Source organism: Ammoniphilus oxalaticus, assembly GCF_003609605.1.
Taxonomy (GTDB): Bacteria; Bacillota; Bacilli; order Aneurinibacillales; family RAOX-1; genus Ammoniphilus; species Ammoniphilus oxalaticus.
Map to the genome: position 1 here is coordinate 115343 of NZ_MCHY01000002.1, position 44273 is coordinate 159615.

Consider the following 44273-nt stretch of genomic DNA (forward strand, 5'->3'; position numbering starts at 1 on the left):
TTTGTGATGGGCTAACACTTTTGAAACCTCGTGGACAATCCCTGGAGAATCGGTATGAAAAACAAGCAGTCCTGCCGTTTCTGGTGTAATGCGGCATGCATATCGATTGATCTCACTAAAGTGTGGACCTTGGTAATCTTGTGATAGCGTGTACTTATTTTTACCGGTGTGGATAATCGCAATCTCATTCAGGTACTCGCCAGTCCTTGTTTCAACTTGAATATCTTCCGCCGCGCTAAATGTCAGGAGTTCGTCTCGAATTTCCTCTGCAACGCGCTGATGTTCCTCGCGACTAAGCACAGTCAGTTTTATTTTGCCTGGATCTGACTCTAAACGGTTGATAAGTCGAATCAAACCGCGGAGTCCCCCAAAATCCGTCATCAAGCATCTCCTCCATTTTCTTTCAAGAAATTCGTCACTTCGCGCCAATTCGTCACACGATGCACTCCAGATGGCAAGGTCGCCTGGTTATATGGCGTATCTATTAGAAAAACAGGAACACTCAATTCTTCCCAAATATGCAAAGCGTTTTCCAAGCGATCTTCAACCATGTAGTTGACATGATATTCCTTAATTGCGGGGATCTTATTGTGCGTGCCTGTACAAACAATCGGGGAATTCGGGAATCCATGTTCCTTAATCCACTTTTCCGTCAACTCTTCAAATTCCTCTAACCTAGCTGTGATATAAACAATGTTGTAATGATCATCAATCCACTTTAGCTCTTCTTGTGCGCAACTACGCGGGTGCGATTGCTCATAGACAGGCGCGCTATGTTCGTCAAATAGTTTTGAAAAATCGTCGTAATCCATTTCAAAAATTTCGTGAAGATCATATTGTACAATCTCTTCAGGCTTTACCTGCTTCCCCAATAACTCATTAAAATAAGGAATAAAGGAATCAAATTCCGTTAACGTGCCATCAATATCAATTCCCATTGTTTGTTTTTTCATTTATGGATTCTCCTATTCTATTTACAATGTCATCTTAACTAGCAGATACGCTAACAGCCACGCGCCTTATTCCCGTTTCGCAATTACGCTATGATGGAGAAAAAGCAGCCCGTAATCAGACTGCTTTACCTCTTCTATTCATCCAGCGTGGAAGCGACTTGAACAGCTCGTTGCAGAAAATGTTCGATCTCTTCCCTGGATTTACCTAGCTTGCTTACAAAACGAATCAATTCCTGACCGTTTTTAAATGCGATAAAACTAGGAATCCCGAAAATATCCAACTGTTGACTCAATTCCGGAAATCGATCTCTGTCGAGGGATACAAATGAAATTTGATCCTTAAATTGTTTTTCTAATTCGGGCATAAAAGGATCGATCCGATGACAATCCGGGCACCAAGCAGTGTAAAATTTAGCGACTGTCAATTCTTGTTTGGCGATCTGTTCGTCCCATTCTGCTTTATTGTTTAGCTCAATCATCTTATTTGCTCTCTTTCTCTTTATCTCGTTCTGCTTCATTCACAAATTTACGCAATAGCTTGTTCTCTTCATCCACCTGATGAAATGAACTCGGATAAACCGCCACCCACTTCGGCGGCAGACGCTTCACGGCTTCAAGCTGTTTATCTTGTTTCTCTAATTCGCCCTCTGTCAGCAACTTCTCCAGTTCTTTTTCAACATCCATCGCTTGTTTCCTTTCCTCATCAAAATAAGTAGCTATTCTGCTATTATAGACAGGGATTGGAAGGGTTATGTAGGCCCATGAAGCGAGCGTTCATTCAACTAAAGTAACAAACGCTCCAATTCCTTCAAAGCAGTCGTATGTTCGAACGTTGCAACTCCTTGTTCCAAAAGTTCATCTTGATTTGCTTGATATGAAATAAAAGGGATACCCGCTTCTTGAGCAGCCATACCGTCGATCCAAGAATCCCCGATAAACACCCACTGATCTTTTGGAAGCTGGCCCCACTTTCTCATCATTATAAACAAACAGGAAGGCGATGGTTTCAACGCTTCCATCTGTTCACGACCAATCACACAATCAAACATATGAAAAATGGACAGTTGCTCTAATGCTTCCCGCGCGGCCGAATAGGCGTTATTTGTAGCGATCGTCACGATTTTATTTGCTTCCTTGAGGGCTTGCAAAATTTCGCGCGCATGAGGCTCCAAGGCCGCATCACGCATACCCTTTGCTTCTACTTCCCCGACCAAACGCCACACCTTTTGTTCAAATTGAGCAAAACGTGGATGCGCGCGGCCTGATTCGATGATTTGCGAAGCTGTCTGACTTTCCCAATTCGGATTGACCTCGATGATCTCGTTTGCCAATAAAAAATCGTAAACAACCTGCTTCATCTCATGAAAGTCAATATTCGATTTTAACAACGTGTTATCCATATCAAAAATAATGCCTTGAAAAGACTTTGCTTGCGTCATCCGATTTTCCTCTCATACACATTCCCACTGACAAGGGTTAAACCCAGCTTTCTCTCGTCTATGAAAAAGGAGCGATTTGGCTCCTTTAGTTTAATATTAACTCTCTGATTAATCCGACTACTTCGTTCTCTTCTGGGAATCGATCCAACTCTTTTTTAGAGTATACCAATCGGTCATTAACGGTAATTTCGAAGATTCCGCCTCCTTTAGGCAAGAGCGCCACATCTTCCACATCATTTCGAAAATTGTCATCACTCATTAATTCTTCCACCAAACTGATGGCTTTTGGCAAGTAATTTCACATATTACAAAATTCGATTTGAACGTTTAACTTCACCGTTTATTCCCCCTATGTATTAGCAATATTACATTATAGTATATCGAATTTAGCGAAGCGCGCCAACATAACAATGTGTTATTGAAACTAATAGTTTCCTTGTTTGACCAGCCTTTTCATCAAGCTGATAAACTGTTCCCCCGCTTTTGATAAATAACGCCCTTTCTTATACGCTAAAACTAATGTCCGACGCGCCTGAATATCGGAAATTGGGAGGTAAATCGGACGCAGGGTTGCATGTTCCGATCGTGTGACCATCTTTGGGATCAAGCCGATTCCCATCCCCGAGGCGACAAGCGATTGCAACGTTTCAATATTCGTCGTTTCGAAGATCGCTTGCGGTTCAAACCCAACCTGTTGACAAAGTTGGGCGGCAATTTGACGAAAACCTTGCCCCTTTTTCAATAGAATGAACGGTTCATCTTGACAGTCGGCTAACTTAGCTTCTTTTAAAGTACCAAACCGATGTTGCGGCGGGACCGCCAGTAGAATATCTTCTTCAAGAACGGGAATAAAGTCTAACCCCTGTTCATGTAATGGCAGTGACAATAAGCTGAAATCGGTTTGTCCCCTCGCTGTTAATGACTCAAGTTGAGCTGTCGGTTCCTCGACTAACACCAACTCGATGCCTGGAAAATCATGTTGAAATTGTTGCAATGCCTGAGGCAACAACCGCGCTCCTGTAATCGGCAAGCTTCCAATCACCAATTGTCCTTTCTTGCTTTCGGCAACATCCATCATCTCTTGTTTGAGTTGTTCCACTTGGTCAATGATTCGAGACGCTTGATCAATAAACCTTTTCCCTGCGTATGTCAGTTGTAACGAGCCGGGGCGGCGCTCAAATAATGATACAGAAAGTTCTTTCTCGAGTTTTATAATTTGTTGACTTAAAGAAGGCTGCGCTAAGTGAAGTTTCTCGGCCGCTCGCGAGAAGTTCTTCTCCTCGGCTAACATTAACGCATACCTCAATTGTCTTAATTCCATGCTTCTCACCTATCACTATAGGTTAAACCTATATCTTTTATAGTTATTATATCCTAGACTTAATGAAAAGAAAATGTTAAAAATAAATTAATCATGTGTAACAACGTTAGGGGGAAACAAGCAATGAAGCCAAAGACGATGTTTGAAAAAATTTGGGACAACCATGTTATTCATCAAGAAGCAGGTAAACCGAGCTTGCTTTATATCGACCTTCACCTTGTGCACGAAGTTACTTCGCCGCAAGCATTCGAAGGACTGCGTTTATCTGGAAGAAAAGTGCGTCGTCCAGATTTAACGTTCGCGACAATGGATCACAACATACCGACGGAAGACAAATTTAATATTACCGATCCAATCGCTAAACAACAGATCGATACGCTCGTTGAAAACTGTAACGACTTCGGCGTGCCGCTCGCCGATTTAAACAGTCCTGATCAAGGGATTGTGCATATTATTGGACCTGAGCTCGGCTTAACTCTGCCAGGAAAAACGATTGTTTGCGGAGATAGCCATACGTCCACACACGGCGCTTTCGGAGCGCTTGCTTTTGGAATCGGCACGAGCGAAGTCGAGCATGTGCTCGCAACGCAATGCTTACAACAAACGAAACCGAAAACACTCGAAGTTCGCGTGAATGGTCAATTACCAACTGGCGCGTCTGGAAAAGACTTAATCTTAGGCATTATCGCTAAATTCGGAGCGGATTTTGCTACAGGATATGTCATCGAGTATACGGGAGAGGCCATTCGCCAGTTGTCGATGGAAGATCGCATGACCGTATGTAATATGTCCATCGAAGCGGGCGCGCGAGCAGGGCTGATCGCTCCCGATGAAACGACATTTCAATATTTAGAAGGCAGACGCTATGCTCCGAAAGGAGAAGCTTGGGCTGAAGCGGTCAAGGTATGGGAACAATTGGTAACCGATTCAGGAGCCGCGTATGATCACATCGTTGAAATTGAAGCATCCACAATCGCCCCGCAAGTCACTTGGGGAACAAGTCCGGGAATGGGAGCGGACATTACGCAATCCGTGCCGACTCCGACTGATTTTGAGAGCATCAATGACCAAAAAGCATGCGCTGCCGCGCTTGATTATATGGACTTAAAGCCGGGAACGCCCATCAGCGAAATTGCAATTGATCGCGTCTTTATCGGCTCTTGCACGAATGGTAGAATCGAAGACTTAAGGGCCGTCGCAAAAGTGGCCAAAGGCTATAAGGTAGCTTCGCGTGTCAATGCGATGATCGTGCCGGGTTCGCAAGCGGTCAAACGACAAGCGGAAGAAGAAGGCTTGGACCAAATCTTTGTAGAAGCGGGATTTGATTGGCGTGAACCTGGTTGCAGCATGTGCTTAGCGATGAACCCTGACGTCTTAGCTCCTGGCGAACGCTGCGCTTCAACTTCCAACCGTAACTTCGAAGGTCGTCAAGGCCGTGGCGGAAGAACGCATTTAGTTAGCCCCGCGATGGCTGCGGCAGCTGCAATCAAAGGACATTTCCACGATGTCCGCGACTGGGATTTTAAATAAATTTCATAATAGGAAGGTGATTCAATCAATGGAACCATTTAAAAAGCTTACGAGCGTAGTCGCGCCGCTTGACCGTGTCAACGTGGATACGGACGCAATCATTCCGAAGCAATTTCTAAAACGAATCGAACGCTCTGGATTTGGACAATTTTTATTTTATGAGTGGCGTTTTGACGAACAAGATCAAAAAAATGATGATTTTGAATTAAACAAGCCACGCTACGCAGGCTCAAATATTTTATTATCGCGCGCGAACTTTGGCTGCGGGTCTTCTCGGGAACACGCGCCATGGGCACTGCTAGATTATGGCTTTAAAGTCGTAATCGCCCCTTCTTTTGCCGATATCTTTTTTAACAACTGTTTTAAAAACGGGATTCTGCCGATTCGCTTAAGCGAAGAACAGGTCGAACAATTATTCCAAAACACAGGAGCGCAAGAAGGCTACGCCTTGACGGTTGACCTGGAAGCGCAAACTGTTTCCGACGCAAGTGGACTCACGATGAGCTTTGAGATCGATCCTTATCGCAAGGAATGTTTATTGAAAGGGCTCGACGATATCGCGATTACGCTCGAGTACGATCAACAAATTGGCGAATATGAAGCGAATTATCCGTCCTACTATGAGGTCAAATAATATTTAGCATTCAACAACAGGGAGGGAACCCATTCGGTTCCCTCCCTGTTTCATGTACCTATATAAAAACGTTTCTGCTCCCTCTATCTTCTTTAAACCTGTTCTATCTCCTATGATCTTCTTCTCCTGCGCTGCATCCGGCCCGGTTTTCCTTTTGTTAAAATACAAGGTACGCCGTAACCGATGGCTCCCGGTCGCTTCATCTTTTCGACATAGGCCATCCCTCTTGAGCATGGTTGCTTACATGCGATACACGTATCAACCGTGACAGTCTGCATGAAATGTTCCATCGGATCAACAGTCGAAGCTACCGCTTTATTTGTTCTTCTATTTTTCGGCGCCATCCTCTTCACCTGCCCTTATTTCTCGTTCACCTCACCATATGTAACCGAGATCGTCCAGGTTCCAACGAAAAAAGCAGCTCACAAAAATCATGAGCTGCCTACCATCTCCAACGCCAGGAGAGCCATCGATTTTCCTCCTCTAAATAAGGAAAATGACCCTCTTGACTCACATATCGATTATAGCGCCGCAACCGCCTATCCATCCTTCCGAGCGCGGTTAAGATCTCCAATAAACTTTGTCCGCCGTGTTCCTCATCCGTCCGAATGTAACATTGTTTCCACCACTCGAGGTCAAGGCCAGTCCCTTTAGGTAAGGCGCTATGCGCCATCACCGCTAACACAGATTCATACAACAATTTAATTTCTTCTTCGCTTCTCATTTGGGCTTGTTCATCAGGCCAATGGATCCGTCCATAATGTTCGGTCACGACGATAAAATCTTGTAGAATCTCATTCTTACTCGCCTCGATGTGCAACCCTTTGTAATAGTTTTTCTTGCGCACTTCACTTTTGGACTGCTCCCGCATCCACTGTTCAAAACGGGCTGTCTGGCTAACAATCTCTTTCAATTCATTCATTTCCTTAAATCGAAACAGGCCTTCCGCTTGCCAATATGAATAGTAGACGATCAAAATTTTTAATGCCTGTTCGTAATTTCTGCGTAAATGGGTGACATACTTCGGAGGGAGTAAGACGATATTGATCAAGCCGGAAATGACAACCCCAACAAACGTGATCATAAATCGATTCCCCGAATAAAATAAAAAGTTATCAGTCGGAGCTTCCATAATAAAAATAACAGTCACGATCGCCAGTGGGATACTTTCTTTCCATTTAAATAGATTGGTTAACGTAATCACCGTGATAATCGCCAACGACACCGTATAAAAATGAACGTCGAATAATAGCGCGACAGAAATGGCGACGACTGCCCCAACAATATTGGCCTGAATTTGTTCGACGGCATAACGCAAAGAACGTTCATTCGTCGGCTGAATAGAAATCGCCGCAGCGACTGCGGCGAAAACAGCCGGTTCAAGCCCGAGCAATGTAGCGACAAAAAGGGAGACCATCACAGATACCGCTGTTTTGATTGTTCTTCTCCCGAGCATGACAAAAGCCTCCTATTTTTAGTAGCAAATTGGAAACGCTAACGCTTCTTCTTTTCCTGCGGTAATAGCGCCGTGAATAAATAGTTATCAGGGTCTAACATACGCGCAGCCACCCGCTGTACATCCGCCGCCGTTACCTGTTGAATGAGAGCCAACTCCTCTTCAGGATCGGCTGGAAGTCCCCTAACCGCCATCGCTCCCATATGGGCATTGTAAGCGCCCGCGCCCTCTAGCCCCATAATTTTAAATCCTTCCAAAGAGTTGCGGGCAACGGTTAGTTCCTCGTCACTAACCGGATCGCGTCGAATCCGCTCCCATTCCTCCACAATGATTTTTTCCACATCGTCAATCTTCCGATGGTCGAGTCCAACACTCACGACAAAACAACCAGACCCTAACCAAGCTTCATGAGAGCTGTCAACCGCATAAGCCAATCCTTCTTCTTCGCGAATGCGCTGAAACAACCTGGAAATCTCATTGCCGCCTAAAATCGCATTCATCACCTGAATCGGTAGACGATCGGGATCTTCAAGTCCCGGGGCGCGCGTCCCTAGCAACAACTGGGCTTGATCCACCTCACGATGATAACGTTCTATCCCCTTGATGATTTTAGATTCCGCCTGCGCTGGCTTGGGCGTTTGCGTGAACTTTCGCTTGCCTAGCTTCGCTTCTAAAATGGGCAAAATTTCGTCGGCCTCAATTCTGCCCGCAATGGAGATCGTTAGCGTTTCATCAAAATACCAACGTTCATAAAAACCCTGAACATCGTCGCGTCCAATTGTGGCGATACTTTGTCGGGTTCCGAGAATCGGGTGCGCCATCGCATGTCCTTCATACAAAATTTCCATGAATCGGTCCATCAGAAACTCGCCAGGAATATCATTGTACATGTCAATCTCTTCTTGAATGATTGAACGCTCCCGATCGATATCATGCGCCGGAAACAGTGGATGAAGGTACAGATCAAGCAGAATATCGAGCGCATTCTCCCATTGTCGATAGGGCACGTCCAGGGCATAGGTCGTCGTGTCGCGTTCCGTATAAGCGTTTAGGAAACCGCCAATCTTTAGCGTATCAATCGAAATTTGCTTATAGTCTCTTTTGTTCGTGCCTCGAAACATCATATGTTCAACGAAATGGGCCAACCCTTGTTGATCGCTTGGATCGCTTTGCGAACCAACCCCAACGAGAATATCGATACATACTTTAAAACTGGTTGGAATCGTCTTGATGTAAACAGGGATCCCATTCGATAAATAGTACGTTTGAAAGCTCATGTATTTCTCCTCTCTTTGAAGCTTTATTTCATCTTAGAAGAAACGAACGAATTGTTCAACTGAAAAGAAAACTACGCTCCATTTTACGCTCTGCATGTTCACAATTAAGTCAGTTTACTGAATTTTTTTAAGTGATACGATAATTTCACTACCTAATTGTGGATGTTTGCAGAAGAAAGGGGGGAGTGGCTCGGTTGTTGGCAAGCCGTCATTTCATCGTGATTATCTGGGCGGTCATCTTTGTCACTCTTTCTAAAGGGGTGCAGAGTGGGATTGAAAAAGTGAGTAAATTAGCGATGCCGTTACTAATTGGTTTGTTCTTAGTGATTACGTTCCGCGGTTTGAGCCTGGAAGGAGCTAGCCTAGGTCTCAATCACTTTTTTACACCCGATTGCCGTACGAAAGAATGCAATCGCTAAAAAACGATAACGTAGAGATCGACGGATACGAGCAAGGTTAGGATTTTTCTAACCTTGCTCTCTTAGATTGGAGAAGGTTCGGCTTTCGATGAGAGACTACACGATTTTCTCCTGTTAAATCGCCCGCCTGTCTGTCGTCGAAAATTACGCGATCATCGGATCGTTCACAGGTTTGTTAACCAATGAACGGATTACCTTAGCAATACCCCGGTTCCAATTGCCGTCGGAAGCATAGCGCACATTCATCCCTTTCAACGTCGGACCGTGATAATAACGCCCGGACTCTTGCAAATAATTTTGGCTGATGAATTTGGCGACTACGTCAATCCCCTCGGCTTTCGTCTTGAAATGCTTGGCGCTTTGATACGGACTGTTATCATAGGCCATAAACCCGAATAAATTATTTTTCTCGCGACTAATTTTCGAGTTCCCCCAGCCACTTTCCCACGCGGCATGCGCGATTAAATAATAAGCATTGACCTCATAATCATTTTCCGCTTCCACAAATGCCTTACCTAAACCTTCCAGGCCTGTCCCTGCCAATAACCGATCAGCCTCTCCCGCTGATAAACCAGAAGGCTTACGTAAATCAAGCGTTGTCACGTCTGAACTTTGCGCTTCCTGACGAAATTGACGGCGCTTATCCGCTAATTCCTGTTGCAAAAGTAATACCCTTGACGCAGACGTGTTGTCTAGCAATAATTTTTCATGCTTGGCCTCCGCGACCAAATGCGTCTGACCCGTTTCTTGTTTCAGTTGCTCATATTGTTCATCTATCGGTTGGTCCATGATCGTCGCAATCAATTCCTTTGAAAATGCTTGTCCGAGAAGAATCGGTGGTGTGACCTGTAGTTGTTGGGCTATGGCAGTAACTAAAAAAAGAATGGCGATCATTACAGTCGTCTTATTCATCTGGTACAAAAAATTGTTCTCCCCTCTGTGAAAAAATATTGATTTCTAGTTTATATTCACAGAGGAGAAAGAATATCACTTAAAAATGAGATCGGGCGATTTTCTCGCTTGGCTGCTCTTGCTCGGATAGAAACGAGAATAAGTATGAAAGCTCACGTCCGCCTAATAGATTCTGATCGCTTAAATGACGGCCGCCTGTTTTTAATCTATTCATTTCTCGTAACGATGACTTTTGCTCGCTTTTAGCCAAAAATTGAATTTTTAATTCATTTTCCCCTTTTAATTCAGTAAACGGAAGCGTTAATTTGGGAAGAACTCTCTGTTCCGCCGCAACCCGAATCTTCACGCTAAAATGGGAATCGTTTAATTTCCGAAGTGTTTCCCTTGACAAAAAGGGCTGCCCTTGTTCGCCAAGTTCTCGTTTAAAAACAATCCGCCGCAACCAATTTATAAAGACGATAAACCAATGAGATGCTTGACGATAAGGCCTAAATCCGTTCTCCATTTTCGTATGAAAAACGTGATGATTTTTCCGATTGAGCTGCTTTTCAACGGGGACCAGCGTGAAACTGACACGAGCACGTTCTCCTTCTTCCAATAGGAGATGATCTGGAAAAATGACGTCACTGGACGGCAGGGAAAACATTTGATCAAAATTTAACTTTAATTCACAGACAGAAAGATGGGCGGGGACGGCTAACGCTGTCAGATCCACGGTCGGATAAGACCAGTTTCCCCTGCTCCTTCTTTCTTTGGCGCGAGGATATTGTGGAAAATGGTTGATCAGATGTTGAGGAAGTGTCATATATACATTGTAAGGGTTTGTTCCTTCGTAAATTAAATCGATTCCAATCCTGTCCATACTCTGTCTCCACCAACGCTTCTTTTGGAGCATATAGCGGTGGACTCTTCTCCAAAACCGTTGCTGTTCTTCTCCCGTTAAATACGGCTTCGATGTCATTTGAAAAATGTGAAGAAGTTCGCTCATTTTTTTCTGCACCTCCCTAACTATGGGTATGCAAAAAATGGCGCAATCATGTAATAGAATGTAACTAAGTTTTATGTTATACTTTTTTGCAAGGGTTCGTTTCGTTATATGTCCGCCAGGCAACATTTTCATTCTGATCGAAATACAAAAATACGATTAGAGGTGATGTTCAGATGGAAACGCAAACACTGAGACTTTCAGACATCGTTTTATCTGTAAGGCCTGAACTCTACCAACTTCTTACTTCACAGGAGAGGGAGCTGGAGATTGTGTTGAGGCAGGGAATTAGTACTGTACAACCCGAAGATTTACTTGAGATAATTGAAGCGAGTATAGCTTATAACAAAGAAAACGACGCTCTTCACTAAGGCGTCGTTTTCTGTTTTTGTTTTTAATCATTCTTTCGAAAAGAGCCGAATACATCGAATGTCTGGGTAATGTTTACAAAAGCGTGTGAATCGGTTTGTCTGATCAACGCTTTCATCTCCGATAATTCATAACGCGAAATGACCACAAACAAAACTTTCATCTTTTCTTTCGTGTAGGCCCCTTCCCCATCCAAAATCGTAATCCCGCGATGAAACCCGATCAAAATGCTATCCCTTAATTTTTCGGCTTCTTTCGTTATAATCATCAGCGTTAATTTGATGTGCTTCGTATGAACCGTGTCGATCACTTTACCCGCCGCATAGATCGATAACATTGTGTATAGAGCCAGGTCCCAGCCAAATAAAAACCCGGAAATAAATACGACGATCGCATTCATAGAAGAAATCAAACTCCCTAACGGAAAATCCTTTTTTAACGTTAGAAGCAAACCGACGATATCAAAGCCGCCCGTTGACCCTCGAAATCTGAAAATTGAACCGACGGATCCACCGACTAACACACCGCCGAAGACGGAAGCAAGCAACGGTTCCTGTGTGATCGGCTCAAGCGGAATAATCTGCATCGAAATCGTAGTAACAACGACGGAAAAAACACTATACCCGATGAAACGCTTACCTAGTTTTAAAAAACCAAGGATGAACAACGGGACATTTAAGGCAAAAATGGTAAATCCCGTATTTAACGGCGTCGTTAACCCGATGATCATTCCGATACCAGACAAACCACCACTTAATATTTTGTTGGGAATTAGAAATTGATTGTATGAGAAGGCAAGCACAATCGATGCAATAAAAATAACAGCCAGTCGATAAATTGGACCGATATAACACAAAAAGGAAAGATGCATAGATGAGTTTCTCCTAAATACTAGCTCTAAACAGAACAGAACCTTTTTATATAGCTTGTCCACATTTTGCCATTTAAACAACTTCACCTTTTAAGGCGCGACTAGACTTGTCGGCCTCGCTCCAGCTCAGATACGCCCGCACTAAGCGAATACGATTATATCGTTCACCTACTTCGCTGCGTTCAACACCCTCTTCATCAGTCCCATAAAGTTGAGTATAGATTGGTTTGAGTCGTTCACCGCCAAGCCTCGCGACGAGTTCAGTGATCTGCTGGCGTTCTTGAATCGCAGCCACTTGTGATTTTACATATTCAAGCGGGTCATAACCCATCTCGGCTAATTGTTGGATTCTTTTCAAGACGATCTCCATTGAAAGATTTAACTGCTTGATCGCCTCCTCAATCGGCGTCGCCGCTTTTATCAATTGCAACAAATGTACTCTTTCATCTCGTTCTTGCTCTGTGCGAAGCTGTCTTTTTTGTTTCTGAAGTCGATGTTCGGAAATCATCCAAAAAGCGAGTGTATCCCAGCGAACCTCCTCTTCAACCCACCCTAATGGAAAAGGTCGCGGCTGCTCATATTTCTTTGTGATTTCCAAGATCTCAGCGCCATATTGAGCCTTCCGCTGTTCGCCCACTCCAGGCAACTGTTCCAGTTGTTGGTCTTGATGCGGGATGAACGCCGCTAGAAGTGTAAGTAATTTGTCTGTCGCAATAATATAGGGGGGCAATTTATTTGTGGCGGCAGCGCTTCTGCGCCATTCTTTTAATTCTTTGTAAAGGGATGGGTTGAAATGTTGAGCCGCATAGTAGCCCATTTTTCGGGAGAGCGTAAAACGAGGAGACAATGTTTCGAGTAAGTGGGGAATAAAAGGATTGTGGAGTTGATACCCCTGTTTGATTTTATCAAGTATGAGGGTCTCTGCGGCTTGCCAAGCAAGTTCTAAGCTCGGTCCCGCATACTGAATACTAAGTTCTTCTTCATCTGTTCCAAGAAGCGACCATTGCGTTTCAAAAGCGCCGTCTCGTTGTAGTAGCATCATTTTTCCTCGTTCCCCATGCGGCTTGTCCAGTGTGACGACGTATTCAATGTTTTCTATCATCGCGCCAAATTTCATCCTCTCTGTTCATTTGTTTCGCCGTCAAAACGGAGGCGAACACATCTTATTATACCAGAGTTAACCAATAATCCGATTGTGTTCGCGTGACTATTCTGTGAATGAATCCAAACAAGAAGAGCGGTTCCCCGCCTCCTCTCATTTATGATCATTCCAACCGCGCATGATGGCATGACAAATTTAACTCATCTACCATTTGGCCAGCCCGTTGTTGACACGTAAAATAAAGTATTTGGTGTTCAGATGTAAAACGATGCAAACAATCAAGCGCCGCTCGCTTCCTGTTATCATCAAAATTAACGAAAATATCGTCTAAAATGATTGGCGGCCTACTCGTCTTACTACTCTCCTTAATTAGCCCAAAACGCAGGCACAGAAACAATTGCTCACGCGCTCCTCGGCTGAGATATTGCGGTTCCATCCGCAAACCATCCTCTCGTTCAACGAGCAAACGTTCCTCACCAATGGGTGATAACACCCTTTGGTACCTTGCCGCGGTCATTTCCGAAAAAAGGGCAGAAGCCTCCCGCAATACTTGCGGTTGTTTACGAGCTTCATACGATTCTTGCGTTTGCGCAAGCAAGCGGTTGGCCAGTCGCAGCGTGATCCACCTTTTTGCCTCGGTTTGAGCAGCGGTTAAACATTCTTGACGCTGTTGTTTCAATTGCGATAGTTGTTCGCCGTGTTCTAGTTGGCGCAAACGATTCGTATATTGACCGCGTTCATCCGCCAGCTGTTTCAACCGCATTTGAGCCTCCGCTCCCTTTGTTGCATAGCGATTCGCTTGTTGTTCAATATAATCAAGCGGGTATTCATCGATCCTTTTCTTAATGCGCTCATCTACATCCGCAGTGTCCATTGTCAGCTCGAGCATCCGCATTCTCTCTTCAAGTTGCTCACGTTCTTTCATTTGACGATATAATCTTCTGAACGATTCACTGTCTGTCACTGAAATGGAACGCAATAAGTCAAGACGCTGCTCCCGCAATTTCTCCAAGAAACGTTCTTTCATCTGCAAACGAGCATGTTCCGCTTCGCTTTCCTTTTCCAAAATTTCCTTTGCTTCAGCTCGTTGCTTTTCACGCGTCATCACTTGTTTCAGCTCAACCAGCATTCGCAACGGATCGTCAGGTTGATCAGGCAGTTCTATCTGTTGCCACACGGCGCTCATCTTATCATGAAAACCCTGCCATTCCGCTTGCAAGCTTACTTGTATCTCTTGCTCGCGGTCTCGCTTCAATAACAACTGTTGACTCTGCTCGACCAATGCGAGTACCTCCAACACTCCGTCGGGACTCAAGCGCTCCGACAGACCATCTTCGTCTAACAACGCTTGCCACTCAGCTTGCTCCTGCTCTTGTTGCTTAAGTAGGGTTTGCTGACGATCATTCAATTGTTGCCTCTCCCGCTCAAGTTGTTCAAGCAATTCTTCAAGCCACACTAGTTTGTCCGTTTGTTTCAATCGATGTTCGCGCTGTTCTTTCACCTCGATTAAAGCCTGTTGCAGCGAAGACAGATCAAATCCCGCGCCTAATGAATCGACCAAACGGCTTAACCGCCGCTCTGTTTCTATACGTTTTTTTTGCAGCGCATGCGCTTCCTTTTGCAACGGATGATCGGTAGCTTGTTGAGGGGGGCCTTTGCGGATCGACGTCACATAGATCGCCGCGCTTGCGATCAGAGCAATCGCGAGCGATATAAGCGCAATCCACGAAAACGGCGCATTTACGATCGTGATAGCGACGGTTCCCAGTAGGCCAATTAGGACCAAAAAGATCAACAACCGATTGGGCCCGATTACCGTAGACGACCGTTGCGCATCACTTAATTGTAAATTAAGCCACGCTTCTTGTTGTTTGATCGTTTCTATTTCAAGCAATAAACGTTGACAAGCGGTTAATCTTGCTTCCAACTCAACCAGCTGCTGTTCACTCCTCAACGCGCTTACTTGTTCGCGGACCTGATCCGCCTGTTGTCGATAGGCCTCCAATTCAGCTTGTTTCGTTTGCAACAGTTCCGCAATCGCTTGCAACCCGGCCTGCAACGGTTCCATTCTGCGGCGATGGTCGCGAATGATTTCTTTTTTACTGAGTGATACATCAAATTGGCGCAAGCGTTGTTCGGTCCATTCCAAGCCCAGTTGTTGTATCGCGCGTTGCAGTTCACGGTCCAACCAGGCTACTTCTTTTTCAATGATCTCAAGTCGTTCTCGCTTTTGCTGCCATCGATCCTTTTGTTCACCGACCCACTCTATTTGCAATTGCTCAATGCGAGGATCGAGTATAATCGCATCCCGTTCGATGATCAACTTATCCAGCCGTTGGCGGGTCTCTTCTAGCTCAACGCTTGCCGTTAAGATCCGCTGTTCAATGTCTTCCAAGCGTCGAACCCCATTTTCGGGAAATGAATCTACTAAAGGGAGCTGACTAGCCTGTTCTTGACAGACCTTCCATTCTTTCTGAAGAGCATAGGCTTCTTTGCTTTTCAACCATTGCTTTTGCTCATTGCTTAGCAAAACCATTTGTTTTTCAAGCTGATTTATTTCATGATCGAGTTCCTCGCGTTTAGCAAGCCAATCGTTATAATATTCATTCTCGCGTTGCAAACTTTCAATTTGCTGCTCGATTTCTTCCAATTGAGTCAGCAATTGATTGAGACTTGGTTGCGCTCCGCGCCGTTTAAAGAGACGTTCTTGCTCTTCATGCCACGTTTTTTTCAGGGTCGGCAAAGAGAGATTTGTTCCCGCATGATAAAGGTAGCTTGTCACTTCCTCTTGCGTTAGCGTGGTCAAATAAGAGAGTTCAGTTAGCCCAAACGCAAAAATATTCGCGTAAAATGTGGGGGACATTCCGGCCAACAGCGCGGCAAGGATTTCGTCGCCATGTTCCGTTCCATCCGGCATCGTTACCCGAACCGAACCTAATGACGTTCGTTTCCCTGTTCGTTCGATCTGGTATTCAGCCCCGCCCTCATCGACTAACAATAGATTACCGCCAAAGCTACCGCCTTCCAACGGTTCATAGCGCATTGCTGGTGAACGCCGATTCTCAAAACCAAACAGCACCGCTTTAATAAATGCGAGCAACGTGCTTTTCCCCGCTTCATTCATGCCTTCAATCACATTGAAGCCAGGTTTTAGGTCCAAACAAAAATCGTGATATTTGCCAAAACCATAAATATGGATCGATCGAATATACAACCCCGCTCCACCTCCTTAAGCTACTTATTACCCCGAATTAACCGCTCCACTTCCCGTTCCCAATCGATCGGCTCATCCCTCAAATTGGCGAGCCATTTACTGCCGAGTCGGTGCTCATTCAATAACGGCGCTACAGCTTCTTGCAACCATGCCTCGCGTAACGCTGCATCACCGCTAAGTTCAGACCATTGATTCAACAATTCAACAACAAATGGATCTTCCTCTTCGACGAGCTGTTGCTCCCAATCGATCTGTTGCAGCCATAAAAAAGGCGTTTGTTCTACGCGATAACGATCAAGTATATCTTGCAAAAAGGCGTGGCGTCCGAGCTGGTCAGCAAGCGTCTGTCCGACGCGCAACCGCAGACGAATAATTAATGAACGATTCCCGTTACTCGCCTTCAAGCCACCAATCTCATCATCTAACAAATCAATCAACGATTGCTCCGTCGAGTTCGCCTCAGCATCTACTGTATGTTCAACCCAACGAATCACGTCTAACGGGCGAAAAGTGAGCGTCGTTTCCCCTGCGTGATTCACACGCCCAAGCAGACACCCCTTCTCCCCGCTTTCTCTCGAATGTCTGCCTTGGGTGTTCCCCGCATAAGCGATCGTTGGTTGTCGTTCGCGCAACACTTGTCTCCGATGGATATGACCGAGCGCCCAATAATCCATTCCCGTCTGCGCTAACTCCTCAAGCGAACAAGGAGCGTAGTTATCGTGAGACGGATCGCCGCCCACGTTTGTATGTAAAACACCGAGCGCATAGGGAACAGCAGTCTCTCGTCTAAACCGACGAACGAGCCGTTCCGTCACCCGCGAAGTTGCGTAACTCATCCCATAAACGCGCGCAATCTCCTTCCCATTGCGCCACACGGGAATCGCTTCCACTTGTTCACCCGAAAAGACATGAATAGCGGGCGGCAAATTCAACTGGGCTCGGTATCCATCGAGCGGATCATGATTCCCATGGGCGACAAACACGCGAATCCCCCGCTCCGCCAATTGACACATCGCCTGTTGAAAACGAAGTTGAGCCGCTAAGCTGCGTTCCTTACAATCGTACACATCTCCAGCGATGATCAAAAAATCAACATTTTCCTCCAGACAGAGTTGGACCAACTGATCCAACGCGGCAAATGTCGATTGTTGAATCTGCTCGCGGATCATCTGCGGCAAATGACTTAAGCCGACAAATGGCGTGTCAAGATGAAGATCGGCCGCATGAACAAAACTGAAACCCACGATGCGTAAGTCCCTCCCTCAAATAGAATGTATGTTCTTATTTTACCCGAATAAGTGTTTGACTGTAAAGCGGATCCATTAAAATGCGAGGATATTTTTTCCTGCAACGAGAAATACTAGAGGGAAATCATTTTTAAAGGAGGGGTTCCTTTTGTTTTTTAACCGTAGAAAAGAGGCTGAACCGATTGAAGAAGTGATGACAGATATATGGGATTGCGTCACAGAAGATTGTTCAGGCTGGGCAAGAAAAGACTTTTCTTTTTCCTCAGAGCCCGTATGCCCTTTCTGTGAGGGAGCGATGATCGCCGAATCCAAAATGTTGCCTGTTTTAAACGATCGTATCCAAAATCGATAATGAGCATAACAAGGAGTCTGCCGCAAATGAGTGACAGACTCCTCAACCAGCCATCGGTAACAGTTTGCTGTTGAACATTACGAGTCTTGGGGCCCTCCTGCGTTTCGTTCGGTCACAAGGCTTGTTCCTTTGTTAAGGATTACTTCAAAGGACCGATCCCCCGATTCAGCCAAATACTGATTATGTGTGACAAGGATGACTTGCCGATCTGTTTGTTGGGTTACGCCTTTTAAAAATTGAGCTAACATCATCCCATATTCTTCGGAAACATGTTTGCCCGGTTCGTCGAGCAGCAGTGGACCGTCGGTCTGTTGTTTGCCAGACTCCATTAAGGCGATCCGCAACGCAAGCGAAACGATATCGACAACCCCGCCGCCGCGCGCATCTTCAGGCTTCGTCTCGACTAACACACCATCATAGTTTGAAACGACATAAAACTGGGCATCCGGACGATTGTTTTTCTCATCAAGCGCAACTTTAAAGGCGATCTCATCGGTATTGAACACATATTGCAAAGCCCCTGTGACCCACGTCTCAATATTTTGTCGGGCTTGTTCACGGGCAAACATCGCCGCTTCTTGCAGCAAAAAGCGAGCTTTCGTGTAATTTTCGATCTCTGTTTGATTGCGCGCCAGGTCTGTTTTTCGCTCCGCTTGTTCTTGCAAGAGCCGATCTTGTTGTCCCCGTCTTCGTTCGTATTGTTGCCGAAACCGCTTCGTCTGTTCTTCCCATTGCGCAAACTTCACATTGTTCCCCTCCTACTTCAAAAGATCAGACGGAATCAGACGCTCAATTTCCTTCAGCAGTTTTTCCTGCTCCACTTGTAATTTTTGAATTTCTGCTTCGATCCGTTCAGGGTCCACGCCTAGTTTGCGAATTTCTTCGACCAGTTCTTTTTCTTGTTGCTCCAAAATTTCTTTGCGACTTAGCGCTCGCGTTCGTAATTCCTTCCCCTTTTCGATCGCTGTTTTCAACTGATTTAATCGCTCTTGGCTCATCAGTTCTCCCTCCCCCTTATCCGTTCAATTCCGCAATGATGCGGGTGACTGTATGCGTCTCAATCGAGCCTAAACAAATCGGACATCTACCGATCTTTTTTAAATGTTGATAATACGTTTCTGCCGTTGTCTCTAAATGTTGGTCAATTTGCTTAAGCTCTTGGTTTAACCGCTCTTGTTGGTCCTTTAGTTCCGTCCATTTTCGATGATAGTCTCTTAAAAGGGCAGTCAGTTCCATGCGGTGTTGCGCTGTTTGAGCCAACTGTTCAGAACGAGGCAACGAATGACTTCGCTCTAAATAAGCTCGAACCTTTACCATTTGACCTTTTGCTTGGCGCCATCGCTCAGCGTAAGCGCTCAACGTGTCAACCGATTGCCGTTTGGCGAGCGCCTGTTCCAATCCCACTTGCGCTCTTTCCAGCCCGTTCGTTTGCTCCGCCACGGTACGGATTCGACGATGCAACATTTTAAATTCGCGTTGTTTTTCAAACAAGTTCGTTACCTGCTCAGCGCGCAATGTCGTCTGTTCCAACTCAATCAACCGCTCCCCAGCCTGATCGAGCTGTTCCGTCTGGACGCAAATTGCCTCCATCCGCGCGCGTCCTTCGGCGATTTCTCGTAGACGAGTCGCGCCTTGAAGTAAAACCGCTAACATTTCTGTCTTCTGTTGCGCGGCGCTATGCAAGGACTCTCCAGTTGCTAACGGTTCCGTTTGCGCAATAACTTGCGTGGCGATCCGCAATTCACCGCGAATAGTGTTCAATCGTTTACCGAGCGTCACCAAGAGCGTTAATTTATGTTCATTAGCTTGCGCTTCGTTCCACCGCTGGTCCGCTTGATCCATCGTCGAAAGCCCATCTAAAAAATGAGCAGCCCGCGCTAATTTATCGGTCAGGTCAAGGCGTTGCGCCTCAAGTTGACGCAAATCAACAACGCGTTGTTCCAATTGCTTCAGACTGGACACGTTTTCCTCCGCTCGTTCTAAATGACGCTGCCAATCGGCAAGCTCGGTATAGGTCTCTAATTGCTCGTTCACTTTTTCTAAATCGGCTTGCAGGCGACGTTGTTCAATTTGTTTGCTGCTTAATTCACTGCTCGTCGTCCGATGCGCGTGATCCAACAGATGGACGCCATTTAGCCGCCCGATTGCTTTCGCTTTGAACGCTCCGTTACTATCGAGTAAAAAAGGCGGCGCCAATTGCATCCCGATATTAAGGGCGACGCGATGGTCCTCATCGATCTTCACTGGGCTTACGCCCGTCGCTTTGATCACCTCTTGCGGCACACGCATGCCAAATCCTTCGAAGCGTTGTTCCTCTTCGCCTGGAATCATAACCGTATACAAATTACGCGAAGAGCTTCGTTCACGGATCACACTCGTCCCGTCAGTCATCACTAACGTTACCTTGGCCCTCGTCGCCCCCACCCGAATAAAGTCCAAGCCCCTCGGCTCGTTATACAAAACCCAGCGTATCGCGCGTAAAATCGCTGTCTTCCCTTGATCACTCGGTCCAGTGATCACATTAAAACCAGCCGCCAATTCCATCTCTGTATAGCGATGCGATTGAAAATCTTCGATAATGACGCGTTGAATCCCCTTCAATCATTCTCCTCCTCCAACCGTTCTTGCGCTTGGGCGATCTGCTCCAAAACAATTTGACGCACGGCGGGTTCAATTCCTTCGCGACTCGCCAACTGCTCGATTAGTTCATGAACATTTGCGTATTGAAACTGGCCGGCTTGACGAATCTGATCGACAACCTGACGCATCTTTTGCTCACGATAAATGGCTTCTTCCCCCTGTGAGCGATCGAGTACATCCTTCCCATGCGGAGCGGAACGCAGCGGCATTTTGCGATAACTTAATTTTTGATCATTCACCTCTATTAAAACGAGTTGCGGTGTTCGACTTATTTCACGGGGATGATTGCTTAACCGAACGAGCGCGCCGGGGTTGACGAACATCTTCCCATCTTTTATCGTGTCAGGGAAGCCAAGGTGATTGTGTCCGCACAGTGTCAAATCCGCTTCCGTTTGAACGATTTGATCGATTAACGTGTGGGCCACCCCTTCGATAAACGGACGGTCCAGCAACATCCCGTGAACGAGATGAATCGCGACATCCGCCTGCTCTTTTGTGACACAGTAATCTAACGTCGGGTCTCGGCGGTCCAAATCGAGATGAAAGTGTTGTCCAGTGACTTGGACCCGCTGACCTTTTTTCTCAAAATAAATCCGCTCGCCTGGATGAATGATGCGGATCACGCCCAGTTTATTGGCCAACCCAAGCATCGTCCGATCTAATGTTTGCGGATTGTGAGCAAACACGTCGTGATTCCCGACAATCCCATACAAAGGTGCTTGCAACGCGTTAAAAATAGATAAGAATTCACCAACGACAGACGGTGACGGCGCAGGCACATCGAACACATCTCCTCCGTGCAGCACCGCCTCCACCTGCAACTCATTGGCAACAGCGACCGCTTCCTTTAGTTTCAATTTCAATGTCTCTGGGAAAGGATCTAGTCGATTCGCTGGGGCCGTACCCCGAATGTGGGTGTCTGTGAGAAATAAAAACCGCAATCTTTACACACGCTCCTTCCAAACGACTTCGAACATGCTTTGCTCATTTTAGTGTAACATATTTAAAAACCAAAAAAACGCACCCCATTAGATGCGTTTTTCCGCGATCAGATATTGTTCAATTGTGGCGATGCAACCACGCGTATTTCCGTAAATTTTATCGGGCGTAAAGCGAATAATCCACCACCCTTGTTCGCTGAGAGCCTTTTCTCTTTTCCTGTTGCGCGCCCGATCGAGGTCATGCTCTTCCCACGGACGACGCGCGCAATCAATCGCCAACTTACGGCGCGGGAATGCAAGATCCAGCTCAAAGCGATCCACTTGATAACTGACGGTCGGGTGATAGCCTTCATCCGACAATACTTGAAATAAATACCGTTGACTCGAGCGTCGGCAATCGTGATGTTGCGGCTCTTTTTTCTGACGGGCCCATGGGAACCAACAGATCGTCCACAGGACTACGACGATAATGAACACATAAGAGAGTATCATCTTTTCACACCTCTGTTAAAGTATGGCTACTCTCCATTATTTTATGCTAACGCCGCTGATTTGCCGCTAGTTTTTCAGCTCTAGCCTGAATAACATCCGAACGGTTCCGCAAGGCATGGCGATGGATCAACGCATCTTCCATCGAACTCGGCGCGAACCAACTCCAGCCATGTGCCGCGCATTCCGCCTCGGCCAATTCCTCTAACGTTGGATCACTGATCGGCAAGTTAAGATCGAAATACGCTTCACCTTGTTCAACCGCTTCGATGCGTTGCTTAATCATCTCTGTTAGGCGGTGATAGTCGAGCCCGACTCGTTCAACATCCGCTTTCGTCATTCTCGTAAATGTACTGTTTAACATTTTAATGGCGCCGCCGTAATTGCCGCGTCGATGATGATAAAGTCCAACCGCGATTTGAATCAAGACAACCCAGATCGGTTCGCGTTCGGGCAATGATTTCCAATATTCTTCTAATACTTCGTGACATTCGAAAAAATCCCGATCCCCATGAAAATGGGCAAGGTATTTAATATAGTCCGCTGGATAATGCACCAATTGTCTCCCCTATTCATGTTCTTTTTACAACAGTATAACAGGAAAAACAAAAAGGTGTCGTTCATAACTGCCGTAACAACACCTTTTTGTAACCGTTTATTTTTTAATCATCCGCTTCCGATTCTTCGCGTTCCTCGACTTCGGGAGCGGCGTGAACACGCGTAATTTGTTCGCCTTTTTCGAGTGGGATCAATGCTCGCCCAATCCCGCCTTGTTCCGAAACATCAATAGAATCGAACGCGATCTCGCCCCGCTTACCTTGATCTGTTTCATAGAACTGCGTCGCAATGCCTTCCTGTTCAAGGGCCGCATAAACGATGCGATGCGGATTGTTCTTCCTTCTTCGAATCACGGTTACCCCTTTACCGCTACGGCCTTGGACATCGAAATCAGCAACAGACATTCGTTTGCCGACACCCTCTGTCGTGATCACATCGATAATCCGTTGATCGTCTTCCGTGACCAGGTACGCGGCGATCACTTCGTCTTCGTTGGCAAGATTAATCCCTTTAACACCCATCGTATTACGTCCCGACGGATTGAACTCAGTTAGCGAGACCCGAATCGCAAGGGCATGATGGGTCACAAGCAACAAGTGATCACTTTCATCGCCAAGGAACACGTCCAACAGCTCATCGTCATCTCGAATGCGCGCCGCGATAATACCGCGTTTACGCTGATTTGTAATATATTCGGATAGCGCTGTTTTTTTCACCATCCCGCCTTTTGTCACAAAGTGAACGAACCGATCTTGTTGATTCTCATCGAGCGGGAACATCGCGATAATTTTTTGATCTTTTTGCAAGCCAACAACGTTGATTAAGGCCGAACCGAGGTCTTTCCAACGCGCGTCTGGTATCTCATGCACAGGCAACTGGAAGTACATCCCATCGTTCGTAAACAACAGCAACGACTGAATCGTATTGACGCGCAAGAACCGTTCGATCTGATCCCCATCTTTGATCCCCGCCGTATCCAAGCTTGCCCCTGAACTAGAGAAGGAACGGAGCGAGACTCGTTTAATATACAATTCATCCGAAAGTGTAACGATCACATCCTCAGCGGGAACCGTCACGGAAATATCGATTTCGATTTCCTCAATCTCGTCTTCAATTACGGTTCGACGCTCATTCCCGTACTGATCACGGATTTCCGTTAACTCGCGCTCAATCACTTGGTTCAACTTTTTTTGGCTAGAGAGGATCCCTTTCCACTCTTTTAACTGCTTTTGCAATTCTTTCTTTTCCTTTTCATATCTCTTAATATCTAAACGCGTCAATTGATGCAGGCGAATATCGAGAATCGCTTCCGCTTGCTCATACGTAAACGCATACTTCTCCATTAAATTTGCGCGGGCGTCTTCCCGTCCATCCGACTCCATGATCGTATCGATCACTTCTCTTAAAATCGAAATCGCTTTAATGATGCCCTCAACAATATGTTGACGCTTTTCAGCGCGATCATAATCGTGCTGGGTGCGGCGTGTGACGACTTCTTTTTGATGATCGAGATAGGCGGTTAGGATTTCCTTTAGCCCGAGTTGCTTCGGTTGCGTATCAGCAATCACCAACATATTAAAGCTATATGAAATCTGCAGGTCTGTGCGACGATACAAATAATTTAAGATGCCTTCGACATCTGCGTCGCGTCGCATTTCCAACACAATTCGTAACCCCTCGCGGTCTGTTTCATCGCGCGCCTCAAGTAACCCGTCCACATTTCTCTCCAAGATTTCCTCTTCAATTTGTTGGACGAGGACTTTCTTTCTAACCGTGTACGGAATTTCCTCGATGATTACCAACTGACGGCCTTGTCGCCCCTTTTCAATGCGTGTTTTCGCTCGAATCATAATCCGACCCGATCCGCTGCGATACGCTTTTAAAATCTCCTTTTTTCCTTGGATGATCCCGCCTGTCGGCAAGTCCGGTCCCGGAATATAGGTCATCAGTTCCTCAACAGAAAGCTGCGGATTGTTAAGCAAGACAATCGAACCATTAATCACTTCCCGAAGGTTATGGGTCGGAATTTCCGTGGCAAATCCAATCGAAATGCCAGTAACCCCATTGACAAGCAAATTGGGAAAACGAGAGGGGAGCACAGTAGGTTCTTTCGTAGTGTTATCGTAATTCGAAATGAAATCAACCGTATCTTTCTCAATGTCGCGTAACATCTGCATCGAAATGTCCGTTAATCTCGCTTCGGTATAACGCATCGCCGCCGCAGAATCGCCATCGACCGTTCCCCAGTGCCCATGACCGTCGATTAAGGGTTCCCTCATTTTATGGGGTTGGGCCAAGTTAACCATCGTCTCGTAAATCGAAGAATCGCCGTGCGGGTGATAGTTTCCCATCACATCTCCGACGGTTTTCGCCGATTTACGGTACGCGCGGTCTGGCAAATTGCGTTCCTTATACATTGAATAAAGAACTCGTCGTTGCACGGGTTTTAAGCCGTCTCGCACATCGGGTATGGCGCGAGATAATATAATATAGCGGGCATAGTCGCTAAATCGCGAGCGATAAACGTCCCGTAGACTCATCTGGATATATTCATTAGAAGCGCTCACACTATTCCTCCTCAACAACGAACTTCACATTTTGCTGGATCCATTCTCTGCGAGGCGGCACGCGATCACCCATTAACACCGTGACGATCCGTTCCGCTTCAGCCGCATCTTCAATATCGACTTGAATCAGTCGGCGCGTCGCCGGATTCATCGTTGTGTCCCACAGCTGCTCGGCGTTCATTTCGCCTAACCCCTTATATCGCTGAATCTCAGCCCCTCGACCAAGCTTTTCAAGCGCTTCGTCGCGATCTTCATCAGACCAACAATAGCTCCCCCGTTGCTGTTTCTTTTCTTGTTTATACACTTTATAAAGCGGCGGTTGGGCGATAAACACTTTCCCTCGTTTCACAAGTTCCGGAAAATAACGATAAAACAAGGTCAACAGTAAAATTTGAATGTGGGCTCCATCGTAATCGGCGTCCGTCATAATGATAATCTTGTCAAACGAACATTTGTCCGCTTCAAAGTCATCACCGATCCCCGTTTCGATCACTTCCACAATCGTATTGATCTCCTCGTTGCCTTTCGGTCCAATCACTTCGTAAATTTTACGTTTTTCCACATTAAGTGGTTTTCCGCGTAAGCTTAGCACCGCTTGAAAGTTTCGATCGCGTCCATTGATCGCTGAACCCCCGGCGCTGTCCCCTTCCACGATGAACAATTCATTGCGGCTTGGATCCCGTTTAGCGGGCGGCGTAAATTTATCGCTGATACTGCGTCTGCCTCGGCGCTTGCGTTTACCTGGGTTCCTCAGCGCTTCCGTCGCCTTGCGAATTTCCTCTTTGATTTTACGTGATTCAATCGCTCGATCAATGATCATTTTCGCTGTCTCTGGGTTCTCTTCCAAGAAAAAACCCATTCGATCGCTAATAAACCCGTCAACAGCGGAACGCGCTTCTTCACTTCCTAGCTTATCTTTCGTCTGACTCTCAAATTGAGGATCGTCAATCCGCAAACTTAATACAGCCATAAATCCTTCGCGGTAATCGGTCCCTGATAAGTTTTTATCGTTTTTTCGCAAAAAGTTGTTCTTACGAGCGTAGTCGTTTAACACTTTCGTCATCGCGCTGCGTAGCCCTAACACATGGGTGCCCTCATCGATTGTTGGAATCGTGTTCACATAAGACAGTAAATTTTCTGTCGCGGAATCGTTGTATTGAAAGGCCAATTCAATTTCCATCCCGTCGCGTTCACCGTCAAAGTAAACGATTTCATGATGTGTTGACTTGCCTTCATTTAAAGAAGCGATAAACGCTCGAATACCTTCTTCAAATTTAAACGTGTCGATCCGATGCGGGGTTACCCGCTCGTCCCTGAGGTTAATCGTAACCCCTTTGAGCAAGTAAGCATTATCCTTCAGACGCGCTTGCAACGTTTCATACTCGTATTCCGTTTCGGTGAACACGAGCGGATCTGGTTTGAACCGAACGATCGTGCCCGTTTTGCGCGTGGAGCCTGATTCAACGAGATCGGTCACAGGATGTCCGACTTTCATCTCACCGTTGGCTTCCTCGATATATTCAAAGCGTTGTTTATATACTTTCCCTTCGCGGTGGATCTCTACTTCCAGCCATTCTGATAAGGCGTTAACGACACTCGCCCCGACGCCATGCAATCCACCTGACTTCCGATACCCTTCACCGCCGCCAAACTTTCCGCCCGCGTGCAACACCGTGAACACGACGGTCGGCGTAGGAATTCCTTCATCTCGATTGATCCCTGTTGGAATCCCGCGTCCGTTGTCCTCCACTGAAACGCTATTATCTCTATGTATGGTGACATCGATTTGGTCCGCATACCCCGCCAATACTTCGTCCTTAGAGTTGTCGATAATCTCCCAAACTAAATGATGCAGCCCTCTCGTCCCAGTCGAACCGATATACATCCCCGGACGAACCCGAACAGCCGTTAAGCCTTTTAGGACCCGAATATCATCATCACTATATAGCTTCTCCTTCATTTGACTCAACTGGACTTCCCCCTTTGCACTTGAATGTACTGGTTTTTTCCTCTTTTTGCAAGAAAGACTTTTTTATTACGCTTAAGACAAGAAAAAAACCCTATCGATGAGGGTTTTTTATTCACTCTGCTTATGCTGTTCTTCTAACGCAAGAAATTTCATGGTTTGTTTAACTAAATCGGCGATATGATTTCCGCAATCTGGACAGAACGCAATATCCACAGCTACGATTTTATGACAAGCGTTACATTCAACTAAGTCTTTCAGAATTAAGGCCTTGCGTTTAGCCTCATGGATCTGCCGATGGAGTCGCTCCAGCGCATGTACTTGAACATCGACATGATTTTTCGTTTCTTGTTTCAGCATACTCGGATCGCGGTACACCTTTTGTCCAATTGACAGATAGAGACCATCCGCCTCATCCTCTAACTTTTTTATCTGGTGATTCAATTTATTAATTTCGATTACGTCTTGCGATTTACGAGTGGCCGCATCAAATGTCCCTCTGACTCGGTTTAAAAAACTCATATTCTCCTCCTCAGACACTATTTCCTAACACTATATGTGTCGATTGGAGGGAGCAGAACTGAGGAAAGCGAAGGATGCCAACGAAGGTGAAAAAAGCTGACCCTTCAGGTAGAGTCAAACACGTGGCCATTAACCTAACTTTAAGAAGCGCAGCGCCAAACGGCGCTCGTCGCTTCCATCGCCAATCTTTGTTTCGAGTCAACTCCCGCGGTCAGCTTCGTTGTTATTTTCTTCTTTCACGCTTTCCTAAATCGCCCATTCTATCTTCGCTATTTTTCATCCATCTTCTCATTAACGATTCAAAATCGTCCTTTTGATTTTGCGCTTGTCGTTGTCCACCACCTGGACCCCGATCGTCGCGTCTTCTATTCGGTGTACGATTGCCTGATCTCGCTCTAGGTTCTTCATCAATACGCATCGTTAACGAAATCTTACCGTCTGCCTTAATCTCTGTTACTCTTACCTTTACTTTATCGCTTACTTTAATGACTTGATGAATATCTTCCACGTATGAGGAAGAAATCTGTGAAATATGAACGAGACCTTGCTTACTGTCACCAATACTGACAAAGGCACCAAATGGTTGCACTCCTACAACTGTACCTTCGATAATGTTTCCTACTTCAATCGTACTCAAAAAATGTTCCCCCTAGATTTTATGTGCAATTTTAAATATACATTAAAAATATCAGGAAATAAAGCTAGACGCAAAGAATTAAATCTTTCGGCATTATTCGACTGTTATGCAGCGACCGATGGTTTGACCCATTTTCACCGCCTGTCCTTCTTCTAGGGACGATGTAAATTCCACCTTCCCTTGCTCAAAAACGAGCACAACAGTAGACCCGAATTGAAAGTATCCAATTTCTTCCCCGCGTTCAAGCGGCTTTGCAGCCGTTAGCCTTTGATGTAAAACCGTACCCGCTTTCACATTCGTTCCCGCTTCTCTACTATACCCTACTTTTACACTTCCTACAATGGTCGCCCCTACTTTCACGATGGCAACCCTACCAACAGTCGGAGATTGGACGAACGTAATCAACCGTTCATTCTTCGCAAACAAACCTTTGACCGCGCGCGCCCCAAAAGCGTTGACAGGAAATAAAGTGCCCGGTAAATAACTATAATCGGTGATCTCGCCGCTGACAGGCGTATGTACACGGTGATAGTCGCGCGGACTTAAGTAAATCGTCATAAATTGCCCGCCTTCATATCTTTGCGTCTCGCTTTGCGGGATGCCAAGCAAATTCCACACGGCAAATGGAATCCCTTTTGCCTGAATCAGTTGCCCCCGCTCAATCGTTCCAAACGCGGCTATTTTTCCATCAGCGGGACTGACAATAAATTTTTCATCCGTATCGATCGGTCGCGCCTCTCGTTTTAATTTGCGCGTAAAAAAATCATTAAGCGTCTGATAATCTCCAAGCGCCATTTCCGCTTCCTCAAGCGAAATTTGATAGAATTTAGAGAAAAAGGGGATCGCCTTTCTACTGATGGGACGGCTAGCCGCGTTTCCAACCCAGCGAGAAATAAGATGGGTCGGCATCATTCGCATCAATTGCAACAAAATAAAATCAATCATCGGTATCCTCCGCTTGCTAACATGTTGTTTTATTCTAATTGAAAAAAAGACAAAAGTAAAAAAACGGCATCGCAATTCAATCCATGTTATAGTTTATTTTCAAGATTTATTGCCGCAACGATCAAGAGCAAGTATACTTAAGTCCGTATGCGCGTACGAAAGCGCGATGTTGTGTTTTGTAGGGGGGAAACGATGAAAAAGTTGCGCCTTGTATTTTGGACCTTACTGGTCACCCAACTGATCTTAACGGGTTGTTCGCAAGAGAAAGTAATGGATACAGAATTCATTCGTTTAAAAAATAATGTAAAAGACATAGAGCTCGCGTTAAAACAACGGGAAGATGAAGCAGTCCACATGAGCCAGAAGCTAACAAACTTAGAAGAGACCGTGAAGAGACAAAAAGAAGAGATTTCGCAATTGATGGCGGCATCGCCGCAAGCCCAATCACAGGACAAGCATCCTGTCATCATCCAAGATATCCAAGTCACATCGGAACAAATGGACGCCAATGGCCGTGTCTGGGGTCCATTCGACTTGAATATTACGCTATACAACGGCACCGACCACCCGATCGCGGACAGTGTTTCCGCGCTCATTGTGAGCGAAGACCCGCTCAAAAACAGCCATACGCCAAAAGTCGAACAAATTGTGAAGCGATTTGAGATCGGGCCAAAAGAGTCAAAGATAGTCCGCTTAGAGCAGTTACCAATCAACCATCCAACGAAACGACTCAATGTCGTTGTCAAACTTTTGGAAAACACGCGCGCGCCAAACAATGCGGGCGTCCCGGGTAAAGCGACATGGGTGGTCATCCCTACCGTTATTTTTCCTCCAGACAACCCTTAAAAAAACCAGGACTAGCTGTCCTGGTTTTTTTATGCCTATCACGCTTTCGCCGTCCCCTTTGATTGCTCCTCGCCTAAAAGGAGGTTTGTTGAAATAAAGGAACATGTTGATTGGCGTATGCGCGACCGAATCGTTGTCTTCTCCGTTCACGAATAAAGTTATAATGAAAATGGGTCGCTTGTTGTTCAACTTTCGATAAAACCCATCCTTGTTTGCTCATGCCATCCAAAACTTCCGGGGCGATGACCCCCTTGGTAACCATCACGTGTTGACCGCGTACTCTTTTTCCGACTACTAGAACTCCATTTTCCATGAATATTCAACACCTTTTATATAAAATTTCCACAGTTTTCTACGTTTCAACAAAACATCCCATCAATTGGTTTCCTTGTCTATAATTGTAAATAAAAGGCATTGATATTCCAACAAAAATCGTTCGTTTTTTTTCGACGCAATGCGCCAGCATCCTCGCCTTTCGCCTTTTTACAAACAGGCAGAAAACGAAAACGGCTAACAAATCGACAAACGCTTCATTATTTTCATTTTAAGACTCGCTTGAGTCTTGCGCAAAACGACGGGCAATGCTGTCGATTTCTGATTCCACTTCCGCTCGAATCGCATCAACCTGGTTGAAATCCATCGCCGCGACATAGAGCTCCTTTAATTGATCTTGCGCTTCCTTGGCTTCGCCTAGCTTAGTCGCCCCTTGTTTCATTTTGGCGCGATAGCGAGCGCTGATATCTTGAATTCGCTCCGCATACTTCTCATCGGTGCCAGGCTCGATTGCCCGCGCGTAAATGTCGATAATTTCATCATTTTCTCGATCAGGAGAATACTCATGCGGCGTCGTGCTGTCAAAAATAGCGATTCCCAATTCGCGAAAGATCAACATATCGAGACTGTTCGGATCCAATCCGCAATGATATACCTCCATATCAAAGCCGCGCTCTTGCGCAACCGCTGCAATTCTTTTTAACATGGTCGATTTTCCAGAGCCTGCTCGCCCTTTAATGAAATAGCGTTTCGCGACACCTGCCGTAAGATTCGGCACAAAATCAGCGGCCCCATGCGGTGTTGCCGCGCCGAGGTAACGCTGAAGAATCTGTGTTTGTTTGTTTAAGCGCAGTTCGCCAAAACACGCCGCAATCCATTCAGCTGTAATTTCGTCCGCTTTTGCGAAGTCCATGTTTGTAATGTATATCTTTTCCCATTCGTCATGAATCTCTAACGCCTCTCGAAAACACTGACGAGCCTCTTCCAGATGTTGCTCGATCGAACCTCTAAGCTGTACAATCCGCTTCTTTTGTTTCGCTAATGACTCCGTATCCCAAGCGCTTCCGAAGTTGATGTAGTGTTCAATCGCCCCTGGCGCTTTTGCTGTGATCACATGCGGACCACTGCCGTCAACAACGCCCACTTTGAGAGCGGGAATAATCACGCCTTCTACGGCGTCACGATCCAGCGCAGAGTGAATCCACTCCACGTCATACCCTTCATCATTGTATTTTCGGCCCAACGTCTTCATCATCGACGACTTTCCGTTTCCCGGCGCGCCTAATAAAATGAATATGCGGTCCATATACTGTAGAGTCGAATCCAAATAACTGCGGAATCCCCTCGCTGTATTTCCCCCAGCATAGTAATGAATCTCTTTTCCTGCCATATCTAGAACACTCCTTTTAGCGGCATGATTTCTCGGTTCCTCTCCAGTCAATACATTATCCTATGCCTCAAATCAAAAACGGGTGAATGCCTAGCTTCACCCGTTAAACATCTATTGAATGTGTTGTACATGCCGGGAGATCTCTAATGTCTCGCCGCCACTTTCCACTTTTAGCGCATTCGCCGTCGCTACCGCTTTAAAATTCGGTTGGATCAGAATCGTCGTTCGAATCAACTCCGCATCCTCATCGCTCGGTGTAAAATAGCAAAATAGAGTGTCTAAGCCGTTCGATTTTTTCACCGAAACTTCTTCCAAGTAACCCATGAACGATTCTTGTTCGTTATGTCGAATATAGAGTAAATCATCTTCATATTTTTGTTTCATCATGCGGATCAAATCACCGACCCGTTTATATTCTGTTTGCGCCGTGGCCAAATGGGCAAAAGATGAAAATTCGTCTTCCCAAATTAAATCATCAATGTACATTTCCAATTCGGCTTCCTCCATAGGCGTTAACAGCCGCTTGCGATGAATTTTCAAGTCCTCGTTGGAAAAAGAAACATCGGCGATTTCTTCCCTATTTTTAACGACGGTAATATCAAGCGAATCCGCGCCGCTATGCCCCACTTCATAATCCCACTTTGTCAAATCATAGACGATCGAAGAGATACCGCCTTTTGCTGCTTGCTCTCGGTTGAACACAAAAACGCCTCCCCAGATAGTAGTCGTACACCTATTTTTTTCGAACACGGGGCGAATTATGTAGTCTAACAGCAAAAAAAAAAGCTTCTCCGTGTAGGAGAAGCGAGGTTAACTCTCAACCAACTAATTTATCATTAGTTCATTGATACGTTAACCATATCACAACCCGCGGGACTTGTATAACAAAAAAAAATTCCATTCATCTGATTGGTTATTCATCTTCTTCCTTTTCTGTTTCCTCTAGATCGAGCGTTTGCCCGCCCACATAGATGCATACATACGGGTCTACGGCGTCCTCGCTCACGACAGACTGTCTTAGACCGTCTATGAAATGGGTCGTCACATCCAAAAAATTTTGCTTCTCGCCTTCATCATCCAGTTGTCCTAGCACATATAAGTCGCCCTGTTCGCGGTACATGTAAGATAAGTAGCCAACCGCTTTGCCTTTCGTATTCACGACATTTAAAATTTCGCCTTGATCGTTACGAAATTGGGGCTGCAAATAAATCATTCCATCCCCTCCTTAATGTGTGGAAGTTTTTCGGATTGTTTTAAAAAGGGGGTTCGCCCCGCTTTAACTGAAGCAAACCCCCTTTGATCGTTATCTTTCGTCGTCACCCATATTTTTCTCTCGATTGCTCAGTTCTTGTTTCGTCAGTTCTCTGATCATCGAAAACAACGCCTCATCTTCTTCCTTTGAAGCTTCCACATCAAAATTACTGTAATTCCCTTCGCCTGAACGGAATTTATTTAACTTTTGTTCCGCTTCTTTTTCCTCGTAGTTCGCCCGATCAAAGAGCTTTGCGTACATATTTGAAGACTGGACATCTTTTACCCGCTCCATCATCGGCTTACGGTTTTCCGCAATCCATTTCACACCTGCTATAATAAAAGGGGACGTGACTAACAAAGTTGTCCACATTCCTTGTCGAACACCTGCTTGTCGAGCTTCAGTTGTAAAATCTTTGAAAAACATCTACGCTTCACTCCTTTCCTCGACCTTTTCTTAGAATGCTCATCGATTTTAGTTTTTAAACAAAAAAAAGAGCGTTCGAGACGCTCTTTTTATTCCAACCGAAACTTTAATTCGGAACCTTATTATTGATGAAAATCAATTTCAATCTTTTTCCCATGCTCCGCCTGCGCTTTTTTTAGACGAACTTCTAACACCCCGTTTTTATACGAAGCCGTCGCGTTTTCTTCCATGACATTCCCAGGCAGACTGACTTCGCGTTGGAATTGTCCGTAAAAACGTTCACTTAAATGGTAATGATGTTCCTGAAGGGCCTCGTTCTCGCGTTGAATGACGCCATGCAGGAATAACTGACCGCCTGACACATGAATGTCCACATCGTCCTGCTTTTGCAGACCGGGAATGTCGCATGTCACAATGAATTCTTCCGTGGTTTCATATAAGTCGATCATTGGACCCATCTGTTGACCCCATTCTGGAAAAGGGTGTATGTAATTGGGTTCATGTTGGCGTAACGAATGATTCGGCTCAAATTGTTGCGGATGCACTCAAAAACCTCCTGACATATCCATCTTGTGTTTCTTTGTATTAGCCTGTCCATCTTCGCTCGGTCTCAAACATGAAAAATATAACCAATTGGCAACAAAAAAAGCTTCCTTGAATAGAGGCAAAGAAGCTCTTTTGAGGCAGACTATTTATTTTTTACGAAACCAAGCTTTTCAAAGCATTTGTGAATAATCGACATGCGGATATAGAGTCCGTTTTGGGCTTGACGAAAATAGGCGGCGCGGCGGTCGAGATCAACCTCTGGGGCAATTTCTCCCGCTCTTGGCAGCGGATGAAGAATGATCGCCTTTTCTTTCATCACGTCCAGAATCGATTGGTCAATCACGTATTTTCCTTGCGCTTTCTCATATTCCTCAAGTGAAGGAAAGCGTTCCTTTTGGATACGCGTCTGATACAACACGTCGGCGTTAGCCGCCACTTGCTCAAGATCGTTCGTCTCCACATAGGCGATTCCTTTTTCCTCTAGATACTTCTTCACGTAAGGAGGAATCAACACGTTTTCTGGAGCGACATAGTAAATCGTCACATTGTTAAAATTGGCCAACAAGTATGAGAGGGAGTGGACCGTGCGTCCATACGTTAAGTCTCCAATCATGCCAATCTTTAGCCCATCAACTTGTCCTAACTCTTTTTCAATCGTGTAAATATCGAGCAGCGCTTGCGTCGGATGCTCTCCCGCCCCATCCCCCGCGTTAATAATCGGAACTGAAGCGACTGCCGCCGCTTTTTCCGCCGCGCCAATATCCGTATGACGCATCACAATCACATCGCTATACCCCGAGACGATCCGAATCGTATCTTCCAATGATTCTCCTTTGATCGCTGATGAAAACTGAGACGCGTTTTCCGTGCCAATGACTTTTCCGCCCAGTCGACTCATCGCCGATTCAAATGACAACCGCGTACGTGTGCTCGGTTCAAAGAAAAGGGTAGTCATCACCTTATTTTTATAGCGATCCGACCCCCCGCTCGCTTCCACCTGCTCCATTTCTTTCGTTAAACTAAAAATATCTTCTAATGATGCTCGATCAAATTGTTTCGCTCCTAAAATATGATATAAATTCATCCGCATCTCTTTCCTTTCATACCGATTATTAACAACCGTAGTTTACCACAAATCGCTGTTGTCATCGACGGCTTATTGGAAAAGCGAAGCAACTGCGGTACAATAATGGACACGATGCATGTAAAAAAGGAGGCGTGACGGAATGACGCTCACGTACAACGGCAATCCCTATGATGATTTGGGTGGAGCCGAACCATTAAAAAAACTAGTCGATGTCTTTTATACGCTTGTTGCCGCTCACCCTGAGCTTGCCCCTATTTTTCCTGATGACTTGACGGAAACGAAAGAAAAACAGTTTAAATTTCTATCTCAATTTCTCGGTGGACCCGACCTATATGCGCGCGAATATGGTCACCCCATGTTACGAGCTCGACACATGCCGTTCCCGATTACGCCCAAAAGCGCCGAGGCCTGGTTAGGTTGCATGGACCAAGCCTTAGCTCAAGTGGGCGTGACGGGGCCAATCAGAGAATTCTTGATGAATCGACTGATGCAAACCGCCTACCATATGGTCAACCGCCCACCGCAAGATTAAGGTTTCTTGCCCTTGATGGGACGAACCAAGTGAAGGAAAGAGCCTGTCGCGGTAACGATTAATTCATTGCGATCATTCACAATCTCGCACGATGCTTGCATAATATTTTGAGCGCGTTGGACGAGTTTGCAGTGCGCAATTAACGTCTTGCCGCGGCCGGGCGAATGGTAATTGACATTCATCGATAAGGTAACAATCTTATCTCGTTTCTCAATCATATCATCTAACATCCAAGCCATCGCCATGTCAGCCAGCATGGCGGTGACCCCGCCGTAAACAATCCGATACGGGTTGAGCGTATCCTTCGTAATTGGCATCATACAGCTAAAATCATACAGACTGTCGATCGGTTCCAACATCATAAAATTCCCCATAAATGGATAGTTGTTATCCGCCATCCGCTGCGACGCTTGAATGGCCTTTTCGACAATTTTCAGCTTGCTATCCGGTAACGATAACATGTGTTCGACCAGTCTTTTTTTCTCAGGAGCCAGGCCAGATAATACATCTTTCGACTCATCTTTATTTTCCACTCGTCCCCAACTCCTTTTTCTGTTATAATAAACACGTTGTTTTTTCCCCCCGTAAGACATAAGGAACGAAGGAGAAACAGTGTTATGAGATGCTTTCGTAGATTCATCTCCGCGGCGTTGTTCGCTTTACTTGCGCTCAACCTAACGCCTGCGGACGCAAAAGAAATCGGTCTATTCATTCAAGAGCAGCCCGTTTCTTTTAACGGCGCCCCTCCATTTATAAAAAATGGAACAACGATGGTACCGCTTCGAACAGTGACCGAATCGTTCGGGCTGAAGCTAGACTGGGATCAGTCAACCCGCTCGATTCAACTCACAGGCGCAAATGTTCATATTAAACTTACCATAGATGAGCCGCGCGGGGAAGTAAATCGTAAACAGATCACCCTGCCGCAGCCGCCAACGATTGTTAGTGATCGTACATACGTGCCCCTTCGCTTCGTTGGAGAACAGCTCAACAAATCCGTGGAGTGGGAACCTGAACAATCGAATATTTTTATTTCAAATAGTCAGTTTGAAAGCGACCAATATTGGTTAGCGAAACTTGTTGAGGCCGAAGCGAGCGGCGAACCTTACCAAGGAAAAGTGGCCGTTGCCGCCGTCGTTATCAATCGCTCTAAATCGCCTTTTTTCCCCAAGTCGATTAAGTCTGTTATCTTTGAACGTCAACAATTCACGCCTGTTCATACAAGACGGATTTACGCGATGCAAGCGAAAACAGACACGGTTAAAGCCGTTTCAGAGGCGTTAAATGGCGTTGACCCGACGAATGGCGCTCTGTATTTTCACAATCCGCAAAAGTCCAACAACCGCTTTTTGGCTGGACGCAGCACGACGAGCGTGATCGGCAACCACCGGTTTGCTCGATAACGAAGCGCAAAAGGCATATGAGCCTGTTCACACAGGGCAAGCTCATATGCCTTTTTTATTTTTCACAAACACCCGCTTCCTATCCAACACCGGACAACCTATAACCAACTTAGAACATTCTTTTTTTCTTAGCGACTTCCGCCGCTTCCTTGCTGCTCGTCAGCCCCATCTTTTTCAAAATGCGATTGATATGATTTTTGATCGTCCGTTCGGTCACGAACAATTTCTCGGCGGCTTGCGCTTGAGTATGTCCTTCATGGATGAACTTAAGCACATCTTTTTCCGCGGGCGTCAGTAAACTCTCATTCTCTTGTTGTTTCATTCGTTGAAATTCTTTGCGTAATACAGCGGCTGCCGTTGGATGGATGGCAGAAGATTTAGAAAATGCGGAGCGGATCGCTTCTGGAATTTCTCGAAAATGCAGTTTGTTCAGATAATTGATTGCCCCAGCCGAAAAGGCGTCAACGATCACCTCTTCCTCTGTTAAAGAGGTTAACATAATCACTTTCAGCTGGGCTTGTTGCTCGATCCATTCCGCCGCCAAGTCGATGCCATCACATTCATTTTCTGTGAGATTAATATCCATTAGCGCCACATCCACTTCTTGCCCTGAAAAAGCCTCCCAAGCTGCTTCCCGAGTCTGAGCCGTAGCGACAAGCTGGAAATCAGGTTCCATTTGCACGATTTCTGAAATGCCTTGCAACCAGGTCGGATCATCTTCCACGACCATCACCCGAATCTTATGCTTATTCATTCATCTTTGCTCCTTCTTTAAGTTCGTGAAACCGTCTTCTAGGGATATAAAGGAAGAACGAAGTCCCTTCCCCAAGCTTACTTTCCATTTCAATCCGCCCTTGGTGCTCACGCATCACTTGAAAACAATAGGCCAGACCGAGCCCAAAATTAAGTTGCTGGCTTTTCTTGGTAGAAAAAAACGGATCGAAAATGGACGCGATATTTTCCTTCGCAATCCCCTTGCCCGTATCTTCAACAGCGACCACGACATATCTTTTGGACAAATAGCTTCGCGCTTGGACCCTCCCATCTCCATCCATCGCCTCCATCGCATTTTGAAGCAAATTGACGAGTACTTCGGTAAGATGGACCTTGTCTGCTGTCAACTGACCATCCACGCCCAGCGATAACTCAATGTGAACGCCCGGATTCGCCTTTGCTAACGGATCGATATGGTTGATCGCGGCCTGAACGATTTCGCTTAGCAAAAATTCTGTCTCATTCAACTTAATTTCTTGCGTCTTGTCATGAATCCGTTCAGCCATCAACAAAATATGATCAGAGGCCGCTTGCAGTTGCGCCAGGTCCCCTTCCATCTCCTTTAACTGATGTTGGGCGGCGATCCGTTCGATGCGATACGCGAGCAATTGAATTTTCCCCACTTCGTTCTTTAAGGTGTGATTTAAAATCGAGGTTCCTGAAGTCAACGCGCGCAGCGTCGAACGAACCCGATTTTGTTCCACGCGCAAGCGCACCCCTAACACCCCGTATTTCAACGCAAATCCGACAAAAAAAATAAATAAAGCCAAAATAAGCGCCAAATTATATTTCCAAGCATCGAAATCGCCAAACAACCGCGCCAAATAGATCGTAAATAGGACGATTAGATTAGGAAAGACAGCAAGAATAATGACAAAGAAACGACTTCTACGCAAAATCGGATCCTTTTCCAGCCACATTTGTTTGACAAGCAACGCGGCTGCGAGAAGCATATAAGGAATGACCCACAGCACCAGGCGCGGATAATCTAATTGCAACGACGGAATGACCGGTGAAATCCAAATCGTATACACGACCGGCAACAAGAGAAGCAATCCCCATCGGAAACGCCAAATCGGTTTAAGCTGCTCGCCTGAATAAAGCGCGAACATAAGATACGTATAAGGCAAGCCGACTTGGCAAATCAGCGAGGCGACTGACGCCGCTTCAATCATTCGTTCATTCAGCCAGCTTTGAAAGACGGGCGAGCCGAGGACCGCCTCGTTTAATAGCGGACGTATTTCTTCGTTTAAAGAACCTGCCAAAAAACCAAATCCCCCAACAAAAGCCATCACAGCCGCCCATCGCGAACTCGGATTCTTTGGATCCGTGACAATCAGTAAGGCGCTGATCGTCCAAATCGCCACTAATGCAATTCCCATCAACATAGTGTTGTATAAGCTCCTTTTTTTCCGCTCTATGATCCATATCTTTCAGTTTAATAGAAGCATTCATATTCTTCAATGGTCCGCCATATAGTTGATAGTAGCATAACAAACGACAATTCTTTTTAAAGGGTGGCCCACTATGAACAGATTTTATCATTTGAGACTTCCTAATCTACTATTTCTATTATCGCTGCTCAGCTCCCTGCTTATCCTCTCATTTGGCTGGCTGTTCGGGACAAAAGCGTTCAACATATCTTCGCCGTCAATGAGACAAGCCGTCGCTCAATTGTCCAAAGAAACGATGTTGGGAGCGATGGAACGAGAAATTCCTTATTTGCGCTTCCGCGAGGTGGATCCAACCGCCGCGCGCAAGCCTTATGCTCTATTCGCATTTGAAACGTTAACGGGTCTGCATCCGACTGATTTACGTTCTTTGCTCGGTCGCGAATTGCCCGGACTTGCCGCATATAAAACCGAGGCTTTATCAATCGGAGCCAACGTTGATTTAGAACACTATGTTGTTGAGTCCGCCCCGCCACTTGAAATCACACAACTAGAACTTGCTAATCAAAGGGAGGCGGAAGCGGCAGCCGAAGAAAAAAAACAGGCAGCCGTCGCCGCTCAGGCCCGCCAAGTGTTTATTTATAATACACATAACACGGAATCCTGGACCCATGTGACAACAAATAAAGGTGTGGTCGACAAAGACAAAAACGTCACCTTAATCAGCGAACGGCTAGGTGAAGAATTAAAAAAACGCGGCATTCAAACGATCGTCGACACGACCGATCATCAACAAATTTTAGAAGAGCAAGGCCTCGCTTACGCTCTATCTTACGCCGTTTCGTTAAAAGCCGCGAAAGCAGCGATGGCTGAAAATGAACAAATCAGTTATGTGTTCGATATTCACCGCGATTCAAAACGAAAAGATAAAACAACGACCGTCATTAATGGAAAAGCGTACGCTCGACCGTTTTTTGTGATTGGTAAACGCAACCCGCTTTGGGAACAAAACGCCGAATTGGCCAACCAATTCCATCATCTACTCGAGCAAAAATACCCCGGCTTATCGATCGGCGTCTTTGCCAAAGGGGAAGGACACGGGGAATACAATCAATCCATTTCTCCGAATAGTCTCTTAATTGAGGTAGGCGGAATCGACAATACACTGGAAGAAGTGTATAACACGTCTGCCGCATTAGCCGACGTATTCGCCGATATTTATTTTGAAAAAGATCAAAAGGTCGATGCCCCAACCGACTCTTCGGAAAACACACTGTAAAAAAGCAGACAGTCCGACTCCCGACAAACAGAAAACGCCTTCACAATTACTCAGAGTGAAGGCGTTTTTTTTTGATGTATTATCGAGTGCGGCGTTTTTGTTTGCCGAATGGATCAAAAAAAGATGATTGTCGTTGGCCCTGATTTGAAACACGTCGTTGGGAAGGGACCGACTTTCGCTTGATCGGCTGACTATACTGCTCGAGTAATTGCACAGCTTGACGCAATGGAAACGTGTCCGTCGGATTACGAAAGTCTTCGCTCCATTCTCCGAGGTGGGGCAATTCGAGAAGATCTTCACGGGTGGAAATGATGTGAAAGCCATATTCTTCAACTTTGACCAACGTATTGCATGTTTGTTGATGAAATTTGCTTGGATTGGGTGATTGTTGTAACCCGACCTTCTCGGCTTTTCCTTCGGTAATCAACTTTTCGATAACATCTGTTTTCAATTGATAGAGTTTTTGGGGTTGTGGGCTTGTTTTAGCGTGACGATTGACGACAAAGAGCGCTTTTGCTAAATTTCCGATTGTTGGTTGTAAACGCGTTGTTTTTCGACTTGGGATGGGGACTGAATCTTTCAGACTAAACAGATAAAAAATGCGATTTTTATCCTTCAGTTTCGCGATGGGGGAACCTGTTGGGATTTTGCCTATTTTTTGTAGTTCTTCTTTTGTCTTATAACTGGCTGGCACTTGTTCCTTCTTCGTAAATAGCTTCAAAAATAATTCCTCCTTTCCCCACGCTCTCCTCTTATTTTACCATATTACATGGGGTTCTTGTCCAATTTTGCCCAAATCTTTTTACCATATATTAAAAGTGTCATAGGCTGGTCCAATCGGAGACAAAAGGAATCCCGACTCGCGAGGCAAGTCGGATCAATCGCTTTACACGTCGTCGGGTCCTTTTACCGCAGGATAAACAGGCCGATTGTTTGCTTCTTCCTCGCTCGGTTCAGGCGACTCGTATTCCCGTTTTTTAACCTGAGTATAGACCCCGCTCGCGGTTAAGCCAATCAGTAAGGCCAACGTTGATTTTTCAACGAGCCAAGTCGGGATCGAGACGAAGTAGACACCTACAAATAAGGCAATCACCGCTCGAAAGCGACTGGGGATCATAAACGCATTGCCGACCACCGAAACGAAGGCGGCGACAACTGCGGAGATAGTAGCAATATCTACATAAACGTTCTCAAACATGCGATCTCCACCTTTAATGGAAATTTATGCGCTTATTGGCTACCGTATTCCTTTTAATAAAAAAGGTGAAGAGACCGCCCCCTACGGGTCGGCCTCCTCTTTGATCGGCGCATAGTTAACGCCCCGCGTATAATTGTTAACCGCATTCCAGAGCAAAAACTCTTCAACGCCCTCATCTAACAACGCTTGGACTTGCTGCTCAACTTCGCGCGGGCCGTAAGAGAGATAATTCCCCTTCCCTAGCCAGGACGCTGTAAAGTCTTGTAACCAGGGCCTTGAGATCGGCGGGTTTTCAAGCTCAGCTAACTTTTCCTTTTCCACCTTCATGTATTCCCGCGTCAATCGATACGGCTCGAGATCCGGTTTGGCGATATTAAAGTAACCCGGCCCCCAGTGACTCGGGTAAATCATGGAGCTGATCACATCGACCTGATCGCTAATTTCCTTGAAGTTTTGTCCAATCCCAGGCGCCTCCGGCAACGTGGCCGCATAACCGAAAATATCGACCGACACATCGACCCCATACGGAGCTAACTGCTCGCGGGCGTAGCGGACAAAATCCGTTACCGCGCTCACCCGCGCTTTCACCGCATCATAGACGGGCTCAGGCGGTGGCGGAGTCGACGGAAATGGTTCGTTGTTGGAGGCGGCTGTCGTTTCGGTCGCTCTTTCATCTGAAGGCGAATTGGTGATCGCATCTCGTTGTTCAATCTTTTGCGGCGGACCGCTTGGTATCATTTTAAAAGCTGGGATGGATCGGGGCGATGAACCGACTGGCGCGCCCTCGTTATGGATCGGTTTTGTGTTCGTCGCGCGCATCTCTCGCTCCTGCTCTTGCTCCCACAACACTAACTCCTTTTCCCACTCTTGCATCAACCGCGGTTCAAGCTCCTCTTTTGAATAGGCGCCCATCGAATAAGTCAGTGTCTGATCTCTCGTCTCAAATCCTTCAGGAAAACGGACATAGTCGAATTGAATCTCGCGAAAACCGAGTTCCGCCGCTAGCTTAGCGATTTCGATATTATGCTCCCAAACCGATTTTAAAAACGGGTTCACGAATGCCTCTCCACGCCGATTTTTCCACACTTGACCCGCTTGTTGAAAAGAAGTCTCCGGTTTCTCGGCAGCTAAAACTGAATCCTTAAAAACAACAATCCGCGCAATCGGGTAAATTTGATGTTCGGAAAGCTTCTCAAGCAATGCCTTCGGGTCCGCAATATAATTTTTGCTAAACGGGGCCCACTCTCCTTCAAGCGAATACGTAATCCAACCGTAGTCATCTTTGATATCGATAACCATCGCATTCAATTCCGTTTCATCGACCAACGCAATCAGTTCATCCAGCTTCGCCCCTCCCGCCGAATGCGCCGTGACATAAATGCCGCGCACGGCGTCAGGATACGTAAAAGAAGGGATGTCCGCTTTTTCCGCTGTCTCTTCATCAGGTAGCTCGCTAGCATGAGCTCCTTTTGCTTGAGTCAGCCCGTTCGGATCAGTGAACGCCTGCCAACTAAATTGTTCACGGGTCATGTCGGGAGAAACGGGTTCAACTGTAGTCTGCTGCGAACAACCCGAGACGGTAAAACCAAGTAAAGCCGATGCGAATAAGATGCTCCAATTTTTTCTCAAGGTCGTTTCCCCTCTTTTATACATTGGTTATCTATCTGTCATTTGATAGGTCAATGCTCCTATATTTCATTCTATGCTTGACCAACCTGTATAATGAAGCGAAAATATAACGACAATTATAAAAAAGGAGAGAAATAAGCTTATGATTAAAAAACTATCACTGCTACTACTTACGCTCGGTTTGTTAACCGCTTGCGGCGGCGCCAAAGAGAAAGTCGAGGAAGATATTATCACCGATCCAAATCGCGGCGAAACGTCAACAAAATCATGGGACACCCCGCCTGAAATGGCAATCGAAACGGGGCAAAAACTGAAGGCGATCATTGAAACATCAAAAGGAGACATGAAAGTGGAGTTGTTTGCTGATGACGCTCCGAAAACAGTCAATAACTTCGTCTTCTTAGCAAAAGAAGACTTCTACAATAATGTCGTCTTCCATCGCATCATGAAAGATTTTATGATTCAAACAGGGGATCCAACAGGCACGGGCATGGGCGGACCTGGCTATACGTTTGAAGATGAGCTGCCATCCCCCTACTCTTACGATAAGGGAATCGTGGCGATGGCCAATGCCGGAGCAAATACGAATAGTAGCCAGTTTTTCATTTGCAGTGGACCCGATTGTGCGCGAAGCCTAAATCCAAATCCCAATTATACGATCTTCGGGCGCGTGATTGAGGGAGAAGACGTTCTCGACCAACTCGCCAGCACCCCTGTAAAAGCGGGACCTACCGGGGAACCGAGTCAACCGACAGAGGAAGTGTACATTAAGCAAATTGTGATTGAGGAAGAATAGCAGAAGGAAAAGGGGGCTGAGTTTCAGCCTCTTTTTTATGGGAGGCAGCATTGTGAGGCGGAGCTTCAGGACGCGGATGGAGGGGATTTCGGAGAAAATGCGGCC

General features: G+C 45.9%; 50 protein-coding genes (1 of these 50 cut by a window edge). 10 read left to right on the top strand and 40 right to left on the bottom strand.

What is annotated here, in order from left to right; translation table 11 throughout:
* The 7 genes from BEP19_RS01355 to BEP19_RS01385 form a co-directional block, all read right to left on the bottom strand.
* Positions 1-381, bottom strand: the 5' portion of a protein-coding gene (locus BEP19_RS01355; protein WP_120188069.1) for an ACT domain-containing protein. It extends 147 nt beyond the left edge of the window; only the first 381 of its 528 coding nucleotides appear in the window; its start codon is at positions 379-381; its stop codon lies beyond the left edge, outside the window.
* Entirely contained in the window at positions 381-953 is a 573-nt protein-coding gene (locus BEP19_RS01360) for a 5' nucleotidase, NT5C type (protein ID WP_120188070.1), read from the bottom strand. The genes BEP19_RS01355 and BEP19_RS01360 overlap by 1 nt, the downstream gene beginning before the upstream one ends.
* 134 nt (positions 954-1087) lie before the next feature.
* Positions 1088-1432, bottom strand: coding sequence for a thioredoxin family protein (locus BEP19_RS01365; protein WP_245983219.1), 345 nt, complete (start codon positions 1430-1432; stop codon positions 1088-1090).
* A 1-nt stretch (position 1433) separates the two neighbouring features.
* Positions 1434-1637: a hypothetical protein gene (locus BEP19_RS01370; RefSeq protein ID WP_120188072.1), complete on the bottom strand. Its 204-nt coding sequence runs from the start codon at positions 1635-1637 to the stop codon at positions 1434-1436.
* 98 nt (positions 1638-1735) lie between these two features.
* The gene (locus tag BEP19_RS01375) at positions 1736-2392 is read right to left on the bottom strand and encodes an HAD family hydrolase (RefSeq protein WP_120188073.1); all 657 of its coding nucleotides are present in this window, start codon (positions 2390-2392) and stop codon (positions 1736-1738) included.
* An 85-nt stretch (positions 2393-2477) separates the two neighbouring features.
* On the bottom strand, positions 2478-2684 hold the full coding sequence (locus tag BEP19_RS01380; RefSeq protein WP_281269256.1) for an Rdx family protein: 207 nt from the start codon (positions 2682-2684) through the stop codon (positions 2478-2480).
* 132 nt (positions 2685-2816) lie between these two features.
* On the bottom strand, positions 2817-3713 hold the full coding sequence (locus BEP19_RS01385) for a LysR family transcriptional regulator (protein WP_120188075.1): 897 nt from the start codon (positions 3711-3713) through the stop codon (positions 2817-2819).
* A 123-nt stretch (positions 3714-3836) separates the two neighbouring features.
* Here BEP19_RS01385 and leuC point away from each other — a divergent pair, with 123 nt between their 5' ends.
* The gene (leuC, locus tag BEP19_RS01390; protein ID WP_120188076.1) at positions 3837-5243 is read left to right on the top strand and encodes a 3-isopropylmalate dehydratase large subunit; all 1407 of its coding nucleotides are present in this window, start codon (positions 3837-3839) and stop codon (positions 5241-5243) included.
* Between the two features lie 28 nt (positions 5244-5271).
* A complete protein-coding gene (gene leuD, locus BEP19_RS01395) occupies positions 5272-5877 on the top strand; it encodes a 3-isopropylmalate dehydratase small subunit (protein ID WP_120188077.1) in 606 nt (201 codons plus the stop codon).
* 110 nt (positions 5878-5987) lie between these two features.
* Here leuD and BEP19_RS01400 read toward each other — a convergent pair whose 3' ends face one another.
* The 3 genes from BEP19_RS01400 to BEP19_RS01410 form a co-directional block, all read right to left on the bottom strand.
* Positions 5988-6167: a hypothetical protein gene (locus BEP19_RS01400; RefSeq protein ID WP_120188121.1), complete on the bottom strand. Its 180-nt coding sequence runs from the start codon at positions 6165-6167 to the stop codon at positions 5988-5990.
* Positions 6168-6319: 152 nt separating this feature from the next.
* Positions 6320-7333, bottom strand: coding sequence for an FUSC family protein (locus BEP19_RS01405; RefSeq protein ID WP_120188078.1), 1014 nt, complete (start codon positions 7331-7333; stop codon positions 6320-6322).
* A 38-nt stretch (positions 7334-7371) separates the two neighbouring features.
* Entirely contained in the window at positions 7372-8610 is a 1239-nt protein-coding gene (locus tag BEP19_RS01410) for a M16 family metallopeptidase (RefSeq protein ID WP_120188079.1), read from the bottom strand.
* Between the two features lie 185 nt (positions 8611-8795).
* On the opposite strand from BEP19_RS01410, the gene BEP19_RS01415 reads away from it, so the two are divergent.
* The gene (locus BEP19_RS01415) at positions 8796-9029 is read left to right on the top strand and encodes a hypothetical protein (protein WP_211329293.1); all 234 of its coding nucleotides are present in this window, start codon (positions 8796-8798) and stop codon (positions 9027-9029) included.
* A 144-nt stretch (positions 9030-9173) separates the two neighbouring features.
* On the opposite strand, the gene BEP19_RS01420 is transcribed toward BEP19_RS01415, so the two are convergent.
* Complete coding sequence (locus BEP19_RS01420) at positions 9174-9941, bottom strand: N-acetylglucosaminidase (protein ID WP_245983240.1); 768 nt, start codon at positions 9939-9941, stop codon at positions 9174-9176.
* A 79-nt stretch (positions 9942-10020) separates the two neighbouring features.
* Entirely contained in the window at positions 10021-10929 is a 909-nt protein-coding gene (locus BEP19_RS01425) for a hypothetical protein (protein ID WP_120188082.1), read from the bottom strand.
* A 173-nt stretch (positions 10930-11102) separates the two neighbouring features.
* Here BEP19_RS01425 and BEP19_RS01430 point away from each other — a divergent pair, with 173 nt between their 5' ends.
* On the top strand, positions 11103-11297 hold the full coding sequence (locus BEP19_RS01430; RefSeq protein WP_120188083.1) for a hypothetical protein: 195 nt from the start codon (positions 11103-11105) through the stop codon (positions 11295-11297).
* Between the two features lie 23 nt (positions 11298-11320).
* On the opposite strand, the gene BEP19_RS01435 is transcribed toward BEP19_RS01430, so the two are convergent.
* From BEP19_RS01435 to BEP19_RS01450, 4 genes are all read right to left on the bottom strand, one after another.
* The gene (locus BEP19_RS01435; RefSeq protein WP_120188084.1) at positions 11321-12166 is read right to left on the bottom strand and encodes a YitT family protein; all 846 of its coding nucleotides are present in this window, start codon (positions 12164-12166) and stop codon (positions 11321-11323) included.
* 73 nt (positions 12167-12239) lie between these two features.
* Positions 12240-13268 carry an HRDC domain-containing protein gene (locus tag BEP19_RS01440; RefSeq protein ID WP_170145219.1) on the bottom strand — a complete coding sequence of 343 codons (1029 nt, stop codon included), beginning with the start codon at positions 13266-13268 and terminating at the stop codon, positions 12240-12242.
* A gap of 163 nt (positions 13269-13431) precedes the next feature.
* Complete coding sequence (locus tag BEP19_RS01445) at positions 13432-16482, bottom strand: ATP-binding protein (RefSeq protein ID WP_120188086.1); 3051 nt, start codon at positions 16480-16482, stop codon at positions 13432-13434.
* 20 nt (positions 16483-16502) lie between these two features.
* Positions 16503-17726 (bottom strand): metallophosphoesterase family protein, encoded by a 1224-nt coding sequence (locus BEP19_RS01450; protein ID WP_170145220.1) that lies wholly within the window; start codon positions 17724-17726, stop codon positions 16503-16505.
* 151 nt (positions 17727-17877) lie between these two features.
* On the opposite strand from BEP19_RS01450, the gene BEP19_RS01455 reads away from it, so the two are divergent.
* The gene (locus BEP19_RS01455) at positions 17878-18081 is read left to right on the top strand and encodes a cold-inducible protein YdjO-related protein (RefSeq protein WP_245983221.1); all 204 of its coding nucleotides are present in this window, start codon (positions 17878-17880) and stop codon (positions 18079-18081) included.
* Between the two features lie 77 nt (positions 18082-18158).
* Here the strand turns inward: BEP19_RS01455 and BEP19_RS01460 are convergent, their stop codons facing one another.
* The 11 genes from BEP19_RS01460 to asd all read right to left on the bottom strand — a co-directional run bounded on the left by BEP19_RS01460 (position 18159) and on the right by asd (position 29346).
* Entirely contained in the window at positions 18159-18827 is a 669-nt protein-coding gene (locus BEP19_RS01460) for an OLD family protein (RefSeq protein ID WP_120188088.1), read from the bottom strand.
* Positions 18828-18839: 12 nt separating this feature from the next.
* Complete coding sequence (locus BEP19_RS01465; RefSeq protein WP_120188089.1) at positions 18840-19079, bottom strand: hypothetical protein; 240 nt, start codon at positions 19077-19079, stop codon at positions 18840-18842.
* Positions 19080-19095: 16 nt separating this feature from the next.
* The gene (locus BEP19_RS01470) at positions 19096-20682 is read right to left on the bottom strand and encodes an AAA family ATPase (protein ID WP_120188090.1); all 1587 of its coding nucleotides are present in this window, start codon (positions 20680-20682) and stop codon (positions 19096-19098) included.
* A complete protein-coding gene (locus BEP19_RS01475) occupies positions 20679-21662 on the bottom strand; it encodes a metallophosphoesterase family protein (RefSeq protein WP_120188091.1) in 984 nt (327 codons plus the stop codon). The genes BEP19_RS01470 and BEP19_RS01475 overlap by 4 nt, the downstream gene beginning before the upstream one ends.
* Before the next feature lie 87 nt (positions 21663-21749).
* Positions 21750-22154 (bottom strand): DUF559 domain-containing protein, encoded by a 405-nt coding sequence (locus BEP19_RS01480; protein ID WP_120188092.1) that lies wholly within the window; start codon positions 22152-22154, stop codon positions 21750-21752.
* Between the two features lie 46 nt (positions 22155-22200).
* The gene (locus BEP19_RS01485; protein ID WP_245983223.1) at positions 22201-22707 is read right to left on the bottom strand and encodes a DUF309 domain-containing protein; all 507 of its coding nucleotides are present in this window, start codon (positions 22705-22707) and stop codon (positions 22201-22203) included.
* A gap of 106 nt (positions 22708-22813) precedes the next feature.
* Positions 22814-25276 (bottom strand): DNA topoisomerase IV subunit A, encoded by a 2463-nt coding sequence (parC, locus tag BEP19_RS01490; RefSeq protein ID WP_120188094.1) that lies wholly within the window; start codon positions 25274-25276, stop codon positions 22814-22816.
* Between the two features lies 1 nt (position 25277).
* The gene (locus BEP19_RS01495; protein ID WP_120188123.1) at positions 25278-27236 is read right to left on the bottom strand and encodes a DNA gyrase/topoisomerase IV subunit B; all 1959 of its coding nucleotides are present in this window, start codon (positions 27234-27236) and stop codon (positions 25278-25280) included.
* Between the two features lie 117 nt (positions 27237-27353).
* Entirely contained in the window at positions 27354-27764 is a 411-nt protein-coding gene (locus BEP19_RS01500) for a hypothetical protein (RefSeq protein ID WP_120188095.1), read from the bottom strand.
* Positions 27765-27987: 223 nt separating this feature from the next.
* The gene (locus BEP19_RS01505; protein ID WP_120188096.1) at positions 27988-28401 is read right to left on the bottom strand and encodes a S1 RNA-binding domain-containing protein; all 414 of its coding nucleotides are present in this window, start codon (positions 28399-28401) and stop codon (positions 27988-27990) included.
* A gap of 93 nt (positions 28402-28494) precedes the next feature.
* Positions 28495-29346: an archaetidylserine decarboxylase gene (gene asd, locus BEP19_RS01510; protein ID WP_120188097.1), complete on the bottom strand. Its 852-nt coding sequence runs from the start codon at positions 29344-29346 to the stop codon at positions 28495-28497.
* Between the two features lie 192 nt (positions 29347-29538).
* On the opposite strand from asd, the gene BEP19_RS01515 reads away from it, so the two are divergent.
* Positions 29539-30192 carry a hypothetical protein gene (locus BEP19_RS01515; RefSeq protein ID WP_120188098.1) on the top strand — a complete coding sequence of 218 codons (654 nt, stop codon included), beginning with the start codon at positions 29539-29541 and terminating at the stop codon, positions 30190-30192.
* A 73-nt stretch (positions 30193-30265) separates the two neighbouring features.
* Here the strand turns inward: BEP19_RS01515 and BEP19_RS01520 are convergent, their stop codons facing one another.
* The 7 genes from BEP19_RS01520 to pyrB all read right to left on the bottom strand — a co-directional run bounded on the left by BEP19_RS01520 (position 30266) and on the right by pyrB (position 35163).
* The gene (locus BEP19_RS01520; protein ID WP_120188099.1) at positions 30266-30505 is read right to left on the bottom strand and encodes a hypothetical protein; all 240 of its coding nucleotides are present in this window, start codon (positions 30503-30505) and stop codon (positions 30266-30268) included.
* A gap of 231 nt (positions 30506-30736) precedes the next feature.
* Positions 30737-31855: a PRK06851 family protein gene (locus BEP19_RS01525; protein ID WP_120188100.1), complete on the bottom strand. Its 1119-nt coding sequence runs from the start codon at positions 31853-31855 to the stop codon at positions 30737-30739.
* 111 nt (positions 31856-31966) lie between these two features.
* Positions 31967-32557, bottom strand: a complete 591-nt coding sequence (locus tag BEP19_RS01530) for a hypothetical protein (RefSeq protein ID WP_120188101.1) — start codon at positions 32555-32557, stop codon at positions 31967-31969.
* A gap of 211 nt (positions 32558-32768) precedes the next feature.
* On the bottom strand, positions 32769-33068 hold the full coding sequence (locus tag BEP19_RS01535) for a hypothetical protein (RefSeq protein WP_120188102.1): 300 nt from the start codon (positions 33066-33068) through the stop codon (positions 32769-32771).
* A gap of 90 nt (positions 33069-33158) precedes the next feature.
* Entirely contained in the window at positions 33159-33533 is a 375-nt protein-coding gene (locus BEP19_RS01540; RefSeq protein WP_120188103.1) for a hypothetical protein, read from the bottom strand.
* 122 nt (positions 33534-33655) lie between these two features.
* A complete protein-coding gene (locus tag BEP19_RS01545; RefSeq protein ID WP_120188104.1) occupies positions 33656-34078 on the bottom strand; it encodes an Hsp20/alpha crystallin family protein in 423 nt (140 codons plus the stop codon).
* 143 nt (positions 34079-34221) lie between these two features.
* Positions 34222-35163, bottom strand: coding sequence for an aspartate carbamoyltransferase (gene pyrB / locus BEP19_RS01550; protein ID WP_245983227.1), 942 nt, complete (start codon positions 35161-35163; stop codon positions 34222-34224).
* Between the two features lie 142 nt (positions 35164-35305).
* Between pyrB and BEP19_RS01555 the strand changes: the two genes are divergently transcribed.
* Positions 35306-35698 carry a globin domain-containing protein gene (locus BEP19_RS01555; protein WP_120188106.1) on the top strand — a complete coding sequence of 131 codons (393 nt, stop codon included), beginning with the start codon at positions 35306-35308 and terminating at the stop codon, positions 35696-35698.
* Here BEP19_RS01555 and BEP19_RS01560 read toward each other — a convergent pair.
* Positions 35695-36231 (bottom strand): PaaI family thioesterase, encoded by a 537-nt coding sequence (locus BEP19_RS01560; RefSeq protein ID WP_170145221.1) that lies wholly within the window; start codon positions 36229-36231, stop codon positions 35695-35697. The two genes, BEP19_RS01555 and BEP19_RS01560, sit on opposite strands and share 4 nt — an antisense overlap.
* Before the next feature lie 84 nt (positions 36232-36315).
* Between BEP19_RS01560 and BEP19_RS01565 the strand changes: the two genes are divergently transcribed.
* Positions 36316-37101, top strand: coding sequence for a stalk domain-containing protein (locus BEP19_RS01565; protein WP_120188108.1), 786 nt, complete (start codon positions 36316-36318; stop codon positions 37099-37101).
* Between the two features lie 109 nt (positions 37102-37210).
* Here the strand turns inward: BEP19_RS01565 and BEP19_RS01570 are convergent, their stop codons facing one another.
* Positions 37211-37855 carry a response regulator gene (locus tag BEP19_RS01570; protein ID WP_120188109.1) on the bottom strand — a complete coding sequence of 215 codons (645 nt, stop codon included), beginning with the start codon at positions 37853-37855 and terminating at the stop codon, positions 37211-37213.
* A complete protein-coding gene (locus BEP19_RS01575; RefSeq protein ID WP_120188110.1) occupies positions 37848-39263 on the bottom strand; it encodes a sensor histidine kinase in 1416 nt (471 codons plus the stop codon). Before BEP19_RS01575 ends, BEP19_RS01570 begins: the two co-directional genes overlap by 8 nt.
* Positions 39264-39402: 139 nt before the next feature.
* On the opposite strand from BEP19_RS01575, the gene BEP19_RS01580 reads away from it, so the two are divergent.
* A complete protein-coding gene (locus BEP19_RS01580) occupies positions 39403-40545 on the top strand; it encodes a stage II sporulation protein P (protein ID WP_120188111.1) in 1143 nt (380 codons plus the stop codon).
* Positions 40546-40624: 79 nt separating this feature from the next.
* Here BEP19_RS01580 and BEP19_RS01585 read toward each other — a convergent pair whose 3' ends face one another.
* From BEP19_RS01585 to BEP19_RS01595, 3 genes are all read right to left on the bottom strand, one after another.
* Complete coding sequence (locus BEP19_RS01585; RefSeq protein WP_245983230.1) at positions 40625-41266, bottom strand: YkyB family protein; 642 nt, start codon at positions 41264-41266, stop codon at positions 40625-40627.
* Positions 41267-41431: 165 nt separating this feature from the next.
* Positions 41432-41743: a hypothetical protein gene (locus BEP19_RS01590; protein ID WP_120188112.1), complete on the bottom strand. Its 312-nt coding sequence runs from the start codon at positions 41741-41743 to the stop codon at positions 41432-41434.
* An 81-nt stretch (positions 41744-41824) separates the two neighbouring features.
* The gene (locus BEP19_RS01595) at positions 41825-43372 is read right to left on the bottom strand and encodes a putative glycoside hydrolase (RefSeq protein ID WP_170145222.1); all 1548 of its coding nucleotides are present in this window, start codon (positions 43370-43372) and stop codon (positions 41825-41827) included.
* 142 nt (positions 43373-43514) lie between these two features.
* Between BEP19_RS01595 and BEP19_RS01600 the strand changes: the two genes are divergently transcribed.
* Positions 43515-44168, top strand: a complete 654-nt coding sequence (locus tag BEP19_RS01600) for a peptidylprolyl isomerase (protein ID WP_120188114.1) — start codon at positions 43515-43517, stop codon at positions 44166-44168.
* Positions 44169-44273 lie beyond the last annotated feature (105 nt).

Coding starts and splice junctions, on each gene's coding strand:
- BEP19_RS01360 (WP_120188070.1), bottom strand. CDS start 953: ATGAAAAAACAAACAATGGGAATTGATATTGATGGCACGTTAACGGAA.
- BEP19_RS01365 (WP_245983219.1), bottom strand. CDS start 1,432: ATGATTGAGCTAAACAATAAAGCAGAATGGGACGAACAGATCGCCAAA.
- BEP19_RS01370 (WP_120188072.1), bottom strand. CDS start 1,637: ATGGATGTTGAAAAAGAACTGGAGAAGTTGCTGACAGAGGGCGAATTA.
- BEP19_RS01375 (WP_120188073.1), bottom strand. CDS start 2,392: ATGACGCAAGCAAAGTCTTTTCAAGGCATTATTTTTGATATGGATAAC.
- BEP19_RS01385 (WP_120188075.1), bottom strand. CDS start 3,713: ATGGAATTAAGACAATTGAGGTATGCGTTAATGTTAGCCGAGGAGAAG.
- leuC (WP_120188076.1), top strand. CDS start 3,837: ATGAAGCCAAAGACGATGTTTGAAAAAATTTGGGACAACCATGTTATT.
- leuD (WP_120188077.1), top strand. CDS start 5,272: ATGGAACCATTTAAAAAGCTTACGAGCGTAGTCGCGCCGCTTGACCGT.
- BEP19_RS01400 (WP_120188121.1), bottom strand. CDS start 6,167: ATGGAACATTTCATGCAGACTGTCACGGTTGATACGTGTATCGCATGT.
- BEP19_RS01405 (WP_120188078.1), bottom strand. CDS start 7,333: ATGCTCGGGAGAAGAACAATCAAAACAGCGGTATCTGTGATGGTCTCC.
- BEP19_RS01410 (WP_120188079.1), bottom strand. CDS start 8,610: ATGAGCTTTCAAACGTACTATTTATCGAATGGGATCCCTGTTTACATC.
- BEP19_RS01420 (WP_245983240.1), bottom strand. CDS start 9,941: ATGAATAAGACGACTGTAATGATCGCCATTCTTTTTTTAGTTACTGCC.
- BEP19_RS01425 (WP_120188082.1), bottom strand. CDS start 10,929: ATGAGCGAACTTCTTCACATTTTTCAAATGACATCGAAGCCGTATTTA.
- BEP19_RS01430 (WP_120188083.1), top strand. CDS start 11,103: ATGGAAACGCAAACACTGAGACTTTCAGACATCGTTTTATCTGTAAGG.
- BEP19_RS01435 (WP_120188084.1), bottom strand. CDS start 12,166: ATGCATCTTTCCTTTTTGTGTTATATCGGTCCAATTTATCGACTGGCT.
- BEP19_RS01440 (WP_170145219.1), bottom strand. CDS start 13,268: ATGATAGAAAACATTGAATACGTCGTCACACTGGACAAGCCGCATGGG.
- BEP19_RS01465 (WP_120188089.1), bottom strand. CDS start 19,079: ATGAGCCAAGAGCGATTAAATCAGTTGAAAACAGCGATCGAAAAGGGG.
- BEP19_RS01480 (WP_120188092.1), bottom strand. CDS start 22,154: ATGATACTCTCTTATGTGTTCATTATCGTCGTAGTCCTGTGGACGATC.
- BEP19_RS01495 (WP_120188123.1), bottom strand. CDS start 27,236: ATGAAGGAGAAGCTATATAGTGATGATGATATTCGGGTCCTAAAAGGC.
- BEP19_RS01500 (WP_120188095.1), bottom strand. CDS start 27,764: ATGAGTTTTTTAAACCGAGTCAGAGGGACATTTGATGCGGCCACTCGT.
- asd (WP_120188097.1), bottom strand. CDS start 29,346: ATGATTGATTTTATTTTGTTGCAATTGATGCGAATGATGCCGACCCAT.
- BEP19_RS01515 (WP_120188098.1), top strand. CDS start 29,539: ATGAAAAAGTTGCGCCTTGTATTTTGGACCTTACTGGTCACCCAACTG.
- BEP19_RS01520 (WP_120188099.1), bottom strand. CDS start 30,505: ATGGAAAATGGAGTTCTAGTAGTCGGAAAAAGAGTACGCGGTCAACAC.
- BEP19_RS01525 (WP_120188100.1), bottom strand. CDS start 31,855: ATGGCAGGAAAAGAGATTCATTACTATGCTGGGGGAAATACAGCGAGG.
- BEP19_RS01535 (WP_120188102.1), bottom strand. CDS start 33,068: ATGATTTATTTGCAGCCCCAATTTCGTAACGATCAAGGCGAAATTTTA.
- BEP19_RS01540 (WP_120188103.1), bottom strand. CDS start 33,533: ATGTTTTTCAAAGATTTTACAACTGAAGCTCGACAAGCAGGTGTTCGA.
- pyrB (WP_245983227.1), bottom strand. CDS start 35,163: ATGAATTTATATCATATTTTAGGAGCGAAACAATTTGATCGAGCATCA.
- BEP19_RS01555 (WP_120188106.1), top strand. CDS start 35,306: ATGACGCTCACGTACAACGGCAATCCCTATGATGATTTGGGTGGAGCC.
- BEP19_RS01565 (WP_120188108.1), top strand. CDS start 36,316: ATGAGATGCTTTCGTAGATTCATCTCCGCGGCGTTGTTCGCTTTACTT.
- BEP19_RS01570 (WP_120188109.1), bottom strand. CDS start 37,855: ATGAATAAGCATAAGATTCGGGTGATGGTCGTGGAAGATGATCCGACC.
- BEP19_RS01575 (WP_120188110.1), bottom strand. CDS start 39,263: ATGTTGATGGGAATTGCATTAGTGGCGATTTGGACGATCAGCGCCTTA.
- BEP19_RS01580 (WP_120188111.1), top strand. CDS start 39,403: ATGAACAGATTTTATCATTTGAGACTTCCTAATCTACTATTTCTATTA.
- BEP19_RS01590 (WP_120188112.1), bottom strand. CDS start 41,743: ATGTTTGAGAACGTTTATGTAGATATTGCTACTATCTCCGCAGTTGTC.
- BEP19_RS01600 (WP_120188114.1), top strand. CDS start 43,515: ATGATTAAAAAACTATCACTGCTACTACTTACGCTCGGTTTGTTAACC.